Genomic DNA, 57,671 nt, shown 5'->3' on the forward strand with positions numbered 1-57,671 from the left:
GTTAGGTTTTGATGATACAGGAGTAGCTTTAATGCTAACAGTTTTTGCTCTTCAAGATAGTTTTGGTACTGCCTGTAATGTAACAGGAGATGGAGCTTTAACAATGATATTAAATGGGTTATATGCACATACAATTAAAGAGTAAATAAAAAATTATGAAATAAAAATTCCTTCAGGTTAAAAGCTGAAGGAATTTTATTATATTAGTTTCATTAGGTAAAATTATTATGTAATCTATTTTTGGTTGTTTTGAAATATATAAAATGGTATACTAATATAGAAAAATAAAACAGGAGGAAAAAAATGAAAAAACTAATATATCTTTTAATAATTATGTCACTAACTTTAGTAGGATGTTCTAATAATAAGGCACCTCGAAAATCTAATTTAACTTATGGAATGGTGAAAAGTAATGTGATAAAAGGAAAGACTTCTCAAAGTGAAATTATGCAACTATTTGGAGCTCCTAATTTAGTAACAAAAAATAAAGAAAATAATGAAGTATGGAGCTATAATAAAATGTCAGTAGATCAAAAAAGTGGAAGTAAAGATGCTTGGTTAATATTATTCGGTGCTAATTCTTCAAAGTCATCAGTAACTACAAGTAGCTTTGATTTTATTGTAATTTTTGATAAATATGATATAGTTAAAGACTACAGTGTTATAGCAAGTAATTATTAATAAGGAGAAGGGCGAATGAAAAAAATATTTTTATCAGCTATTTTAGCATTAACATTTTTAATGACAGGTTGTACAGCTGTGGATAAAGTAACTCCTTTAGAAAGAGCTCAGATGAGGACAGCAACAATGGATTCAGAATATAGAATGACATTTAAAGCTTTAATGACTACTTTAGAAAATGAAGGTTACACAATTGAAAATACAGACATGGATTCAGGATTAATAAAAGCATCAATAATGAAAAATGCAGTAGGTAAATGGGATACAATATTACTAGGAACTACAGGTATAAATAAAAAATCTTTAAGTTCAACAGTTACAAAAATTAATTCAGAATCAACAAGAGTAAGGATAAATATAAGAGAAGAGACAGAAACTCATCAAGGTGCTTATGATTATTCAAATGTAAATGAAATAAATGATCCTTTTGTTTATAAAGATTTATTTAATAAATTAAGAGTTGAAATAGCAAGATACAAAGCTATGAGATAGAAATTAAATTTAAAGATTCCAAACTAGAAAGGAGGAAGTGACAAGATTATTTTGTTGCTTAAATTAATTATGATTAAAAGTTTAAGTAAAGCTATAGAAATTTTAGAAATTTTGAAAAAATCTCCAAAAGGATGTAGCCTTCTTCAAATCTATACAACATTAGGTATTCCTAAGAGTACAGCACATGGTATATTGAAAACATTGATGGGGAAAATGTATGTATTAAAAGATGAGAGTACTCATTTTTATAGATTAGGCCCAGCATTGATTTCTTTAGGTAAAGTAGCTTCTTTAGAATTAAATATCAAAAATATAGCTTATTTAGTATTGGAAAAACTATCTTTAGAATTAGGTGTAGATTCATTTTTAATGATTCCTATTGGTTATAAAGGAACTATAATAGAAAGAGTAGATGGATTACAAAGTGTTAAAATAGTTGAAAATTATGGGAATGAATTTTATCTTCATTGTGGAGCTATGAGAAAAGCTATTTTAGCTCATAAAGATATATCTTTTATAGAAGATTATATTAATAATGTTATTGAAAAAAATGAAAATATAAAAATTTCCTCATCAAAGTTAAAGGGAGATTTAAAAAAAATTAAGTCTGAAGGAGTGGCAATATCATATGGTGAATATGCAAAGGGAACTATAGGGATAGGTGCTCCAATATATAATAGTAATGGGGAAGTAATTGCTTCTTTAGGAATTAATTTATTAGAAACTAAAGATTTAACAGATGAAAAAATAAAAGAATTAAAAGAAATAGTAAGAGAGAAAGCGATAGAAGTTTCAAAGGGAATGGGTTATTTATAAAATTTAATAAAAAATAATATTAGTAATAAAAAAAGTTCTTTAATGTTTAAATATTAAAGAACTTTTTTATTTTTTAAAATAATTTTAATTTGTATAAATATGTTCTAAAACCGTAGTAAGTATTGGTATATAAGGAGGATAATTTTTATATAGTTCAAATTTAAAAAAAAATCAATAAAAAAGAATTGACAAAAAACAAAAAAAAAGGTATATATATATTGTAGATATTTTACGAACGCGTTCTACAATGTAGAACGAGAGAAAAAAGTAACTATTTTAGATAAATTCTTAAAAAAAGGAGGTATGAGATTTAAGGAATAAATTTCTTGATTTATTTTTAGGAGATTTTAAAAATTAGTGAAATTTTATTAGTTAAAAATAAGATTGAAAGAGAAGAATTATTTATAAGTAAAAAAATTTAATAAAAAAATCCCAAATCGCAAAAAATGCAAAATGGGATAAGCATGATATAAATCATACCCTAGACAAGTATATTATATCATATCTTATCCTTAAAATAAATAAAATTTAGGAGGAAAAATATGAGAGAAGATGTAATACATTTCGAAGCGTTAGGAGAAGAGGCAATACATATAAAGGAGGAAACAGAAGCAAAACAAAAATTAGGATTATTACCACAAGATTTTAAATATACAGTAACACCAGAAAATTTACAAACATATTTGGATAAACATAAAGATGTTGAATTACCTAATATCATAACAACTAAAACACATTCAAAATTACCAAATGAATATTTAAGAGGATCTAAAAAAAGTATTATTACAAGAAGTGCTGGATATGATCATTTTGAAAGTTTACAAGAGGTTATTAATTTAACTTCATTAAGAGAATATTGTGTTAATGCAGTAGCTCAAACAGCAATAAAATTTGTATATGCTATGGCAGGAAGATTAAATGAATATACTAAAAATACACAAACTTTCGAGAGAAATAAAACTGTTTCTTTTATGGAACTAGGGCCTAATAGAACAGCAACAGTATTTGGAGTTGGAAAAATAGGAAAAAGAGTATATGAATTATTAGAAGGAAATGGATTAAAAGTTCAAGCTGTAGATATAAGAGAAGAAGAATTAAATGAATTATATAAAGGATCAGTAAAATTTGTAACTAAAGAAGAAGCAATAAAAACAAGTGATATTATTGTAAATGTTATGAATTTAACTAAAAATCCTGAAAGTAAGTTTTATAATGTTAATTATTTTTCTGAAGAATATTTATCTCAAGCTAAAAAAGGAGTTATTTTTGCTAACGTAACTAGAGGAGATATAGCTCCAGAATCAGTTTTACTTAAATTATATAAAGAAAATATTGTCGGAGGAATAGGATTAGACGTATTTACAGATGAAGGAAAATTTTCAAAATTAATTAAAGGTGAAATATCGCCAGATAATGAAGATCATAAAGCGGCTAAAGAAATAGTTGAGAAATCTATAAATCATACAGAAAACTTCTATGTTCAACCTCATCAAGGGTTTAATTCTGATTTAGCAGCTATAGACAAAGCAAGAGAAGCTGTAAATCATATATGTGATTGGTATAAAAATGACAAAGAAAATTTTAACGAGCAATTGCCTTATTATAAAGGATAAAGTTTAAGTTTGTTTTAATTGCTAATTTTATTAATTTTATCAATAAAAATCACAAGGAGGAAACATGGAAGCGTTAACGGGTAAGGCAATATGGATGGTATTACAAGATGTAGCTTGGATGGGGATACTTTTATTAATAGGACAAATGCTTAGAGCTAAGGTTAAAATTTTTCAAAAATTATTAATTCCTTCAGCTTTAATAGGTGGATTTTTAGCACTAGCTTTAGGGCCTAGAGGATATGGATTAATTCCACTTTCTAATTCTTTTGGAACTTATGCAAGTGTTTTAATAGTTGTTATTTTTGCAGCAACACCAATAGGAGATAAACCTACTAAAGAACAAACTTCTGGTCCAGTAATAGGAGGAATGTTTTTTAATGTAACAGGAGTGGCAGTCTTACAATATGCTGCAGGTATGTTTTTAACAGTATATTTATTAAAACATATCTATCCAAATTTACCAGAACAATTTGGTCTAACTATGGCTACAGGATTTTATGGAGGTCACGGGACAGCAGTTGCAGTAGGAAATGCCTTAGAAGAAATGGGAATAGCTAATATGACAGACCTATCTTTAACATGTGCTACTTTAGGTATTGTAGGAGGAATTATATTAGGAATATGTTTAATAAACTGGGGAACAAGAAAAGGATATACTCATTATGTAAAAAATCCTCAAGATTTACCAGTAGAATTAAGAACAGGATTAATCCCACCAGAAAAGCAAAAATCAGCAGGGAAAATAACAATTTCTTCTATATGTGTTGATCCTTTAACTTTCCACTTAGGACTTGTTTTATTAGCATCTATAGCAGGGAAATATTTTAGTGGATGGTTTAAAGGCTTCAGTGGAAATCATTTAGGCTTTGCAATAGCTATACCAGCATTTTGTTCATCTTTATTAGCAGCATTTTTATTAAATAAAATATTAAATAAAACTAATGGTCATAAATATGTAGATAGACATACAATTGGTAGAATTCAAGGGACAGCAACAGATTTCTTAATGGTTTCAGGAATAGGGTCATTAAATTTAGGAGTAGCAATGCAATATGCAGGTCCTTTATTAATAATATGTGGAGTTGGATTCTTAATCACATTATTATGGTTTATAATAATTGGAGGAAAGACTTCAAGAAAAGATTGGTTTGAAAGAAACATGATGTCTTGGGGTCATGCAACAGGAGTTACAGCAACAGGAATATTATTATTACGTGTAGTTGATCCAGAATTAAAATCTAGAGGAATAGAAGATGCAGGAATAGCAGATATTTTTAATCGTCCTATTATAATAGCTTTACAGGTTGTACCACCAATAGTGATGAATTTGATGCCAAGAACAGGTGGGCATATAGTAACTTGGTCTATTTTTGGAGTAGTAGGAATTATGTGGTTAGTAGCTTGGAAATTAAAATGGTGGATTCCAAGTCAAAAATTAAAGAAATATAGAGATACTTCTGAATCAGCGCCTCAATATGGAAATGATTTTGTAGGTCAAGAAGCAGTTTAAAAATTGAGATTATTTTCTTTCTCAAAATAGACTTTGGTCAAGCAAGAACTTCTTTACAAGCATTTGCAGAAAACTTCTAAAAAATTAAAAGGAGGAGAAAACAAAATTATTTTGTTATATAATTAAATATGATTAAAAGTTTAAAAAAAGCTATTGAAATTTTAGAAATCTTAAAAAAATCCCCAAGAGGATGTAGCCTTTTTCAAATATATACAACACTAGGTATTCCTAAAAGCACAGCTCATGGAATTTTAAAAACATTACTTATAAAAATGTATGTATTAAAAGATGAGAACACTCATTTTTATAAATTGGGACCAGCATTAGTTTCCTTAGGGAAAGTTGCTTCTTTAGAATTAAATATTAAAAATATAGCTTATTCAGTATTGAAAAATTTATCTTTAGAACTAGGTTTTGATTCGTTTTTAATGATTCCAATTGGTTATAAAGGAACCATTATAGAAAGAGTAGATGGATTACAAAGTGTTAAAATAATTGAAAATTTTGGAAATGAATTTTATCTTCATTGCGGAGCTATGAGGAAAGCGATATTAGCCCATAAAGAAACCCCCTTTATAGAAGAATATATAGAAAATATTATTGAAGAAAATAATAATATTAAAGTTTTATCCTCAAAGTTAAGAGAAGATTTGAAAAAAATTAAAGATGAAGGAGCAGCAGTATCTTATGGTGAATATGCAAAAGGTACAGTAGGAATAGGAGCTCCAATATATAATAATCATGGAAAGGTAATTGCCTCCTTAGGAGTTAATTTATTAGAAAATAAGGAACTAACAAGTGAAAGAATAGAAAAATTAAAAGAAATTATAAAAGAAAAAGCAGAAGAAGTATCCAAAGGAATGGGAAAAAAATAAAAAAAATGGAACTATAATTAGTTCCATTTTTTTATTTAAATGTTTGAAAATATTTAAAATGAGAGTATAATTTAATGAAAGGAAGTGATTAATTTGAATAAAAAAACTAGAGCAAAAATATCCATAGGAGTTATAATAGCAGCCTTATTTTTAACTGCTTCAATTTTAAAAGTTAGTGATGGAAATGATATCGTTAAGTTAAAAAACTATAAATCAGCAAGTAAATATATAGAAAAGGGATGGATTCCAAATGATATTTCAAAAAATATAGAAGATATATTTTTAGTTTATAATTTAGATGAGAATATAGTTAATATAAATTTTAATCTTCCTAAGGAAGAAATAAAAAATATTTTAGAGAGAACAAAAACTATAAATTTAGAAAAATTGAAAAAAGAAACAAAAGCTTTGAATGTGAAATTTATTTCTCTTGAAACAAAATTAAAGAAAAATAAAGATAGAGCATTGATAAATGAGGATTCAAACTATGTTTATGTTATTTATCCCACAGGGGAAATATATATGCTTAGCAAAATAAATTAAAAAAAGCTTGCAAAATTAATAAAATAGAGTTATTATATTTGAAATTAAAACAAAGGGGGAATTTTTTATAATGTTAAGAACATACATGTTAAGCCTAATAAATCTCTTACTGCTTCTTATAATGATAATAAGAACAGAATTTTTATATGGCAAAAATATGTTAGAAAAACTTGTAAAAAATTTCAATGATAATTACTATAATAAAATTTCATCTCTAAAATTTTCACTCAAATAGAAATTTAGATTTTAAATAAAACAGTAAGATAAATAAGTTGAAGTTAACCAGTCTAGCATATAGGCTGGTTTTTTATATAATTGATATTTAAAAAAGGGGGCATAAAATGATAGAAAATATTTTTACATCAAATTACACTGTAGGTGAAATGGCATATAATGAAATACCAAAAATTTGTAATGTTTACGGAAAAAAAGTTGTAATGATTGGAGGAAAGACAGCTTTAGAAAAGGCAGGTCATATAATAAAAGATTCAATAAAAAATAGTGATATGGAAATTATAGATACTTTATGGTATGGGGGACAGGCCTCTTTTGAAAATGCTAAAATGTTATCAGAGAATGAAGCTGTAAAAAAAGCAGATATGATATTTTCAGTTGGGGGAGGAAAAGCTTTAGATACTTGTAAAATATTAACAGGGAAAATAAATAAACCTGTATTTACATTTCCAACTATTGCAGGAACATGCGCAGCTATGACATCTGTTTGTGCAGTTTATCATCCGGATGGAGTTTTTAGAGATGTATATTTTAGACATGCACCAGCAGAACATACTTTTATAAACACAAAAATTATTGCAGAAGCTCCAATTAAATATATTTGGGCTGGTATAGGTGATACTTTAGCTAAGGGCTATGAGCCTGAATTTTCATCTAGGGGAGAGAAACTAGATTTTTCAAATACTATGGGGGTTACTTTATCTAGTTTATGTAAAGAACCAATATTTAAAAATGGAACAAAGGCTATAAAAGATTGTGAAATAAAGGTATCTTCTAGTGAAGTAAAAGAAGTAGTTCTTTCTATAATAGCGGCAACAGGAACAGTTTCAAATGCTTTAGAAATGAAATATAATAGTTGCGCTGCTCATTCATTATGTTATGGATTTACAATTTTTCCTAAAGTAGAAGAGCATCATTTACATGGAGAATTAGTTTCTTATGGAGTTCTTGTTCAGACTATGATGGATAACAACTTAGAAGAACTAAAAAAATTAATAGAATTTTATAAAAGTATAAAATTACCAATTTCTTATAAAGAATTTGGAGTAACAGAAAATGAAATAGAAAAAGTTATAGAAAAAGCTTGTTCCACTGGTGATATAGAACAAGCATGTATGAAAATAGATAAAGAAGTTTATAGAAACGCTATTAATAAACTAGAAGATTTTATTCAAAATATTGTAAAATAAAAAAATATAGGATAAAATGTTATAAAAAGGTTACGGGAGAAATTATGAATTTTGAAAAAGTAAATATTGAAAATTGGGCAAGGAAAGAATATTATGAAACTTATATGAATGTTATTCCTTGTACTTATTCTATGAGCGTAAAATTAGATATAACAAATTTAAGAAATTATATAAAAGAAAATAAATTAAAGTTTTTTCCAGTAATTTTATTTGCTATTTCTAAAATATTGAATGATCATAAAGAATTTAAAATGGGATTTAATGATAAAAAAGAATTGGGATACTTTAGTTGTATTAATCCAAGTTATACTATATTTCATGAGGATACACAAACATTTTCAAGTATTTGGTCTGAATATAATGAGGATATAAATGAATTTTATAAGAATGTTATGGAAGATTTAGAAAAATATAAAGATATTCATAAAATGGTGGCTAAAGATCCTGTAAATAATTCTTTTAATTTTTCAAGTCTACCTTGGGTTAATTTTGAAAGTTTTAGTTTGAATTTACAAAAAGGTTATGAGTTTTTAGCTCCAATAATAACAGTGGGAAAATTCTATAAAGAAAATGATAAAATTAGTTTACCACTTTCTTTTCAGATTCATCATTCAGTAAGTGATGGTTTTCATGCAGCTAGATTTGTCAATGAATTACAAGAATTTATTAATAAACTTTAGTTAATTATTTATAGCTTTCAATTAGAGAAGTTAGAGATGTTTTGAAATTTAAATTATCTTTTTCTTCTCTTTTTTTAGGCCCCTTAGTACGTTTGCCATTATTTCTCATTTTTTGTGACATATGTCTTGAAAAAAGAAGAGAATCGATATTAAACTTATTATAAATAAGTCCATTTTGATTAATACAACGGGCTTTTTTTGCTAGGATCATGGAAGCTAATCCAAAATCTTGAGTAACGACAATATCATTTTCTTTAGTATCTCTAAGAAGGGCAAAATCAACAGCGTCATCTCCAGGATTAATATAAATAGTTTTAGCATTTTTCTTTTCTAAAACATGGTTTTTATCACAGTATAAAATTGTTTCTATTTTGTAATGTATGGCTAATTCTATTGTTAAATCAACAACAGGACAAGCATCAGCATCTATTAAAATTTTCATATTTATCTTCCTTTTTATAATATTTTGTAGACAATATTATATCATTTTTAGAAGAATAAAAAAATATTATTTTTCATATATAAATGTTATAATTAGTTTAATAATTTTAAAAGAGGTATGTAAATGAGAAAAGGAACATGTATAAATACTTATAGCGGAGTAGAATTTTATCCACTTAGTCCAAAGGAAGATGAAATAAAAATAGAAGATATAGCTCACGCTCTATCTTTAGTTTGTAGAGGGAATGGTCATGTTAAATATTTTTTTAGTGTTGCCCAGCATTCTATAAATTGTTATTTAGAAGCTAAAGCTAGAGGCTATTCTAGAGAAATTCAACTAGGATGTTTACTTCATGATGCTTCAGAAGCTTATTTATCAGACATAACAAGACCTGTAAAAAAAGAGTTATCAGAATATTTAGCTATTGAAAAAAATCTTCAAGGGGAAATTTATAAAAAATTTAATGTTAATATTGGTAAAGAAGAAGTTTTTAGTAAAATAAAACTTATAGATGATGAAATTTTAAAATATGAAATGTTAAATCTTTTAAATGTAGACTTAGGACAAGCTAATCTAAAGGGAAGTATAAGTTTAGAATACAAGGATATTTTAAAAGTAAAGGAAGACTTTTTAGATTATTTTAATCTTTTTAGTGATTTAAGTAAGAATGGAAAAAATGACTAAAATATGGTAAAATAGTAGTGTAAATATTTGAAAATAAAGATATTTCTAAGGAGAGTTTATGAAAAATGATGTTCTAGAAAAGAGATTACAAAATATTATAAAAAGTTTTGAAATTGAAGATTTTAAAATGTCACAGGAGCATATATCTATTTTAAAAGGTGTAGCTTATGGTAAACTTAACTCAAATTTATTGATAATCGAAAGGAAGAAAAGACTTTTGAAAGGATAGGTTAATATGGATATTAGTGATGTAAAGGATTATACAATAACTGATGATAAATACACATATCCTAGGTCAAACGTACTTAGAAACAAATTTAATATTAGAAATTATGAACTTCTTGCAGAACAAGAAGTTTTTTTCACATCTTTAAGGTTGATGGAATTAACTTTAAAACCTCTAAAGGGTAAGTTAGATTTTAATTATTTGAAAAAAATTCATAAATATATATTCCAAGATTGTTATGATTTTGCTGGAGAAATTAGAAAAGTAGATATTCAAAAGGGATCTAGTAAATTTTGTATAACTAGATATATTCAGATTCAAGGGGAAGAAATATTTGAAAAATTGAAAAATGAAAATTATTTAAAAGACTATAAATATGATGAGTTTTGTGAAAAGCTAGCATATTTTATGGGGGATCTAATATCTTTACATCCTTTTAGAGAAGGAAACGGTAGAGCAAATAGAGAATTTTTTAGAATCTTATCATTGAAAGCAGGATATGATTTAGATTATTCTAATTTTCAGAAAAAAGAAATATTAGAGGCAGATATAGCATGTTTTAATTTGAATATGAAACCAATGCTAAAATTAATGAAAAGTGGATTAGTAAAACAAATAAAATAGTACAAAGGAGAGTTTATTATGGATGGTATGTCATATTTTATATTAGGGGTAACAATTGCAGTTATATTTTTTATCATTAATATGTTGTTTACAAGATGGTTTTTAGGAATAAGTAAAATTATTAGTAGACTTGAAAAATCATTAGATGAAGAAAAAGAAATAAATAAAAATTTAAAGAAAATCATAGAAAAAATGGAAGAAAGCAAATAATATCTAGAAAGTAGGTGTTGATGTAAAATATCAGCACCTTAATTTATTTTATTAATACAGGAGATGATTAATATGTTAAATGTAGATTTAGAAATAATTTGTGGAGATATTACTGAAATAAAATGTGACGTTATAGTAAATGCTGCCAATAATTCACTTCTTGGAGGTGGGGGAGTTGATGGTGCTATTCATAGAGCTGCAGGTCCCAAGTTATTAGAAGAATGTAAAACTTTAAATGGTTGTGAAACAGGAGGGGCAAAAATAACTAAAGGATATGATTTACCTTCTAAATTTATAATTCATACTGTTGGACCAGTTTGGCATGGTGGAAATAATAAGGAAGCTGAAAAATTGGAAAGCTGTTATAAGGAAAGTCTTAGATTAGCAGAAAAAAATAATTGTAAAACAATTGCTTTTCCATCTATAAGTACAGGTGTTTATTCATATCCCCTAGAAGAAGCTTCAAAAATAGCAATAAAAACTATAATCAACTATATAAAAGAAGAAAATAAAAATATAAAAAAAATAATTATAGTGTGTTTTGATGAAATAACTTATAATTATTATGTGAATTCTAAAAATGAAATTGATATATAATTTTTAAAATTATATGAAAGGAAAAAATATGAGAAAATTTTTAATTTTTTTCTATATGCTTATAAATATTATTAGTGTATACGGGGAAAAAATATATACAGTAGGCTTTGATCCCTATGCTCCTCCCTTTCAATATATTGAAAATGGTGTGGTTAAAGGATTTAATGTTGAGCTTTTAAATAAAATTGGAAAATCTAATAATTTAAAGTTTAATTATGTTCCTATAAATAATGGAGAGGGTATAGAAAAATTAAAAACTAAAGAAGTGGATATTTTAATGGGGATAAGGTTTCATAAGGCTGAAGAAAGAATATTAAACTTTTCAGAAAGTTTAATTCAGACAAAGGCTTGTATGGTAGCTCCTAAAAACAAGGTAGATGTTATAAAAAATAATTTATCCTATATGCATTTTTTAGTTGCAGTGGAAAAGGACTCAATTGAATATAATTATTTGAATAGTATTAAAAGGATAAATTTCAATACTTCCTTTGATCAAGAAACTGTTTATGATACTTTGAAATCAGGAAGAGCAGATTTTCTAGTTGGAATTAAAGAAGTAATGGCTTATTTATTATCCCAAGATAAGATATCAGAGGACTACGTTTTTTTAGATAGTTATGATATTCCAGTTGGATATTATCTTGGAGCCTTACATGGAAATGAAGTTCTTATGGGAAATATTGATAGAGAATTAAAAGAATTAAAGTTTAATGGAACTTATAAAAAATTATATAATAAATGGTTTGCAAATACAGATTTAGTAAAACAGATGAAGTTAATGAGGAATTTCAAAATATTAACCCTTGCAGCTATGATACTTGCAGGAATATTATTCTTATCCTTTATTTGGAACTTACAACTTAAAAAAAATGTATCTATGAAAACAGTGGAATTAAAGGATTCTAATACTAGACTAGAAGATAAAATTGTAGAGATAAAAAATAATAACGAATTAAACTCTTTAATGTGTGAAAGTAGTCCTAGAAGTATTGCTATTTTTGATAGAGAGGGTAAAGTTAAGTTTATGAATAAGAATGCAACTTTACTTGGAGAAGTAAAGGGGGAGTTCTTAGGAAAAAATGCTTTTGAGTTACCAATTATAAAAGATATGATTGGAGGAGGACTTTTTGAACAAACAATTCATGAAAATAAAGCTCATATAACTCATGAAATAGAGGTTACAAAGGATGAAAAAACAAAATATTATAGATATACAATGTATCCATTACTTGATTATTTGAAAAAAAATTACGGAGCTTTTTTAACAATAGAAGATGTTACAGAGGAAAAATTTCTAAAGGAAAGAGCAATTGAACGGGAAAAAAATGCAGCAATAAGTAATATGGTTTCAGGAATAGCTCATGAAATTAGAAATCCATTAACATCTATTAAAACATATATTGAATTATTACCTTTGAAAAAAGATAATGAAAAATTTCAAAATAGGTTAGTAACAATAGTTCCAGCAGAAGTGGAAAGAGTTAGTAAATTAATAGAATCTTTAATTGATTATTCAAAACCTAAAAATAACCATAAATCAAAAACAGAAGTTCATGCATTGATAGAATCTTCCATAGGATTATTAGAACCTATTGCTAATAAAAAAGGAATAGAAATTTTAGAATTTGTGGATAAAACAATAGTCTTAAATATAGATACATCTCAAATAAAGCAAGTTTTAATAAATGTTTTATTGAATTCAATTCAAGCTATTGAAGAAAAGATAGAAAAATTAAAAGCAAAGGAAAAATTTTATGTAAAGGTGAGTTTATATGAAAATAATTCTAAGATAGTTTTAGAAATTGAAGATAATGGAATTGGAATGACAAAGGAAGAAATAGAAAATATATTTGAGATTTTTTATACAACTAAAATAAAAGGAACTGGCCTTGGATTACCTACTTCAAAACAGTTAGTTGAGGTAAATGGAGGGAAATTAGTTGTTGAAAGTGAAAAAAATAAATATACAAAAATAAAAATGATATTTGGTGGTGAAGTTCATGAATAAGAAAGTTATAATAATAGATGATGAAATATCTATTTGCGATTCTTTAGAGTTTGCTCTAGAAGATAAATACAATGTTATGTTTACAACAAATCCCTATGAAGGATTAGAAAAAATAAAGGAAAATAACATAAATGTTGTTTTGTTAGATTTAAAGATAGGAGATGTCAACGGGTTAGATATATTAGAAAAAATAAAGGAATATGATAAAAATATATCTGTAATAATGATGACAGCTTATGGATCCATAGTATCTTCAGTGGATGCTATAAAAAAGGGAGCTTTTACTTATTTAACAAAGCCTTTAAATTTAGAGGAACTATATATAAGTATTGAGCAAGCCTTAGAAATACAAAACTTAAATAGAAAAGTTGAATATTTAAGTAAAGAACTTGAAGATAAACATAGCTATCAAGGGATAATTGGGAAAAGTGAAACTATGAAAAATATTTTTTCCCTTGTTGAAAAATTAAAGGATGTAGATCTTGGGGTAATGATAACAGGAGAAAGTGGAACAGGTAAAGAATTAGTTGCAAGAGCTATTCATTATTCTGGAAAAAGAAAAAATGAAAACTTTGTAGAGATAAATTGTGCAGCTATACCAGAAAGCCTTTTGGAAGAAGAGTTTTTTGGACATAAAAAGGGAACATTTACAAATGCTATTTCAGATAAAGTTGGGAAATTTGAATTTGCAGATAATGGGACAATATTTTTAGATGAGATAGGGGATATGAGTCTTGGTTTACAGGGAAAGCTTCTAAGAGTTTTACAAGAACAAAAATTTAATCCTATAGGTTCAAATGAAGCAATAGAAATTAATGTTAGAGTTCTTGCAGCAACAAATAAAGATTTAAAAGAATTAATTGAAGAGGGAAAATTTAGAGAAGATTTATATTTTAGATTAAATGTTGTGGAAATAGATTTACCTCCTTTAAGAGAGAAAAAAACTGATTTACCATTATTATTTGATCATTTTATAAAAAAATGTAATAAACAAATGAATAGGGAAATAAAGGGAATATCTAAGGAAGCTGAAAAAGTATTGCTTAATTATGATTATCCTGGAAATGTGAGAGAGCTTTTAAATATAATGGAGCACAGTGTATTATTATCTCAAGGGGATATGATAGATATAAATTCTTTGCCTAAAAGATTGAAGGATGCAAAAGTAAATAATAATAAACCATGTGAAGAATTACAAGGTTTAAATAATTTAAGCTTAAAAGAAATAGAAAAAATAATAATAAAAAAACGTTTAGAAAAATATAATGGAAAGAAAAAAAATACAGCAGAAAGTTTAGGAATAAGTGATAAAGGATTAAGAAATAAGATTGCTGAGTACGATTTGTAAATAGTGGGAGAAAAAACGGTAATTTTTACAAAAAAATATTTGTAATTTTTACCGATTTTTATATATGGAGATTTTTTAAAAAATAACAGATGTCAAAAGGTGTTAAAAAATAACAGATTAAAATTTTTTATATTTTGGCACGGAAATTGCTTTATAATTATATCGACAACAGGGGGACATAATGAATAGAAAAAGTATAATTAGTTTAATTATAGTCACTATTAGTCTTATTTTTATTACAGGTTGTAAAGAAACTCAAAAAGACCTAGTTGATAAAAATAAAAAAAAAGAAGTTAATAATTTTTTAACTATAGCAACAGGACCAACAAGTGGATTATATTATCCAATTGGAACATCCTTTGCAAAGGCTTTAAAGAAAGTAGGATACAGAACATCTGTTCAATCAACAGGTGGTTCAGTTGAAAATATAAACTTAATACTTACTGAGGCTGCTGATTTAGCAATAGCCATGTCAGATTCAGTTGATCAATCAAAGGAAACAAATGAGCTAAGAGCATTAACAGGATTATATCCAAACTATGTTCAGTTAGTTACAATAAAGAAAAACAAAATAAGAAAATTTGAAGATTTAAAAGGAAAAAGAGTAGGGATAGGAGCTTTTAATTCTGGTGTTGAATTAAATGCAAGAATGATGTATGAGGCTCACGGGATGACTTACGAAGATAGTGTTGTTCAATATTTAAATTATGGTGACGCTGTTGAAAAAATGAAAAATGGATTAGTAGATGCAATATTTGTAACAAGTGGTATTCCTAATGAAACTATTATGGAGTTAAAAACAGATGCAGATATAGTTTTAGTGCCTATTACAGGTAAGGGTATGAGAAATTTAAGAAAAAAATATCCGTTTTTTGTTGAAGATGTTATTCCAAAAGAAATTTATGGAACAGATAGAGATATAAAAACAGTATCAGTTAGAAACATAATGCTAGTAAGAAAAGATTTACCAGAGGATGTTGTGTATGAAATAACAAAGGGAATATTTGATAATATTAAAAGCATAAAAGCTTCCCATGTAACATCTAAACAGAATATTTCTTTAGAAAATTCTCAAGTAGGTGTGAAGATTCCATTTCATCCAGGAGCAATAAAATATTATAAAGAACAAGGGGTGGTAAAATAATATAAACTTAACCCTTTGGAAATTTATTAGTAAATAATATGTACTTATATAAAGTATTATTTTAAATAAAATTGAGGAGGGGCAAATTATGGAATTTAATTTGACGGCGTTTATATTTAATCCTTTTGTACTAATATTTTTAGTTATGACATTAGGAAACTTATTTGGAAGAATAAAGTTTGGAAGATTCAACTTTGGAATCACAGGAACTTTATTTGTAGGACTTTTAGTAGGATATTTTTTAACTAAGTATGGTGTAACTTTTGCAGAAACAAGTAAATATTACATGAGAGCTCAAAGTGTAATTAGAGGAAAAGTTATTGGAAGACCAATATTATTCTTCTCACTACTAATATTTATCATAGCAACTGGACTTTTAGCAGCAAAGGATATGAAATATGCTATTAAGAAGTTTGGAAGACAATTTGTTATGTTAGCTATATTAGTACCATTTATTGGAGCAGCTTCTTCTTACGGATTATCTAAATTATTCGCAGGAGTTAGTCCATATCAAATTACAGGAACTTATACAGGAGCTTTAACAAGTTCAGCAGGACTTGCAGCAGCAATTGAATCTTCAGAATTAGAATCAAAAAGATTAACAGTTGAATTTCCTAATTTAAAAGAAGAATCAAGAACAAAAATATTAACAATTATAAATAAAGCAAATGAAAGAGATGCAAAGTTACAACATCAAGAAGCACCAGAAGTATTAACAGTAGAAAATACAAAAACAATTAGTGAAAAAGATGCAGAAACATTTATATTAGAAGCTAAAGCAGGAGTTGGAGTAGGACATTCAATTGGATATCCATTTGGAGTATTATTCTTAATCTTAGGTGTTAACTTTATACCAAAACTTTTCGGATTCAGTCCAGAAGAAGAAAAGAAAAAATATTTTGCTCAAAAGAAAAAAGATTTAGAAGAAGCAGGAATAGAAGATAAAGTAGTAGAAGAAGTTAAAATGGACTTTGTTGCATTCTCACTTGCAGGATTCTTAGGATATTTCTTAGGAAGTATTAAATTCCATATTGGACCTTTAGGAACTTTAGGACTTGGAAGTATAGGTGGATCAATCATAGTATCTCTAATCTTAGGATCTATTGGAAAAATTGGACCGATCAACTTCCGTATGAACTCTGATATTTTAGGAAAAATGAGAACTTATTTCCTAGCAATATTCTTAGCAGGAACTGGAATCAACTATGGTTACCGTGTTGTTCAAGCAATATCTGGTGACGGAGTTTCAATAGTTGTAGTTTCAATATTAGTAGCAATCATTTCAATATTAATTGCTTTCTTAGTAGGGCATTATATATTCCATATAAACTGGATGTTATTATCAGGAGCAATCACTGGTGGAATGACATCAGCTCCAGGACTTGGAGCAGCTATCGATGCAGTTGGTTGTGATGAACCAGCAATAGCATACGGAGCAACTCAGCCGTTGGCAACACTGTTTATGGTAATATTCTCGATCATAATCCATAAACTTCCTATATAAACTGTATTATAAAAAAGACACAGCTATTTAATAGCTGTGTCTTTTTTATTTATTAATTTTCTTCGTTGATTACTTCAATAGTAACTCTTCTATTTGCCTGTCTTCCTATTCTTGTAGAATTAGATGCAATTGGGAAATCAGAACCCATACCAACAGCAGTTAGTCTTTCAGCGGAAACTCCTTGCTTAATTAAATAGTTTCTAACAGAATAAGATCTTTGTTCAGATAAAGTTAAGTTATGTTTATAAGAACCTATATTATCAGTATATCCTGTAATTTTAACTTTTGCATGAGGATAATTATTAAGAACAGTTGCAATTGAATTTAATTGTCTTGAAGCTTCTGCTTTAACTCTTGCCTCATTTGTTTTAAAAGTTAATCCTCCAGGAAGTGTTAATAGTATAGATCTACCAGTATCAACTACTTGAACTCCTGTACTATTAAGAACATTTCTAAATTCACGTTCTTGTTTTTGTTTTATAGAACCTTGAACTCCTCCAATAACAGCTCCAGCAACAGCTCCTACAACTGTACTTTCAGAATCTTCTCCTAAAAGTTGTCCAGCAATAGCTCCAGTAAGAGCCCCTTTTACAACTCCATTAGATGTATATGATTTTGAACCTTCAGGTCTTACAAAATTTTCAGTAGTGGCACATCCAGTTAATAATGAACTTCCTATTATTGTTATAATTATTAATTTTTTAGCTTTCATATAAAAAACCTCCTATAATTTTATAGGAGGATTATATCATAATAATATTAATAAAAAGTTTAGTAATTCTTAATATTTTCTTAATTTATTTTATATGTTTTACTATTAAATCTTTTAAAAGTAAAGGATCAATAGGTTTAGGCATATAATCATTCATACCAGCTTCAAAGCATTTTCTTCTGTCTTCAGTAAAAGTATTTGCACTTAAAGCTAAAATAGGTAGAGTATTGTTTTCATGTAAACTATTTCTAATTTTTTTAGTGCATTCTATGCCATTCATAAGAGGCATTCTAATATCCATAATAACAAGGGAATAATAATTTTTAGAACTATTTATAAATTTTTCATATCCTTCTTTTCCATTAACAGCTTCTTCAACAATAATATTATATTTTTCAAGATTTTTTCTAGCTACTAATCTATTTATTTCATTATCTTCCACAAGAAGTATTTTTTTATTTTTTAATTTTAAATTGTTATCTTCTTTTGTTGAATCATTTAGACTGTTATTATTTTTAATATCAATATTTGTTTTAAATGAAATTTCAATAATAAAGGTAGTTCCTTTTCCAAGTTCACTTTGAACTTTTATATCACTGCCTCTTAAATTTAAAATTCCTTTAACAATTGGAAGACCTAGTCCAGTACCCTTTGTATTTCCTATATTTTCTCCTCTATGAAAAGGTTTAAATATATTAAGTTGATCTTCTTTAGAAATACCAATTCCATTATCTTTTACTTTAATTTCAAAGGAAGCGAGCCCTTCTTTCTTTTTTGTATAAATTTCATTAATATATACATCTATTCTTCCATTATTAGGTGTATATTTAATTGCATTTTCAATTAGAGCATTTGAAACTTTTATAATACTAGAAGTATCTCCAATTAATAATTTGCTTTTTATATTAAAATGACTATAAATTTTTTGATTTTTTGTATCAGCTATAGGTATAAAGTCTTTTAAAATAGAAGTGGCTAAAGAATCAAGATTAAATTCTTTTAACTGAAATTTAATTTTTCCACTATTAACTTTATTCATATCTAAAACTTCATTAATTATTTTTAATAAATTTTTTGACGAGGTTTTAATAATATTTAGATTTTCTTTTACTTGCTCATTATTAACTCCAATAGCATTGTAAGTTAGATCAGTCATTCCAATAATAGCATTCATAGGAGTCTTTATGTCATGACTCATGCTAGCAAGAAAAGTTGTTTTTGTTTTATTTGCATTTTCAGCTAAGGCTAGAGCTTCTTTAAGAGCTTTATTTTTTCTATCATTTTCATTATAAACATCAGTTATGTCTCTTCTTATAATATAGAATATACCATGCTTAAGATTAACATTTGAAATTTTTATTTCTTTAGTTCTAAGCTCATTTTTATTATTATATATTTTATAATATCTTTTAAATGATCCAAGTATTTTAATTTCTTTAAAGATACTTTTTAATGTTATTTTTTCTTTTTTCCTTAAATTTTCAGCAGCTTTTATATCAATAGAAATTAATTTTTCAAATTGCTTAAGAGTAAGGGTAAATTTTTTTTGAAAATTATTATTTTTTGTGGAACTATTAAAATAAACAAGATATTCATTTCTTTTATAATCTGCTCGTACTAAATAATCAAATTCATTTTGCACTACAAAATTTATAATATTATCAGTTTTCTTTTTATTATGAATATCCTTCATTGTTCCAATAATTTCTTTTACATTTGTTAATGGGTTTATAAATACATGATAACTCATTTTAATCCATTTATAGTCATGAATATTATCAAAATAAATTCTAATATCACAAGAAGTTTCTGTTTTGCCTAAAAAGAGATTATTATATAAATTTTCATAGGTTTGAATGTCGTCAGGATGAATAATTTTTTCATCAATAATACATCTAGGAACATTTTCTATTTCTTTTTTATAATTTAACATATTTTCTCTATAACCCATGAAATTTCTGTAGTCATAAACCTTTTTTTTATCAATATCATATCTCCAAATAGCAATGCCTAATTTTTTTAAAAGATCTTTATTATAAAGTTCTAAATTTGAAAAATGAGAAGCGAAAAAAGAGTTATCTTTATATGTTACATATATTTTTAAAGAGTTATCTTCTAAAAAAGTTATATTAGCTTCAGCTTGGAAATTATAATATTGCTTAGTGTTGTAATTATAGTATCTAGCTGAAAATTTTTCATTTTTATTTTTTGTTATATTTTTAAGTAAGTCTTCAATTATTATTTTATCTTCAGGATGTAAAAAAGGAGTATAAGTATTATTGTATTCATTAATTTTATTTCTATCTATTTCAAATAAATTTTCAAATTCTTTATTTCCCCAAATAAGATTTAATTTATTATTCTTATAACTAAAAATAGATATTCCTATAGCAACATTGTCTATAACTTGTCGCTCAATTTCCTTTAACATAGATGTTTCTCCTTTTAACTAAATTTTAGACTGACACACCATTATATTCCTTTTGTAAAAATATTGCAAGATAAAAGATAACACTTGAAAATAAAACACTTGTAATCTATCAAAGCTCAAAAAACTTAATAAAAATATCTTAAATGTGATAGAATAAAAATGAAAAAATTAAGTGAAATTTAACAAATGTGATAGTAGATTATTACAAAAATAAGGGATCTTGTAATTAGCTAAATAAGAAACTAATTACAAGGTCCCTTTGTGTTTATATAGGTGAAAAAAGAGGTTCTAGAAGGTGTCTAACAAGCTCACTAAACCTATTTGTAAGTTGTTTATTTTTAAAGAATTAAAATCAAAAAAACAGAAAAATGTCAAAAAAACATGATTTTTTACTAGAATATGCACAAAAGTATTTATATATTAGTACAAAATAAGGTTTTAGGTGCTAAAAAGAGGGTGTTTGGAAGGGGATAATTGAAAACAATAAAGGAGTATTTAATAATGAAAGAGTTAATGCTGTAGAAAGTGTTAACTCTTTTTAAATATTAAAGAATATTTAAAATAAATAGAATTCGTATCTTAAAATGTGGTAAAATTAAAATGACTTTTTAAAAACAAACTATGGGGGAAATTTATGGAAGTTTTAGATAATAAAAGTGAAAGAGTTTATGATAAATTAAAAGAAAATTTACAAACAGGTAGCAAACTATCAATTATTTCGGCATATTTTACAATATATGCATATGAAAATTTAAAAAAAGAATTAAATAAAATAGATAAATTAAGACTTTTATTTTCTGAGCCAACATTTATAAAAGAAAAAAAAGATATAAATAGAGAGTTTAAACTTAGTGGTAGTTATGAAAGAGGAATAGCTGGAGACAGGTATGAGATGAAACTGAAAGGTGAACTTAAGCAGTCAGAAATAGCAAAAGAATGTGCTGAATGGATAAGAAAAAAAGTTGAAATTAGAGCAAGGGATGAAGAGTATCAATTGCCTCAAAAAATGTTTTTAGTAGAGAATAAAAAGGAAGAGGATATTACTATTTTTGGAAGCTCTGATTTTACAGCAAGTGGATTAGGGATAGTTCCATCTAAAAAAGAGGAATTTAATACATATATCAAAGAAAATAATTTAACTAAACAATTCATTAATAAATTTGAAGCTTATTGGGAAGATAAAGAAAAAGTAAAAGATGTAAAAAAAACAGTTTTAGAAAATTTAGAGCAAGTATATAAAGAAAATACTCCAGAATTTATATATTATATAACTTTATATAATATATTTAAGGACTATTTACAAGGATTAACAGAAGAAGAAATAGTTCAAACTAAAACAGGTTTTATGGATAGTATTGTATGGAATAAATTATATAATTTTCAAAGAGATGGAGTTCTTGGGATTATAGATAAACTAGAAAAATATAATGGATGTATTTTAGCTGATAGTGTTGGATTAGGGAAAACTTTTGAAGCTCTAGCTGTAATTAAATATTACGAATTAAAAAATAAAAGAGTTTTAGTTTTATGTCCTAAAAAATTAAGAGATAACTGGCTAACTTATAAAGGAAATAGAATAGATAATATATTAGAAAAAGATAGATTAAACTACGATGTTTTAAATCATACAGATTTGTCTAGATATCATGGTAAAAGTGGTGAAATTGATTTAGCTAAAATTTACTGGGAAAATTATGATTTGATTGTAATTGATGAATCTCATAATTTTAGAAATAATAATAATCCAAGTAAAGAAGGAAAAGAGACAAGATACTCTAGACTTTTAGAAAAGATAATTAAAGCAGGAATAAAAACAAAAGTCCTTATGCTTTCAGCTACTCCTGTGAATAATAAAATGAATGATTTAAAAAATCAAATAGCTTTTGCAACAGAAGGAAATGACGGAGCACTATCTAATTATGGAATAAAAAGTATAGAACAAACTCTAAGAAAGGCTCAAATGGCTTTTAATAGTTGGAATGAACAAATAGAAGAAGAAAAAACTTTAGAATCTTTACTTGAAAAATTAAATATGGATTATTTTAAGTTACTAGATATGGTCACTATAGCTAGATCTAGAAGACATATTCAAAAATATTATGATACTTCTAGTATAGGTGAATTTCCAGAAAGATTAAAGCCTAAAAATATAAAAGCTAAAATAGATACAGAAGATAATTTTATGGAATTAAAAGATTTGAATAAAAAAATAAGAATGCTAAATATGGCTATGTATTCTCCGATAAAATATGTTTTGCCTCATAAAATAAATTATTATAATAAACTTTATGATACTAAAATGAAAAATTCTACTTTTAGACAAATAGATAGAGAAGAAAGTTTGGTTAATTTAATGAGAGTAAATATATTAAAAAGATTGGAAAGTTCAATTCATTCTTTTGGGCTTACTGTTGGGAAATTATTAACTCATATTGATATTATTTTACAGAAATTAGATATGGCTGATAATATAGAAGAATTTGATTTTGAAGGCTTAGATTTAGAAGATCCAAGACTTCAAGATTATACAGTGGGAAGTAAAAAAGTAAAAGTTTTAATTAATGATATTGATAAATTGAAGTGGAAAAGTGATTTAGAATATGACAAAAAAATATTAGAGAAAATTATAAAAGAAACATATAAAATAAATGTTTCTCGTGATGAAAAATTAAGAAAATTAAAAGAAATTATAAGAGAAAAAATTAATAATCCAATTAATGGAGAAAATAAAAAAGTTTTAGTTTTTACAGCTTACGCAGATACAGCTAAATATTTGTATGAAAATATTTATAAAGCTTTGGAGAAAGAAGGGATATATTCAGCTATTGTAACTGGTAGTGATAAACCTAGAACAAACTTAAAATTAAAATTTAAAGAATTTAATAATATATTAACTAATTTTTCTCCTAGATCAAAGGGAAGACGAGAAGAGGGGAAAGAAATAGATTTGTTAATAGCAACAGATTGTATATCTGAAGGTCAGAATTTACAAGATTGTGACTATTTAATTAATTATGATATTCATTGGAATCCTGTAAGAATTATTCAGAGATTTGGAAGAATAGATAGAATAGGTTCTCAAAATAAAATAATTCAGTTATGTAATTTTTGGCCAAATATGGAGCTAGATGAATATATTAATCTAGAATCAAGAGTTACAGGTAGGATGGTAATGCTTGATATGTCTGCAACAGGTGAAGATAATGTTATAGATGAAAATGAAAATTCTATGAATGATTTAGAATACAGAAAAAGACAATTAAAACAATTACAAGATCAAGTAATAGATTTAGAGGATATAAATGGAAATATATCTATTACAGATCTAAATTTTAATGATTTTAAAATGGATTTAGTTAATTTTCAGAAGAATAATAATCAAGATATGGTGAATATACCTACAGGAATGTATGCTATAGCTAAGCAAAATATATCTGAAGCTGAAAAAGGAGTTATATTTTGTCTAAAACAAATAAATAAAGATATAAAACCTAGTGAAAATAATCCATTGAATCCATTCTTTTTAGTATACATTAAAGATAATGGAGATATATTATATAACTTTATTCAAAGCAAAAAAATATTAGATTTATATAAGAAATTATGTAGTGGTAAAAATGAACTTTATAAAGAATTAATAAGTAATTTTAACTTAGAAACAGATAACGCTGATGATATGACAAAATTTACAAAATTCTTAGAAGCTACAGTTGAAAATATAATAGGAAAAGAAGAAGAAAAAGGGTTAGAAAGTTTGTTTTCTTTTGGATTAAGTAACATTCAAGGAGAAAATAAAAATTTAGATGATTTTGAGTTAATATCATTTTTAGTTATTAAGTAGGGGGAATACTTATGGATTATTTTGGATTTTCAAAAGAATTTAAAATGGATAAATTTTTGCCAAAAGAACTGATATATAAGCAGATAGATGCAAAGGAAGTAACTAAAAAATTATTTGTTGATAATATTGAGAAGATAAAAATAAGAAGTTCTATAAAAGAAGAGGGAAGTAATATTAAAACTTATAGAGATTTGGAATCAAAAGAAGTTTATGAAGAAATACTTTTCTTAAAAATTGAGCTTAAAAAGAAGGGGAAAGAAGAAAAAATAGTAGATATTTTTCATAAGATATTTCCAAGACAAACAGTATTAGAACTTAAATATGATAATTTAACTTATCTTTCCTGTGCAAATAAAAAAATAGGAAAAAATTTGCAAACAATAGAAAAAATTTATAATACAGGTTGGTTTAAGGAAGAAAAGGAAAAGGAATTTATAGAAAGCTTAAATTATAGAAATTATGATTTAACTAATTTAAAAACTTTTTATGAAAGTATTTTAGAGAGAATAAAATTATATATTGAAATAAAAGCGAGTAAAGAAAAAATAAATATTAAAAATGCTATAGGAGATAAATTATTTTTAGAAAAATTAGAAAAAATTAATGAAAAAATAGACATATTAAAAAATCAAAGAAAAAAAGAAACTCAAATAAAACAAGTGGCAGAAATACAAGAAAAATTATTAGAGTTAATTTTAGAAAGAAGAAATTTAGTTAAATAATAATCTATAAGGGGATGAGAGTAATGGAAACATTGGATGTTCGTTTGAAAGATTGCTATGGTATTAATTTGTTAGAATATGATTTTAAATTTAAAGATAAAAATATGTATATGATTTATGCTCCTAATGGAACGATGAAGACATCTTTTGCAAAAACCTTTAAAGATATAATGAATGGGCAAATGCCAAAGGAACAAATTAAGGGTAGTGATGGAGAATATAGCTTAATAACTGATGAAGGGGAATTAGATGCTGAAAAAATATTTGTTATTAATTCATATGAAGAAACTTATCAATGTAAAAATTTATCAAAATTGTTATTAAAAAATGAAATAAAGGAAGAATATGATCGCTTAGTAAAAGAGATAGAAACAGCTAAGGATGTATTTTTAAAAAAAGTTTTAGAAACATTTGGAGGTAAAAAAAATAGTTTAGAGTCTGAATTTAATAAATTTTATGAAAAGAAATTATCTGTAAAAAATATTATAGATATAGAACGAGAAGATATAAAAATCATACAAAATTTAAATTATAAATATTTAGAAATATTTAATGATAAGGCGATAGCTTTAATGAAAAAGAGAACTTTTCAAGAGAATATAGAAAAATATATAGACTTATATGATGAATTGCTTGAAAATTCTAAGTTATTTAAAAAAGGTGGTATAAATCATAATAATTTTGATGAAATTATTAAATCAATAGAAAAGAATAGATTTTTTTCTATTGATAATAAATTAATTTTGGCTAATGGGAAAGAAGTTTCAAATGATACAGAATTTAAAGAAGCATTAGAAGAAGAGAAAAATAATATTTTAGCAGATAAAAATCTTTTGAAAATATTTCAAAGTATAGATAGATTACTAAAAAATCAAGAAACAAAGAAATTAAGAGAAATTTTAGAAGAAAAACCAGAATTAATTTTAGAGTTAGAAAATTTAGAATTATTTCAAAGAAAAATTTGGAAAAGTTATTTTTTGCTAGGAGAAGAAGAATATAAGAAATTAAAAGAAAAATATGAAGAAAATTATGGAAAAATAACAAATATTTTAGAGAAAGCAAAGGCAGAGAAAACTTTATGGGAAGAAACAATAGAAAAGTTTAATCAAAGATTTCAGTTGCCATTTGAAGTACAAATTGAAAACAAAGAAAATGTTTTAGTTGGAATAGAAGAACCAAGAATAAATTTTATATATTCAGGAAAGAAACTTTCGGGTCAGGAATTAAAGAATGATATATTGAGTACAGGAGAAAAAAGAGCATTTTATTTGCTAGAGATAACATATGAAATAGAAAATCTAAAAAAAGAAAATAAAGAAAAACTGTTAATATTAGATGATATTGCAGATTCTTTTGATTATAAAAATAAATATGCCATTATAGAGTATTTAAATGATTTATTAAAAGAAGAGAATTTTAAAATAATTATATTAACTCATAATTTTGATTTTTATAGAACTATAGCATCTAGATTAGAGTTGCAAAAGAATTCTTTGATAGCTTTAAAATCTAATGGGGAAATTAAACTTGAAAAAGGGCAATATTTTAAAAGTGTATTTACTTATTGGAAACCCAAAATTTTATCTAATGAAAAACTTCTAGTTGCAACAATTCCATTTGTTAGAAACTTAATAGAATATTCTATTGGAGCAAAAGATGAAACAGGAGATTGGGATAAAAATTATATATTTTTAACTAATTTATTACATTATAAATTTGAAGATACAGAAAGTATAAAAGTGGAAGATTTGAAAAATTGTTATATAACTTCATGGTTTCATAATGGTGAAAAAATTAAGAATGATGGTAGAAAAGTTATTGATGTGCTTTTTAATGAATCAGAAAAATTAATTAAAAATACCCAGGAGAGCATTAACTTAGAAGATAAAATACTTTTATCTATGGCGTGTAGATTAAGGTGCGAAAAAAATATGTTTAAAGATATTTTAGAAAAAGATAGTAGTTATAAATCAAAAGATAAAAATCAAACTAGAGATTTAACAGATAAATATAAAGAATTAAAATTAAATAAAGATAATTTAAATTTAATAGAAGAAGTTAATTTAATGACTGCAGAAAATATACATTTAAATTCATTTATGTATGAACCATTAATTGATATATCTAGCAATCATTTGAAAAATTTATATGAAAATTTAAAAAATAATTGGAGGTAAAAAATGGTAAGTAATTATATGAAAACTGTTTATAGAATTTTGAAAATAATAGATCTTTCAAGGGATAAAGAAGATTTTAATTTTGATAAAGAATTTGATTTAGAAAAATTAGAGATTGATGAAAAAAGATTTGAAGATATATTAGAAACACTAAATGAAAATGGTTATATTAAAGGAATAAAAATTTCAAGAAGTATTAATGGAGCTTCAACTATAAGTATTTCAAGTCCAAGATTAACATTAGATGGAATGGAATATTTGGAAGAGAATACAGTAATGAAAAATGTATATAAAGCATTAAAAGAAGCAAAAGAATGGATTCCAGGACTATAAATTTTAAAGGAGTAAATAATGAAGGTTGAGAAAATGAATGGAGAAACGCTAGATATAACAAAAAATAATATAGAAAAATTAAAGGAAATTTTTCCAGATATATTTACTGAAGGAAAAATAGATTTTGAAGCGTTGAAAGAAAATCTGGGAGAAGAGATTGAAACAGAAAATGAAAAATATTATTTTAGTTGGAATGGAAAAGAGCAAGCTAAAAAAATAGCAAGAGATCCAAGTAAAGGAACTTTAAGACCAGCTAAAGAAGATTCTAAAGACTGGGATAATACAGAAAATTTATATATAGAAGGGGATAATTTAGAAGTTTTAAAATTATTGCAAAAATCATATTATGAACAAGTAAAAATGATATATATAGATCCTCCTTATAATACAGGGAAAGATTTTGTTTATAAAGATAATTTTAAAGATAATCTAGAAAATTACTTAAAAGTAACAGGGCAAGTAGATGAAGATGGTGATAAACAATCTACTAATAAAGAAACAGAGGGAAGATATCATTCAAATTGGCTTAATATGATGTATCCAAGATTAAAGTTAGCAAGAAATCTTTTAAGGGAAGATGGAGTAATATTTATTTCAATAGATGATAATGAAGTGCATAATTTAAGAAAAATATGTGATGAAATATTTGACGAAATAAATTTTATTGCAAAATTTATTCACAAGAATAATTCTAATAAAAACCAAGCTAATCTGGTGAGTATTTCCTGTGAATACTTTCTATGCTATGCAAAAAATAAAGATGAATTAAAAAATGTATGTTGGAGAATGGAAAAAAAGGGAGCCAAGGATATAGTTAGAATTTATGAGAAATTGAAAAAAGAAGGACTTAGTTTAGATGATATTCTTGATGAAATCAAAGAGTTATATAAAAGACCAAAATATGCTCATTTGAGTAGATGGAATAAAATAGATGAACAAGGTGTATTTATGGATGATAATCTTTCAAGGGAAGGTGGGGCAAAAGATTACACTATTATTAATTCTGAAACAAAAAAACCTTGTCCTATTCCACCAAGAGGTTGGGCTAAATCTAAAGATGAATTGGATAAACTTGTAGAAAAAAAATTAATATATTTTGGAGACCCTAAAACGCCACCAAGGATAAAATCTTATTTAACTGGTGAAGATATATCTGTTCCGGATAGTTTTTGGTATATAGATAATTCAACTGATACAAGATGGCAAAAACAAAAATTTGGTTTTTTAATTTTTGAAAATCCAAAGGCTGTTGAATTGATAAGGTTAATTGGTGAAATGCTTTCTGACAAGAGGTCAATTATTTTAGATTTCTTCTCTGGTTCAGCAACAACAGCACATGCAGTAATGAAACTTAATGCTGAAGATGGAGGAAAGAGAAAATATATAATGGTGCAATTACAAGAAGAAACAGGTGAAAAGTCAGAAGCTTTTAAAAATGGATATAAAAATATATGTGAAATAGGAAAAGAAAGAATAAGAAGAGCAGGAGAACAAGTAAAAGAAGAGGTAGAAACAGAAAATCAACAATTAAAGTTAGGAGAAGAGCCTAAAAAAGTTCCAGATATAGGATTTAAAGTATTTAAATTAGAAACATCAAATATTAAAGAATGGGATAGTGAAACAGAAGATTTAGAAACATCATTACTTGATTTTATGGATAATTTAAAATCAGATAGAACTTCTTTAGATATAGTTTATGAAGTGCTTTTAAAATATGGATTACCACTAGATTCTAAAATAAAAGACAAGGGTAAATTTTACTCAGTAGCAGGAGGAACACTTCGTATAAATTTAGATAAAGTTATAGATGATGATACTATAAAAGCTATCTGTGATGACTATAGAAAAACTTTAGAAATAGATGAAGATCATAAAACTACAGTTGTTTTAAGAGAAACTTCTTTTAGAGATTCAGTTGAAAAAACAAATAAAAAACATGAATTAGAACAAGCGGGAATAAAAGAAATAATTATAATATAAAAGGAGGTGATAATTTTGAAAATAAAATTTGAAAATAATTTAAAATATCAAGAGGAAGCAATAAAGTCTATAACTGATATTTTTAAAGGACAAGAAACTTGTAATACAATGTTTAGTATTATGAAAAAACAAGGAGTGCAGTACACTAATGGAATTGAAGCTTTTAGTAATGGTATTGGAAATAAAATATCTTTGCTTCCAGAAGAAATTTTAGAAAATTTAAATAATATCCAAGAAAGAAATGGACTTTCAAAAACTAAAAAAATATCACCTTCTGACTATAATTTTACAGTTGAAATGGAAACAGGAACAGGGAAAACTTATGTTTATTTAAGAACTATCCTAGAATTAAATAAGTTATATGGATTTTTAAAATTTATAATTGTAGTTCCTTCAATAGCTATAAAAGAAGGAGTATTTAAAACGTTAGAAATAACAAGAGAACATTTTTCAGAACTTTACAATAATGTTACTTATGACTATTTCACTTATGATTCTAAAAGGGTTTCAAATATTATTAATTTTGCTCAAAGTAATAATATTCAAATAATGATAATAAATAGAGATTCATTCAATAAAGAAAGTAATATATTAAATAAGTCAAGTGATAGTTCAGAAGCTATTGGTTATGAAAGACCTATGGAATTTATTAAAGAAACTAATCCAATAGTAATAGTGGATGAGCCTCAAAATATGGAAAGTGAAAAATCTAAAATGGCTCTTAGTAATCTAAATCCAATATGCACTTTAAGATATTCAGCAACACATAAAAAGAAATATAATTATGTATATAAATTGAATTCTATTGATGCTTATGAGAAGCAATTAGTAAAACAAATAGAGGTTGCTACTGTAGGAATAACAGAAACTAATAATACAGATTATATAAAGTTATTAAGTGTAAATTTAAATAAAAAAACTGGAATGATCAGTGCTAAGCTAGAAATGGATGTTAAATCTGGTAAAAAAGTTTCAAGAAAAGAAGTGAAAGTAATAAAAGGAGAAGATCTATCACAAAAAGCTAAAAGAAGCATATATGATGGTTATGAAGTTATAGATATTTCTGTTAAATCTGGTGATGAATGGATAGATTTAGGAAAAGTAAAATTAAAGTTAGATCAAGTTAATGGTGGTTTAGAACCAGATATAATAAAAAGACTTCAAATAAGAAGAACAGTCCAAGAACATTTAGACAAACAATTAAGACTAAAATCTCAAGGGATAAAAGTTTTATCTTTATTTTTTGTAGATAAAGTTGCAAATTATAGAATTTATGATGAAGAAGGAAATCCTCATAAGGGTAAGTATGCTAAAATATTTGAAGAAGAATATAGAAAATTATTAGAAACAGGAAAATACAATGATATTTTAGATGGGGCTTTTTCAATAAAAGAAAGAGCTGAAATAGTTCACGATGGTTATTTCTCAAAAGATAAAAAAAGAAATAAAAAAACAGGAAAAGATTATTATGAGGAAAAAGATACCAAAGGAAACACTGCTTCAGATAATGAAACATTTAATAAAATAATGAAAGAAAAAGAAAAATTATTAAGTTTTAAAGAACCACTTTCTTTTATATTTTCACATTCAGCTTTAAAAGAGGGTTGGGATAATCCAAATGTATTTCAAATTTGTACTTTAGTTGAAACAAAATCAGAAATGAGTAAAAGACAAAAGATAGGGAGAGGTCTTAGAATAGCTGTAAATCAAAATGGTGAAAGAGTAAAAGGATTTGAAGTTAATACATTAACAGTTATGGCTAATGAATCTTATGAAGAATTTGCAGATGGGTTACAAAATGAAATAGGAAAAGAAGAGAATGTTAGTTTTGGAATAATAGAGGAATTTATATTTTCTAATATTGTTATAGAAATAAAGAATGGAAAAGAAGTTTATTTGGGACATGAAAAATCTAAAGAGCTATATAATCATTTAATAGCTAATGATTATATAAATGAAAAGGGAGTTCCTGAAGATAAGTTAAAAACAGCTTTAAAAACAGATACATTTGAAGTTCCAAAAGAATTTGAAAGTTTTAAAGAAACAATAGCAAAGAAAATAAAATCTTCAGTAGGTAAATTAACAATAAAAGATGCTGATAAAAAAGTGAAAGTTAAAATAAATAAGGAAGTTTTCTTAAGTGAAGAGTTCAAAGAATTATGGGATAAGGTTAAATATAGAACTACTTATTTTGTTGATTTTGATGAAGAAAAATTGATAAAAAAATGTGTTGAGGGCTTAGATGAAGAAATTTATATATCAAAAGTTAAAGAAACTTATTCTAAAGTAAAACTAAAACTTGAAAAATCAGGAGTAAATTTAGGACAAATTTCAGGGGTAGAAGAAGAGTTGAAACATATAGACTATAATTATAGATTACCAGATATTCTTTCATATTTGCAAAATGAGACTAATTTAACAAGAAAAGCAATCGTTAAGATTTTAACAACAAGTAAAACTTTAAATGCCTTTAAAAAGAATCCTCAACTTTATTTAGAACAAGCAACAGATATTATAAAAAGAATAATGAAAAGTTTTGTTGTAGATGGAATAAAATATGAAAAACTAGGAGAAAGTGAATATTATTGCCAAGAATTATTTGAAGATAAAGAATTAATTGGATATTTGAAAACGCAAGCTAATGAAAACGGAAATTTAATAGAAAGTAAAAAATCTCCTTATAATTATGTGGTTTATGATTCTAGTACAATAGAAAATCCTTTTGTAGTGGATATGGAAAAATCAGAGAATGTTAAGTTTTATGCAAAGCTTCCCTCTTGGTTTAAGATAGATACTCCTTTAGGTTCTTATAATCCAGATTGGGTAGTACTTTTAAATGAAGATTTATCAGAAAAATTATATTTTGTAATAGAGACAAAGGGAACTAATTATATATCAGAATTAAGAATAGATGAACAGAATAAAATTAAATGTGCGAGAAAACATTTTGAAGCTTTAGGTACAGGAGTAGAATATAAGGCTCCAATAAAAAGTTTAGGAAGTTTTTTTGATAAAATTTAAATAATAGATTCCGTTAATTGTTTAAATGATTAACGGAATTATATAATTTAAAATTAAAGAAGGGCATATAATCATGCGAACATGAATATATCCCCTCCGGTTTCGGTAATTAATTTTATCAAAATAGATATGTTTTGTAAATATAAATTTTAATTAATATGATAAAAGGGAGTGAAATATGGCTTATGGGAAAACTATAAAGATATTTTTAATGGATGGGGAATCTAGTGGAAAAGCTTCTTGTGAATTATCAAATTGGATGGGAAGAGTCTTTAGGATACCTAGAAATTTAGTGAATAAATCAAATATAAAAGAAATAGCTTTAACAGGAGTCTACTTTTTAATAGGTTATGATGAAGAAACTAATAAGAAAAGTGTATATATAGGAGAAGCTGAAAATATAGAAGAAAGATTGAAACAGCATCTTAAAGAAAAAGATTTTTGGACAGAATGTTTATTTGTTATAAGCGATAGAAATAATTTGAATAAAGCTCATATAAAATATTTAGAAAATTCTTTTTATAATTTAGCAATAAAGTCAAATCAATATAAAGTTATAAATAAAAATGAACCGTCAAAATCATCAATATCTGATGCTGAAGAAGCTGAAATGGTTGAATTTATAGATAATACAAAAATTTTAATTAATACTTTAGGTTATAAAGCTTTTGAACCTTTAGTTTCTGAAGAAAAATTAGAAAAAGAAACTGAAGAAATTTTGTATTTAAATTATAAAAATATAAAAGCTAAGGCATTAATGACTAGTGAAGGATTTGTTTTATTAAAAGGAAGCCAAATTATAGAAGAAGTGAAAGACTATATTCCAAATGGATATAAAGCTCTTAGAATAAAATATAAAGATAAAATTAAAAATTTAGAAACTATAGAAGATCTACTTTTTAATAGTCCTAGTGCAGCAGCAGTTTTTGTAACTGGTAAAAATCAAAATGGACCTAAAATGTGGAAAAATAAAGATGGGAAAACATTGAAAGAATTGGAAGAAAATTAAGAAGAGATAGTTGCTTAAGGGTTGTAATTACATATCGTTACAAAATAAGAAGGGCCTTGTGATTGGCTAAATAAGAAGCTGATTACAAGGTCCCTTTGTGTTTATATAGGCGAAAAAAGATGCTCTAGAAGGCACTTAATAAGCCTACCAACCCTATTTGTAAGTTCTTTATTTTTAAAAGTTTAAAATCAAAAAAATCTAAAAATAGTGAAAAAAGCATAAATGTTTACCGTAATATGTACAAAAATACTTATAAACTAGTATAAATCAAGTTTTTTAGAGGTTAAAATTAAGAAAATATGCTATAATAACTTAAAAAATATAAAAGGCAATATAGAAGCTGAAAAATAACTTATATACAGGAGATTTTATGAAAAGAGAATTAAGAAAAAAGGAAATTATGGCAGCAGCTAGAAAGATAATAATTGAAAGAGGTTATAAAAAGACTAGCGTTCAAGAAATAACAAATGAAGTAGGGATAGCTAAAGGAAGTTTTTATACTTATTTTAAATCAAAAAGTGAATTAGTTGTAGCTTTAATATTAGATAGAATATCAAATATTAAAGAAAAAAATCAGTTGATTTTAAAAGATGAAATTTCTTTAACCAATGCCTTTGAAAAGTATGCTTATAATGTTACTAGAGTACCCATAGAAGATCCTGAATTTTTTATTATAATGATGAAATTGTTTGAGTGTAGAGAAGACTTAGAAAAAGGAGTTAGAGAAGAATTATTTTCTATGCGTTTGAGAAGAGGAAATTTTATAAGATTAATTTTAAATAAATATAAAGAACAAATAGATATAACAAAAGAAGAAGAAATTGAAAGATATGTGGGAATGATAAGCGGTTTAGTAGATACTTATTATGAAAATGTTGTTGTCCCATTAGTTAGTAAAAGTGAGATTATAAGTGTGGAAGAAACAAAAAAATTAGTAAAAAAAATAGATATAGATTATGAAGTTAGCTTTATGAAAAAATGTATATTAAAATTAATACTAAAATAAATAGCAGTAATTAATAGAAAAGCCTTGTTAAATCAAGGCTTTTTTTTGATATATATTGAAAATATTTATAAATAATTGATAAATTAATATAAAAATATGGTAGAATAAAATGGATTTTTTTAAATATATTAAATTAAATACATAGGGGTGAAAAATGAGGAAAAAAAGGAATATAAGTTTTTGGATGAGTATAGTCGTTTTAGGTGCTTTGTTTATAGCTGGATGTTTTATTTCATATAAAGGCTATGAAACTTTAAGAACTCCAGAAAAAGTTTCAATATTAAATTTAACAAAGAATAATAGTCAATCTTTTTCTGGAGAACTATTATTAGATAATCAGAAAAAATATGTTCAGGAATTACTAAAAGACGAATTATTAAAAAAAGAAATAAAAGATAATAATGTTATTTATATTAAAAATAAAAATTTTTCAGATAATGAATATTTTTTAATGTTAATGTCATTATTATTTATTTTAACTCTTTTGATAAGAGTTGTAAGAGACAAGAAAAAATTATCAGATTTAAAGAAAATAAAAGAGATATTTCAAGATGGAGATAATAATTTTGAAAATATAAATGAAAATATAAAAAATATAAGTATAGAATCTAATCTAGTAAGCCGTTGGAAAGAATATATAGAAACTTTATATTTAAAAGAGAATAAAAGATATCAGACAATAGATGCAGAAGAAATATTTAATTTTGATATCTTATATAAAGAACAAATAAGATCAAGATTCTTTCTATATATTCCACAAGCATTAGTTGGAATAGGAATGTTAGGAACATTTTATGGATTAACTAAGGGGTTGTCTCATTTAAATTTAAGTAATATTCAAGGAATTCAAGGAAGTGTTGGAGAGCTTTTAAGTGGTGTTAAAACAGCTTTTTATACAAGTTTATTTGGTTTATCTTTTTCTTTAGTATTAACTTTTTTTTATCATATTTATTTTGGAGAAATAGAAAAATCTATATTTAATTTAAAAAATATAATTAATGAAAAATTTCCTAAAAGAGTAAAAGATAAAGTTTACGATGAAATTATGGAAAAATTAAGCTCTATAAGTGAAACAAATAAAGAAACAAGTGGATTACTAGGAAACCAAATTGAAAAAATAGGAGTTTCAATGACAGAAACTTTAGGTAAATTTTCAAATAATATAGGAAGTGATTTTAAAGAAACATTAACATCAGCTTTTGATAATGTATTTAGTGAAAATTTTATAAATGGAATGCAGGAGTCTTTAAATCAAACTTTAGAAATATTTAAAACTAATTCTGATAAAATGTTAGAATTTAAAGATCAAATGAATATAGCTGTTATGGAATTAAAAGAGTTAAAAGATTCTTATGTTGAAGCTATAAAAGATAGCAAAGAAACTAAAGTAGAGTTTAAAAGTATGTTAGATCAATCAAATGAAACAACTAAAGAATTATTGGAAAATATAAATATAAATTATAAAGAAAATAATGAAAAAATAGTATCTCAATATGAAGCTATACATTTAAATTTAGTATCTGCATGTGAAAAAATACAAAATATTTCAGCTGATTATGGGGTTTTTGAAGAAAAAACTAAAAATATAGCAAAAGAAATGACTGATATTCAGGATAATAATTTAGAAATTTTAAATAAAAATGAAATATTTGTTGATGAAATAAAAGAAGTTTTAGAAGAAGTTAGAAGTAATAAAGAAGCTGACATAGAACTTAAAAATTTATGGACATCTTACTGTGAATCTTTTAAAGAAGTAAATAGTAATTTAGATAAAAATTCAAAATTATATAAAGAAAATTTAGAACAAACATCTTTAGAATTTAGAGAGATAATAAAAAATATATCAGAACAATATCAAACAGTTATAAAGGATCAAACAGTTGATTATACAAATGAAATAAGAAGAGGTTTATCAGAACTATTTAAAGATTATGATTCTAACTTAGCTTTAGTTGTAGATAAATTTAATGGAGTATTGCAAGTATTCCAAGATAAAATGCAGTATTTTTCTGAGAATTTAGCAGAGACTAAAAATACAATTGGTAAAACATCAGAAACTTTTGAAAGTTATGACTCAAATTTATCAACTATAGTAGATAAATTTAATATTACTTTAAATAATTTTGAAAATAAAATGCAAAAATTTACAAATAGTTTATTAGATACAAAAGAAGTATTAGTTAAAGAATTCCAAGAAGAAAAGAGATTATTAAATGAAAAAGTAGAAGAAATAAAAAAATCCAATTAAATTTAGAGGTGTTATAGATGCGTAGAAGAATTAGAAAATCCTCAGGAGAAAATTCAAATTATTGGATGTCTATAGGGGATTTAATGGCAGGAGCTTTAATAATATTTATTTTATTATTTGTTTTGCAAATATTAGATATAAATAAAAAAATAGAAGATGGAGAAAGAGCAAAAAAACAAATAAAAAATTTGCAAAATAAAATAAAAGTTTTTGAAAGAACTACAGGTGTAAAAGAAGAGATAATAGCTAAATTAATGAAAAAATTTAAAGAAGAAAACTTACATGTGGATATTGATAGCAAAACAGGTAATATTAAATTAGATGATAGTATTTTATTTAATTTTAATAGTGCAGAGTTAAAACCAGAAGGAAAAGAATTTTTAAAAGAATTTATTCCAAAATATGTTTCAGTATTATTATCAGATGAATTTAAAAAGAGTGTAACTCAAATTATTATAGAAGGACATACTGATAATAAAGGAATGTATCTTTATAATTTAGATTTGTCACAAAGAAGAGCTTTTGCAGTAGTTCAATTTATATATAGTGGTAAGATTCCTTATTTTAAAGGAAAAGAAGAGTTAAAAAAAGTTATAACTGCTAATGGAAGAGGAAAGATGAAATTAATTTATAAACCTAATAGTAGAATCGTAGATAGAAAAAAAAGTAGAAGAGTAGAATTTCAGTTTAGATTAAATAATGAAGAATCTATAAAAATGATAAAAGATTTATTGAAAAGTGAAGTGAGCTAATGAGAAGGGTAGAGATTAGGTGGAATAAATATAAATGTAAAGAATTAAAAAAAATAGCTAGAAAAATCGATGTACAGTGGAAAAGCTTAGCTTATAAAGCAACTTCTGTTGATTTACTGATGATAATAAAAACTATTTATAAAAAAGAAAGAATAAATAAAACTTCTTTGTTTTCTATTTTATATAATTTACCAAATACAAAGGAAATATTTGAAGAGGAATATAAACAGGAATTTAAATTATTTTTAGATAAGGTTGCAGGACTTTTAAGATTAGATGAAAATATTGTTTTGGATTCTCAAATTATAGAATCATTATATAATAATATAATCAACTTTTTTACTAATGAAGAAATTATAGAAAGAATATTTAAAATTTCAGATTTATCATATATTCATGAGGAACAATCTAATTTACCAAAAGTTAATATATTTATGCAAGTTAAAAATTCTAATAAAAGTATTGTAGATTTTTTTGAAGAAAAATTTTATAAAATTATTAAATCAGAAAATTTAGATATAAATGATTTTGAAATAGATTATTATATTTCACGAACTACTAGTGCTTTTAATTTTATATTTAGAAAATTTTTATTAAAAAGATTATGTAACATGTCTTTTGAAAATGATTTTTTAAACAATAAAAAAATATTTGATTTATTTAAAGAAACTTTGACTAATTTAGTTGAAAAAAAAGAAATATATAAAATGATATTATATTTCTATAAAAATATATCTATTGATAAGTATCCAAATATTTGGTTTATGGATATGTATGAAAAATTAGGAGAAATAGATAAGGATGATAGAGATTATACAGGGCATTGGGAAGATTTTAGCGATGAAGAAAAAGAGACATTTAAAAAATGGATGTTAGGAGAAAAATTAGAAAAATTCTTTACAAGAGAAGTAAATGAACCTGAAAGAACAGAGTTTTGGAGAAGATATATTGATTATTTAGATAAAATAGATTTTTTTGGAGAATTAGGTCAAGCTATTGTAATGGAATTTAAAAATCATACAATTATTGAATTTGGGAAAAAAGGAAATGCGAGCTATGTTTATTCTAAAAATGATTTAAGTTTAAAAGAAATAAGGAATAAACAAAGATTTAGAACTCTTAGTATGTGGACACTTAAGAATTCAGATAATCCAATAAAACTAAAAGCAACTAATATAAAATATGGATGGAATCATTCAGGAGATTGGCAAGAAAACTTCAAATATAAATTAAGTCAGTTAGGTTATAAATAGGAGGAAGTATGGGAGTATTAAATTTATTGAAAAATGTTTTTAATATATCAAAGGAAGAAAAATTAACTTTTAAAAAACATTTTGAAAAGGAAATTATAGAATTAGAAATATTTCAAGATAATAAAAAAAGAGATGTTAAAGTTTTTAAGAGTAAAGCTTATGAATATTTATTAAAAACAGAAATATTTATAAATTTAGAAGATGATAGTGAACTTAAACTTCCTTATGAAAATATATATCTTTTAGAAAAAGAAGCTATAGAGTATTTAGAGTTGCCTAAATTTTTTAATGGAATATTGAAAATAGAAAATGAAGTTAATTTTTTTAATTCTAATGGTGTAAAATTTAATTATAAGTTTTATGATGGAGAAAATGAATATAGGTATTATAGAAAAAATATAATTTTAAGAAATGTTGATGATAAAAAATTTTTTTTAATGGAAAATGATTATAAATTAATTGATGAAATTAATAGTTATAATAATGATAATATTAGAAATAAAGATCAAGGAGAACAGTTCGAGATTGTTAATAAAATAAATAAATTAAAAAAAGAAAGAGATATTTTATTAAATAAAGATATTTTAAATAAAAAAAACATAGAATCGATAAATAAAATTGAAATTGATTTTAAAGAACTTGAAAATCAAGATAATCTAGAAATTGTACCGGTTTTAAAAGGGATAGAAGGAAATGAAGTTAGTGAAAAAATAGATAAAGAATTTAAAGAACAATTTAGAAATATTAAGATGCCTAAGAAAGTTTATACTGTAGAAGTTGAAGGAAAAAAATATGAAATTGTTTTAAATAAAAAAATAAAAGCAGCTTTAGATGTTATAAAGTCAGAATCTAATAAAATTAGTAAAAGTGATTTTTTAAAAAAAACTAGTCCGATTTTTCAGAATGAAAATATGGATATAGAAGAATTAGAATATAACTATGGACCAAGAGTAAAAGGTTTAGGTTTTTTAAATTATAGGGCTACAGCTCCTCTAAATAATTCTGATATTGAGTGGTTTAATGAAGAACTTCCTTATATAGATACTACAGATGGAGAACAGATAAGGCTTTCCCCAAAAGATCTAGATTATTTAGATGAAAAACTAAAAGAAAGTGAAAAAAATCAAGATGATGTAGTTTTAGAATTTGATACTGAAGATGGACAAAGATCAATTATTATGTCTAGTGACAATATAAAAAATGAAATAAAAAAGATAAATGATTCTATAAAGGAAGTTATTGATTATAGTAAATTAAATGATATAAAAAATTTACAAAAATTAATGAAAGATAATAAAGAAGATTATGTTGAATATAAAGGAAATTATGTAAAACAATTTGATGATGATGAATGGTTTAATGAAATAATTGAAAAATTATCAAAGAAAGAAGATGAAAAAAAAGAGAAAGAAAAAGAAAAAGTTTTATTATTAAAGGATAATCTTGAAAGTATTGAATATATTGAAAAAACTGAAGAAAAAATATTGGAAAATGAATATGAGGCACCTAAAAATTTAAAAGAAAATATAGAGCTATTACCATATCAAAAAGAGGGAGTAGCAGTATTACAAGAATTATATAAAAAAAATAAAATAAATGGAATTTTACTTTCAGATGATATGGGCCTTGGGAAAACTTTACAAATTTTAACTTTTATGGGATGGTTAAAAGAGAAAAATCAATTGGGAAATTCTTTAATTGTAGTTCCTAAATCTTTAATTTTAAATTGGTCTAATAAAACATCTATTGAAGCTAGGCAAGGAGAAATAGAAAAATTTTTCTTAGAGGATACATTTTCAGTTAATATAATTTCTGGAAAATTATATTATAATGATATTGAAAAAATAAAAAATTCAGATATAAATATAATTTCTTATGAAACTTTAAGAATAAATCAAGTAGAATTAGGTAAAATTAAATGGGAAGTTATGGTATGTGATGAGGCTCAGAAGATAAAAAATCCAAGAACTCTTACGACAACAGCTATAAAATCTCAAAATGCTAATTTTAAAATTGCGTGTAGTGCTACTCCAATAGAAAATACCGTTTTAGATTTATGGTGTTTAGTTGATTTTTCAAAACCAGGGTTACTAGGTTCTTTAAAAGATTTTAAGAAGAAATATTTAATAGATAGTAAAAAAAATACAGATGAAGAAGAATTAAAAAAAATAAACGATGATTTAAAGTTAAAACTGGGATCTAATTTTTTAAGAAGAATGAAAAGCATATTAAATACTCAAAAAAAATCTTTTCCAAAGAAAATAATTAAATATATTAATGTAGATTATTCAAAAAGGCAATCGGAATTAATGATTAAATTTAATGATTTAAGATTAAATTCTCCTTATGTACTTCCTTTAATTCAAGGGATGATTATGTTATGTAGTCATCCAAGATTATGTGATAAAGATGAAAAATTGGATTCTCCAAATGAAATATTAATGGAAGAAAGTTCAAAATTAGAAATTGTTAAAGATATTTTAGAAAAGATTAAATTAAAAAATGAAAAAGTTATAATTTTTACAAAATATAAAAAGATGCAAAAAATATTATCTTTACTTATTAACGATTGGTTTGGTAAATATCCAAGCATTATAAATGGAGAAAGCGAGACTAATAGAAGAAAAGAATTATTAGATGATTTTACTAATAGCCAAGGTTTTAATATTATGATATTATCTCCAGAAGCAGCAGGAGTTGGTCTAAACATAGTTGCTGCAAATCACGTTATTCATTATACAAGACACTGGAATCCTGCTAAAGAGGAGCAAGCAACAGATAGAACTTATAGATTAGGACAAAAGAAAGATGTGTATGTATACTATCCTATGATAGCTGAAGAAATAAAAAAAAGGGAATTAGAATTTTTAAATGAAGATGAATGGATAGAGTCTGATAATTTTAATTTTAATAAAAATAGTTCACCTGAAGAAAAATTAAATAAAATTATTTTAAAGAAAAAAAGACTATTAAGAGATTTTTTCTTAGCTGCCAGAATAGATATGGAAGAAAATGATTTTGCAGACTTTAAAGAAGAAAAAGTAAAAGATAGACTATCTTTAGATGCAATCGATATGATGAGCTGGGAATTATTTGAAAGTTTTGCATTAATTATTTTAGAAAAATATTATAAAGAAGCAAAAAGTGGATATTTAACAAGAATATCAAAAGATTTTGGAGTGGATGGTCTTATTTTAGGGGAAAAGAAAATAGCCATTCAAGCAAAACAAACTAGTAATAAAATAGGTGATTTTGCATTAGAGGAAGTTATAAAAGGAAAGAGAGTATATGAAAAAGAACTAAATATTTCTTTAGATAAAGTAGTTGTAATTACTAATGGAGAAGCAACTTCAACTTTAAAAAATGAAAAAAGTCAAAATATTGAAATTTTTGATAGAAGAAAGCTGGCTAAATTACTTAATGAATATCCTATAACAAATGAAGAAATTATAAAAAAAAGTGTAGAAAGATATACAATTTCAGATCTTAAAAATTTAATTTAAATTATACCAAGGAGGAGAAAGTATGAAAGCATTGTTTATATATTATTCATATGAAGGAACTACTGATAAAATAGCAAAAGCTATGGGGGAAGAAGTTGATGGTGATTTAATAAGATTAGAAGTTAAAGATGAGAAAATTTATAAAAATAAGCTTTTAAAATATGCTTGGGGAAGTATAGAAATTCTTAATAAAAAAAATATAAAAATACAAGATATAGATATTAATTTCAAAAGCTATGATATTATATTTATAGGTACACCAGTTTGGGCAGGAACTTATGCTCCAGCTATAAGAACATTGTTTGAAAAATATGATTTTTCAAATTTAAATGTTGCATATTTCTATACAGATTTAGGGGGAGAAGGACATATTGATAAAAGTTTTAAAAAAGCTTTAAAAAATTCTAAGATAAAAGGAAGTTTACATTTAGGAAAAGCTAGTAAAGATATGGAAACTTCTTTGACAAAAGCTGTATCTTGGATAAAGGAAATTAAATATTAATTAAAAAATAGAAAAAGTGGTATAATTTATATTAAGGATATATTTATACAATTAGATATCTTAAGTTTTAAAAGGAGGAAGTTATGTCAAAAGTAATATTATTAAGTGGAAGTCCAAATCCAAAAGGAAATACTATGCAAGTTTTAGATGAATGTGCAAAAGTTATAGAAAATAATGGAGTAGAAGCTGAAGTTATATCTATTGCAGGAATGAGAATTAAAGATTCTATGGATGTAGATGGTGGATATAACGATGGATTTGAAGAAATTATAGAAAAAATAAAGAAAGCAGAAGGATTAATATTAGCTTCACCTGTATATTGGGGGACTGCTAGAGCAGAAATGATGACAGCTATTCAAAGAATAGCAATGGCATCTTTAAAGGATAATAAATTTTTATCAAGAAAAGTTGGAGGACCAATAGCTATAGCTCGTCGTGGAGGACATACTTCAACTTTACAAGAAATGTTGATGTTCTATCTATATAATGATATGATAGTTCCTGGATCAACATATTGGAATATTGTTTTTGGAAGAACTCCTGGAGAAGCATTGAAAGATGAAGAGGGAATGGGTACAGTAAAACGTTTTTCTGAAAATGTAGCATTTTTAGTAAAAAAATTATATGATTAATAAAAAATAGGGGGAAAAGTGAGCGGGAAAATAAGAGCAAATATAAAGCCAGGATTAAGAGTAAAGGTTGTTAAAAAAGAAGATCAAAGAACAGGAAAATTAACAGAGGGTATAGTAAAAGATTTGCTAACTAAATCTCCAAAGCATCCCCACGGAATAAAAGTTAGACTTGAAGATGGAGTAGTAGGAAGAGTTCAAGAGATAATTGGGTAGATTTATGCTATTTATTTGGCTAAGAGTAAACCATTTTTGTAATTATCAAAAACTTAAATTGATTTATTTTTGATAAGGGTCTATAATTCATACAAAATAAAGATTTATTTTAATTTTTTACAGATTTTAAGGAGGCATAATATGGGAATTAAATTTGATTTTGTAGAAAAATTAGGGAATATTGGACAAGGCTCTAAAGGTTGGAAAAAGGAAGTAAATCTTATTTCTTGGAATTCAAGAAAAGCTAAATTAGATATAAGAGATTGGGATGAAACTCATGAAAAAATGGGGAAAGGTCTTACATTAAGCAAAGAAGAAGCTAAAAATTTAAGAGATTTTCTTAATGCAATTGATTTAGATAGTTTAGACTTTTAAAAAAATGTTTATAAACACCAGTTTTAGGTATAGAAAAAGCCCCTGCTTTTATTAGAAAAGCAGGGGCTTTTAATAAGGGTATATATATTTTATCTATGACGCCTAGCCATAAATCTTTCAGACATAATTTTGGGTTAATTTTTGAGCCCATCTTTATTAAGTATACCACATAAAATTAAAAAATTCTTAAAAAAAATAGAATTTTTCTAAGAATTTTAAAATATATATTTCTTCTTTTGTATTAAGAATGGTTTTTTCTAAAACTATATAAAAAAAACAAATACATCAAATTAAAAATTATTTATCTTTTTTAAAAGTAAGGTACCAATCAAGAGAATTATACTCATCAGATTTAGCTTTTTCAGCTATAGCATCTGCTTCTTTTTTACTTTCAGGTAAATGAATAATAACGTCATCTCCAGGAGTCCAATTACAAGGAGTGGCTATATTTTGTTCATCTACTTTTTGTAAAGACATTAAAGTTCTTTTTATTTCCTCAAAATTTCTTCCTGTTGAAGCAGGATAGAAAAGAATAGTTCTAACTATAGCATTTGGATCAATTATAAATACTGCTCTTACTGTTTGAGTATTTGCTGCACTAGGATGTAACATTCCATACAACTTAGAAACTTTCATGCTAATATCTGCAATTACAGGGAAATTAACCTTTTGTCCCTTGTAATCTCCATATTCCATGTTTTCAATACTTCTAAGCCAAGCTATATGACTTGAAAGTGAATCTATTGAAAGCCCAATAAGCTCAGTATTTATTTCTTTAAATTCTTTTTCCATAATAGCAAATCTCATAAATTCTGTTGTACAAACAGGTGTAAAGTCTGCTGGATGTGAAAAAAGGATTACCCATTTGCCTGAAAAATCATCAGGGAAATTGATTTTACCATTTGTTGTCATAGCTCTAAATGATGGAGCTTTTTCTCCTATTAAAGGAATTCTTATATCGTCCATATGTTCCTCCTAAATTTTGCTTAAATTAAGTTGTAACTATAAATATTAGACGATAAAAAAATTAATTTGTTTAAAAAATTTCAATATAAATGAAAGCAGTTGACAAAAAGCTTTAAAGATACTATACATAAAGTAGATAATAATTGTAAAATATGAAAGGAGAATAAAGGAGGGTGGAAATGATAAAACATAAGGCAAAAGAATATAAAGATTATGTAATTTCTTTGAGAAGAGAAATACATATGAATCCAGAACTAGCATGGGAAGAAAAGGAAACATCCAAACTTATAGAAAGAGAACTAAAGAAGATGAATATTCCTTATGAAAAAATGGCAAAATATGGAATAGTGGGAGAAATTATTGGAAAAAGTGAAGGGAAATGTATTCTTTTAAGAGCTGATATGGATGGAATTCCAGTTGAAGAAAGAACGGGAGTGGATTATAAATCTAAAAATAGAGGGGTTATGCATGCTTGCGGTCACGATGGGCATACAGCTCAATTATTAGGAGCTTTAAAAATTTTAAATGAAATGAAAGACAAAATAAAAGGAAAAATTAGATTTGCGTTTCAACCAGCAGAAGAAGTAGGACAAGGGTCTATAAAAATGATTCAAGAGGGAGTATTAAAAGGTGTAGATTCAGCTTTTACAATTCATTTATGGGGAGATCTTCCAGTTGGAAAAGTTTCAATAGAACCTGGTCCAAGAATGGCTTCAGCAGATAATTTTGAAATAAGAATTATAGGAAAGGGAGGACATGGTTCCATGCCTCATCAATGTATAGATCCTATAATTGTAGGCTCTACAATTGTAACAACTATTCAATCTATAACTAGTAGAGAAGTCAATCCAAATGAATCTGTAGTAATAACTGTGGGAAGTTTTAATGCAGGAAATACTCATAATGTAATTTCAAATGAAGCAAATTTAAAAGGTACTTCAAGATGTTTTAATAATGAATTAAGAAAAGAAGTTCCTGAAAAAATAGAAAGAATAGTTAGAAATGTTTGTGATGCATATAGAGCAAGATATATTATGAATTATGATTTTTATCCAGCTCCAGTAATAAATGATGAAAAATGTTCAAAAATAGCTAGAAATTCAGTTATAAAATTATTAGGAAAAGAAGGAATTGAAAGATTAGAAAAAGTAACAACTGCAGAGGATTTTTCAGGATATTTAAGAAAAGTTCCTGGAATGCTTGCTTTTGTAGGAGTTAAGAATCCAGAAAAATCTTGTATCTATCCTCACCATCATCCTAAATTTAATTTAGACGAAGATGCTCTTGAGATAGGAACTGCTTTATATGCTCAATATGCAATAGATTATTTAAATAATTAAAAATCAGTAAATTAAAGTACCTATAATTATTTTATAGGTACTTTTTTATTGACAAATTATAAGGAAAAAGGTTATGATATCTTCTAACACTTAAGGAAGAGGAGAGTTTATGAAAACTAAGAAGATAGCAGGAAATATAGCAGGATTTACAACAGTATTTTTTTGGGGAATAACTTATATTTCAACAAAAGTTTTATTAGAAGTTTTTAATCCAGTGGAAATATTGTTTACAAGATTTTTAATGGGGCTGATATTTTTAGTTCTTTTATATCCAAAACCTTTAAAAATAAAAGATAAAAAACAAGAAATATATTTTGCTTTAGCAGGAATTACAGGAGTAACCTTATTTTATTTATTAGAAAATATAGCTTTAACTTATACCATGGCTTCAAATGTTGGAGTAATAAGTGCGCTAGCTCCATTTTTTACAGGAATAATAGGTTATATTTTTATGAAAAACAAAGAAAAATTAACTAAGAATTTTTTCATAGGTTTTGTATTAGCTTTGATAGGGGTGGGACTTATAAGTTTTAATGGAGCCACAACTTTTAAGGTTAATCCTGTTGGAGATTTATTAGCAGTATCTTCTGTTATTATTTGGGGAATATATGGAAATTTAACAAGAAAATTAGGAAGCTATGGATATAATACAATTCAAGTAACAAGAAGAACTTTTATTTATGGAATTATATTTATGCTACCAGCTTTGAAGTTTTTTGATTTTAATGTGCAAATTAGTGATTTATTACAATATAAATATTTATTTAATATGGTGTTTTTAGGATTAGGAGCTTCAGCAATTTGTTTTGTAACTTGGAATTATACAGTTAAAGTGTTAGGGGCAGTTAAAGCTAGTTTATTTATATACTTAATCCCAATTATTACAGTAATTACTTCTTTTATATTTTTAAATGAAAGATTAACATGGATGTCATTTTTTGGAATTATATTTGCTATATTAGGACTAATGATTTCTAACAAAAAAGAAAAGCTTTAAAAATAAAGGAATAAAGGTTATAATTAAGGTGTATCACTTTTATAAAGGAGAAAAGTTATGGGACTAAATATTAGAAATAGAAAATTATTTTATAGTTTTGTTACTATCCTTTTTTTGATGTTTTTTAAAATAAATCATGCTCAGGAAATAAATATAGGCTATTTAGATTTTAATAATTTTGTAGTTTATGATGAAGATGGTTTTAGGTCAGGTTATGTAGGAGAACTTTTTAATAATTTAGAAAAATCATCAAAAACACATTACAATTTAACCTATGGAACATGGAGAGAATTAGAAAAAAAACTAGATAATAAAGAATTAGATATTATTTTAGCAGGAAGGAAAGACAAGAAAAGATTAGAAAAATATGAATACTCTAATTTAGATATAGGAGTATCCAAGGGTATAATATATAGCTTACCAGATTCAGATTATTTCTATGATGATTTTTCAAAATATGAAAATAAGACTATAGGATACTATTGTCCTTCTTTAGTTGCTGATTTTAGAGAATATTTAAAAGAAAAGAAAATTAACTGTAAAGAAAAACAGTATTTTAGTAAAAATGAATTAAGAAAAGCTTTAGATAATAAAGAAGTAGACTTAATAATTATAGAATATATGAGATATGATAATGAATTAAAAAAAGTGGGAGAGTTTTCAACAAGACCTTTATTTGCAATTTCTTTAAAGGATTCAAGTGCTATGGAAAATTTCAATAAAGATTATGAGAAATTATTTATGAAAAAATATAATATCAGATCATATCTTTATGAAAAATATTATAAATCAAATGTTAAAAATAAATTTGTATTAACAAGAAAAGAATATGAATATTTAAATAAACTAGATAAGATAACAGTTGCAGTAAGAGATATGAAGCCTTTAAATTGGAAAGATAAAATAACAGGGAAGCCTACAGGGGTTTATATAAATGCTTTAAGAGAAATAGGAAATATGCTTAAAATTGATATTGAATTCATATTGATAAATAAAGATATGGATAAAAATGAAATACTTGAAAAATATGATTATTTTTTAGATTCTATTAAAGAATTATCTAAAGATAAGGAAGATTTTTTTACTGAAGATAGTATTTTTAAAATTAATTATGTTTATATAAAGGATAGAAATAATAATATTGATTTTGTAAAAAATCTTAATGTAGGAATGTTAAATAGTAATAAAGAAATTAGTAAAGCGATAAAGAAAAAAAATAAAAATTATAAAATTTTTTATTTTGAAGATGCTAAAAATATGGCAGATGCAGTTGTAAGTGGTTCTATAGATAAAGCTTTAATTAATGAAATGAAAATTCCTTATTTATTTAAAGATTTAAAATATAAAGATCTAACGACTATTTATTTAGAAGATATTTATGGGAATTTAAAATTAGTTAGTAAAAATAATAATCATTTACTACAAAGTTCTATAAATAAAGTTATAAATTATTTAGGACAAGATAAAATATATAGGGTTGCTTTATCTAATTTAGATGTAAATGATAATAGTTCAGTTATAAGTAACTTCTTTGAAATTTATGGATTAAAAGTAGGAATAATTATTTTAATAATAGTTTTATGGTTATTAATTTTATATATTTTACAAAGAAATAGAATCTATAAAAAATTAAGTGAAGCTAAACAAGAGGCAGAATATGCAAATAAAGCTAAATCTAATTTTCTAGCTAGTATGTCCCATGATATGAAGACTCCAATAAGTTCAATAATGGGAATGTCAGATTTTGGATTAGAAGAATGTAAGGGAAAGGAATGTAAATCTTATTTTAAACAAATAAAAGAAAGTTCTCGTTATTTATTAACATTATTAAATGATATTTTAGATTTACAAAATATTGAAAATGATAAAATTAATTTAGAATTAAAAAATGTTAATTTGAAAAAAATAATAGAAGATGTTGGAAAAGTTGCAGAATATAAGATTAAAGAGAAGGAAATAGAATTTCAAATTAAAAACTATAATGAAAATCATTTTATAAAAGTAGATGAAAAAAGATTAAAACAGATTATAATAAATGTTTTGAGTAATGCCATAAAGTATACACATTTTCAAGGAACAATTAGATGGAGAAATTCATTAGAAATTAAAAAGAACGGGAATTATATTTATACTTGTATTATTGAAGATAATGGAATTGGAATAAGTGAAGAATTCCAAAAAAATATGATGTATAAATCATTTACTCAAGAATATAATAAATTACTTAATAATAAAGGCGGAACAGGATTAGGTTTATCCATAACTAAAAAAATATTAGATAATATAAATGGGACTATTGAATGTATTTCAGAAATAAATAAAGGAACAAAATTTATAATAACTATTCCTTTTGAAAGGGCAAACAAAAGTGAAGCTTTAAAGTTAAAGGAAGAAAGTGAAAAGATAGAAACTAGTTTAAAAAATAAAAAGATATTAATTTGTGAAGATATTGAAATTAATAGATTAATACTTACAAAAATTTTAAATAGTTTAGGAATAATAGTAGAAGAAGCTGAAGACGGGAAAATAGCAGTTGAAAAGGCAAAAAAAAATAAATATGATGGGATACTTATGGATATTAGAATGCCTGTTATGGATGGATTAGAAGCAGCTAGAAAAATAAGAGAATTTAATACAGAAATTCCGATTATAGCTATTTCAGCCAATGTTTCTGAAGAGGATATAATTAAGTCTTTAGATTCAGGAATGGATGGTCATCTAGGTAAACCTATTGAAAAAAATAAATTAAAAAATATTTTAAAAAAATATTTAAAATAAAAAAATATAATAAAATTCTCTTTTAATTTACACTGTTCTGTATTATAATATGGGGTAGAAAATAGAGGTATAGGAGGAAAATAAATGGAAAGTTTATTAACAGTGCTATTATTTATTTTTGCACTAGCATTGATAATTTTAGTTATTATTCAGCCTGATAGAAGTCATGGAATGTCAGGAAGTATGGGAATGGGAGGATCTAATACAGTTTTTGGAGTATCTAAAGATGGTGGTCCTTTAGCAAAAGCTACAAAAGTTGTAGCAGTATTATTTATAATTACAGCACTTTTATTGTATCTATACTCATCAAGATAAAAACAATTGAAGACGTGTTATGTAGCACGTCTTTTTAATTGATATTTATTTTAAGGTGGTGATGAAAATTAAAATGCAAAACTTATTTCAGAATAATTATGAAAATGTAAAACCACTTTCAATGAAATTAAGACCTAAAGTTTTGGAAGAATTTATAGGACAAAAAAATTTAATTGGAGAAAATAAAATCCTTACTAATATTATAAAAAGTGGGAATATTAGTAATATGATATTATTTGGACCACCAGGTTGTGGTAAGAGTTCTTTAGGTGAAATAATTTCAAATGAAATAAATTGTAATATAGAAAATATTAATGCAACTACAGCTAGTCTAAATGATATTAGAGAAATAGTAGTTAAGGCCAAAAAAGAAATAGAACTATATAATAAAAGGACAGTTTTATTTTTAGACGAGATACATAGATTTAATAAAATGCAGCAAGATGCATTGCTTTCATATACTGAAACAGGTGTGCTGATTTTAATTGGAGCAACTACAGAAAATCCATACCATAATATTAATAACGCTCTTCTTTCAAGATGTTTAGTTTTTGAATTTAAAGCTCTTAACAGAAATGAAATAAAAGAAGTTTTAGTAAGAGGAGAAAAATATTTAAATAAAGAACTTCCTAGTAAAATAGAAGAAATCATATTAGATATTTCAAATGGAGATAGTAGAATAGCTTTAAATTATTTAGAACTTTACGTAAATAATTCTAATAATGAAAATAGTGAAAATATAGAGGAAATATTTGCTAAAAGAAAGGCTTCTTTTCATAAGGAAGAAGATAAATATAATATAATTTCTGCAATGATAAAAAGTATAAGAGGAAGTGATCCAGATGCAGCTCTTTACTGGATGGGTAGACTTTTATATGGTGGAGAAGATCCAAGGTACATAGCTAGAAGGTTAGTTATTTCAGCTAGTGAAGATATAGGGATGGCTAATCCAGAAGCTTTATTAATGGCAAATGCAGCCTATGCAAGTTCTGAAAAAATAGGAATGCCTGAGGTAAGAATAATTCTTGCTCACGTAGTTGTATATTTAGCAATTTCAAGTAAAAGCAATTCATGCTATAATGGAATAAATTCTGTTTTAGAAAATATTAAGGCAGGGGATATGCAAGAAGTTCCTATAAATATAAAGGATAAAAATATTGGATATAAATATCCTCATGATTATGAAGGAAATTTTGTACATCAAAAATATATGAATAAACACAAGGAATATTATAAACCAGGAAACAATAAGTATGAGAATCAAATTAGAGAAAAACTAGATAGATTATGGAAAAAAAGATAATTTAGGAGGAAAATATGAAATTAATAAAAGCAGTTAGAGGAACAAAGGATATTTTTGGAGAAACAGGTGCGAAATATGCTTATATTCATAGAATAGTTGAAGAATTATTTAATTCTTATGGTTATTCATTAATAAAAACTCCTATATTTGAAGAAACAGATCTTTTCAAAAGAGGTATAGGAGAGGCAACTGACGTTGTTGAAAAAGAAATGTACACATTCAAAGATAGAGGAGACAGAAGCCTTACTTTAAGACCAGAAGGAACAGCTTCAGTTGTAAGAGCATATTTAGAAAATAAAATTTATGCTAAAGAAGATTTATCTAAATTTTATTACATGGGGTCAATGTTCAGATATGAAAGACCTCAAGCAGGAAGACAAAGAGAATTTAATCAAGTTGGAGTTGAAGTTTTAGGAGAAGCTTCTCCTATTTTAGATGCAGAAGTAATTTCAATGGGTTATCATTTACTTGAAAAATTAGGGATTACAGATTTAGAAGTAAATATAAATTCAATTGGAGGAAATGAATCTCGTACTAAATATAGACAAGCTTTAATTGATTATTTATTACCAGCTAAGGAAGAATTATGTGAGGATTGTAAAAGAAGACTTGAAACAAATCCTTTAAGAGTTTTAGATTGTAAAAATGAAACTTGTAAAAAATATACAGAAAATGCACCTAGCATAATAGATTCTTTATCAATAGAAGAAAAAGAACATTATGAAACAGTAAAAAAATATTTAACTATGTATAATGTTCCATTTGTTGAAAATCCGAAATTAGTAAGAGGATTAGATTACTATTCTAGTACAGTATTTGAAATAGTAACTAATAAATTAGGATCTCAAGGAACAGTTCTAGGTGGTGGAAGATATGATAATCTTTTAACACAATTAGGTAATAAAGATATACCAGCATTTGGTTTTGCAGCTGGAGTAGAAAGAATGATGATGCTTCTTGGTGATATGAAACAAAAAGAAACTGATGCTTATGTTATTTGGTTAGGAGAGGAATCTCAAGAATATGCTATGAAAACAGCTGATGCTTTAAGAAAATCAGGAGTTAAATTAGCCATTGACTTTAATAAAAAAGGTATGAAAAGTCATATGAAAAAAGCTGAGAAATTAGATGTAAATTATGTTATCATAATAGGTGAAGATGAAATTAAAAATCAAACTCTTGTAGTTAAGAATTTTAATGATAGAACACAAGAAGAATTAACATTAGAACAAACAATAGAGAAGTTAAAAAAATAAAAATAAAGATAAATCTAAAGGAGAGGAGAATAGGATATGATATACAGAAGTCATAATCTAGGAGAACTTAGACAGGAAGATATAGGTAAGAAAGTTATATTATCTGGATGGGTTTCTACAAAAAGGGACTTAGGAGGATTAACTTTTATAGACTTAAGAGATAGAGAGGGGATTACTCAAGTAGTATTTGATATAGATGTTGCTTCAAAGGAAGTTGTTGAAACAGCTCAAAAATTAAAAACAGAATCAGTAATTAAAGTAGAAGGTGAAGTTAGAGAAAGATATAGTAAAAATATGAATATTCCTACAGGGGAAATTGAAGTTTTTGCTACAGAAATTACAGTTTTAAACAACTGCGAAACTCTACCTTTCCAAATGACAGATGAAGGATTAAATGAAAATATCAGATTAAAATATAGATATTTAGATTTAAGAAGACCTGAAATGATAAATAATTTAAAAATGAGACATAAAATGATTATGGCCATTAGAAATTATATGGATTCAAAGGGATTCATGGATGTTGATACACCAGTATTAACTAAATCAACTCCAGAAGGAGCTAGAGATTTTTTAGTTCCTTGTAGAATTAATCCAGGAGATTTTTATGCATTACCTCAATCTCCACAAATATTTAAACAATTATTAATGATAGCTGGAGTAGAAAAATATTTCCAAATAGCTAAATGTTTTAGAGATGAAGATTTAAGAGCAGATAGACAACCTGAATTTACTCAACTTGATATAGAAATGTCTTTTGTTGAGTTAAAAGATGTTATTGAAGAAATAGAAGGACTTGCTAAAACAGTATTTTCTGCTGTAACAGGGGAAAAAGCAGATTATGATTTCCCTAGATTAGAGTGGATAGATGCAATGGAAAGATTTGGATCTGACAAACCTGATACAAGATTTGGTGTTGAATTAAAAGATATCTCTGAAATTTCAAGAAATTGTGGATTTAAAGCATTTAAATCAACTGTTGAAAATGGAGGAATGGTTAAAGCAGTAGTAGCTCCAGGAGTTGCAGAAAAATTCTCTAGAAAAATTTTAGGGGAATATGAAGATTATGCAAAAACTTATTTTAATGCTAAAGGAATGGCTTGGATAAAACTTACTGAAGAGGGAGTTAAATCTCCAATTGCTAAATTCTTTAGTGAAGAAGAAATGAATGCAATAATAGAAAAAACAGAAGCTAAAGTTGGAGATGTAATAATGATAATTGCTGATAAAGCAAAAGTAGTTTACGCAGCTTTAGGTGCATTAAGATTAAAAATAGGAAAAGAATTAAATTTATATAATAAAGATGACTTTAACTTCTTATGGGTTGTTAACTTCCCAATGTTTGAATATGATGAAGATGAAGGAAGATATAAAGCTGAACACCATCCCTTTACTTCAATAATGGAAGAAGATATGGAAAAATTCCTAGCAGGAGATATGAACATAAGAACAAATACTTATGACTTAGTATTAAATGGTAGTGAAATTGGTGGAGGAAGTATAAGAATACATAATCCTGAAGTTCAAGCTAAAGTATTTGAAAAATTAGGATTAACTCCAGAAAAAGCTAAAGAAAAATTTGGCTTCTTCATAGATGCCTTTAAATTTGGAGCACCACCTCATGGAGGACTTGCTTTTGGAATTGATAGATGGTTAATGGTAATGCTTAAAGAAGAATCTATAAGAGATGTAATACCATTCCCTAAAACAAACAAAGGACAGTGTTTAATGACAGAAGCACCAAATAAAGTTGATGAAAGTCAATTAGAGGAATTATATGTATCATCTACATACGTTGAAGATGAAACAAGTTCTAAATAAGTATATTGAATTAAGATAAAATATATGCTATAATCCTGTTAAGAAATAAAGATTCTGGTCTATTCGTTATTCTTTAAGGTTTTGGGCCTATGGTCGCTCGGGGGTTGGCTCTGTTGCAGATAACTCAGATTAGTCACGACTGCTTAGGTTTTACGGACCCTGTATGTTTGCATTAACTGACTACCACTTAATGTTTTGGCGACCAAAACCGAGGGGAAGACGGTAGACCGGAATTATTTCTTTATAAGGACTTAGGTCCTTTTTTTGTTGTCAAAATAAATTAAAATGGAGAAAAATATGTTAAGAATAGAAAAATACATTGAAGAAATATTTATGCAAACTATAAAGACGCTTTATGGTGAAAAAGAGTTAAGACCTATTGAAATTTCAATAGCAACTAATGAAAAATTTGGAGATTTTCAAACAAACTTTGCTATGATGAATTCAAAAATTATAGGAGGAAATCCTAGAAAGATTGCTGAAAGCATAGTTGAAGCAATGGAAGAAAATGAAATAATAGAAAGATTAGAAATTGCAGGGCCTGGTTTTATAAATATATTTTTGAAGGATTCTTATCTAGGAAAATATATATCTAAAATGACAACTGAAAATTTTGATTTTCAAGAGCTTGATAAAACAGGTGAAGTTTTAATAGAGTATTCATCACCTAATATAGCAAAAAGAATGCACATAGGTCATTTAAGATCAACAATAATTGGAGATTCAATTAAAAGAATATTTAAGTTTTTAGGTTATACTACAGTTTCAGATAATCATATTGGTGATTGGGGAACTCAGTTTGGAAAATTGATTATAGGTTATCATAAATGGTTAGATAGAGCTGCCTATGAAAAAAATCCAATTGAGGAATTAGAAAGAGTTTATGTTAAATTTTCTCAAGAAAGTGAATCTCAACCTGAATTAGAAGATCAAGCTAGAGCAGAACTTAAAAAACTTCAAGATGGAGATGAAGAAAACTATAAATTATGGCAAGAATTTATTAAAGTTTCTTTAGATGAATATAATAAACTATATAATAGAATGGATATTTCTTTTGATACTTATTATGGAGAATCTTTCTACCATCCAATAATGCCAAAAGTTGTAAAAGAATTAGAAGATAAAGGAATAGCTGTTGAAGATCAAGGAGCAAAGGTTGTATTCTTTGATGAAAAAGAAAACTTATTCCCATGTATTGTTCAGAAAAAAGATGGAGCTTATTTATATTCAACTTCTGATATAGCAACAGTAAAATATAGAAAAGATAATTATAATTTAAATAGAATGATATACTTAACAGATGAAAGACAACAAGATCATTTCAGACAATTCTTTAAAATAACAGAAATGCTTGGATGGGAAGTTGAAAAAGTACATCTTTGGTTTGGAATAATGAGATTTGCTGATGGGATTTTCTCTACAAGAAAAGGAAACGTAATAAGATTAGAACAATTATTAGATGAAGCTAAGAAAAAAGCTCTTGAAATAATTAAAGAAAAAAATCCAGATTTACCTGAAGATGAAAAAGAAAATATAGCTGAAGTTGTTGGTGTAGGATCAATTAAATATGCTGACCTTTCTCAAAATAAACAAAGTCCAATAATATTTGAATGGGATAAGATTTTAAGCTTTGAAGGAAATACAGCACCTTACTTACAATATTCTTATGCAAGAATTCAGTCTATTTTAAGAAAAGCTAAAAAATTAGGTAAAGAAGTAAATGAAAATCAAGAAATTTTAATAAAAGATAAAGCAGAAAGAGCTTTATCAACTTTCTTAACTTTATTCCCAACTATGGTATTAAAGTCTGGAGAAAATTATAAACCAAACTTAGTTACAGATTATTTATTTGAATTAGCTAAGAAATTTAACACATTCTATAATGCTTGTCCAATATTAAATCAAGATGATGATCTTTTAGAATCAAGACTTTTATTAATAGATAGAGTTGCAAAAACTTTAAAAGATGGATTAGATTTATTAGGAATAAAAACTGTAGATAGAATGTAATAGAATATATAGGGGATGCTTATGTATAAAGTAGATTATCATATACATACTGAATTTTCAGGAGATTCAAAAGAAAATATAGAAAGTATGATAAAAAGAGCTATTGAATTAGGATTGTCTGAAATTGCTATAACTGATCATTTAGAATATGATTTGTTGTATATTGACTGGGATAAATGGACTATCAACTTAGATGCTTATAAAGAAACAGTATTAAGTTTACAAAAAAAATATAAAAATAAGATAATTATAAAATTTGGTATTGAACTAGGAGTACAACCTCAGACAAAGGATTATTTAGAAGCTATTGTTGATAAATATGATTTTGATTTTGTAATAGCTTCTAATCATTCTATAGATAAGATTGATTTGGCTTGTGGAATTTTACAAAAAGATAAGACGAGATATGAAGTTCAAAATTTATATTTTGAAACAGTATTAAAAAATATAGAAACTTATGATAAATTTAATGTCTTTGGTCATTTAGATTATGTTACTAGATATGGTGGCAGTGAATTTGATGGAATGGATTTAGAAGAACATAGGGATATAATCACAAAAATACTAAAGACTTTAATCTCTAAGGGGAAAGGTCTTGAAATTAATACTTCAGGATATAGATATGGTGAAGATAGAGTTTACCCAAGAATTGAAATATTAAAAAAATATTTTGAATTAGGGGGGGAAATTATAACTATAGGATCAGATGCTCATATAAGAGATCATGTTTTTAAAGATATGGATAAGGCCTATG

48 protein-coding genes (1 of these 48 running past the window's edge) are annotated in these 57,671 nt (G+C 25.5%); 44 read left to right on the forward strand and 4 right to left on the reverse strand.

From position 1 onward, the window contains the following. The 10 genes from Q7K47_06305 to catA all read left to right on the forward strand — a co-directional run. A partial coding sequence (locus Q7K47_06305; protein MDP0506833.1) for a cation:dicarboxylase symporter family transporter occupies positions 1 to 145 on the forward strand: 145 nt, incomplete at its 5' end. A 158-nt stretch (positions 146 to 303) separates the two neighbouring features. Continuing rightward, on the forward strand, positions 304 to 681 hold the full coding sequence (locus Q7K47_06310) for a hypothetical protein (protein MDP0506834.1): 378 nt from the start codon (positions 304 to 306) through the stop codon (positions 679 to 681). A 15-nt stretch (positions 682 to 696) separates the two neighbouring features. Beyond that, the gene (locus Q7K47_06315) at positions 697 to 1,173 is read left to right on the forward strand and encodes a hypothetical protein (protein ID MDP0506835.1); all 477 of its coding nucleotides are present in this window, start codon (positions 697 to 699) and stop codon (positions 1,171 to 1,173) included. A 51-nt stretch (positions 1,174 to 1,224) separates the two neighbouring features. Beyond that, a complete protein-coding gene (locus Q7K47_06320; protein ID MDP0506836.1) occupies positions 1,225 to 1,989 on the forward strand; it encodes an IclR family transcriptional regulator in 765 nt (254 codons plus the stop codon). A 542-nt stretch (positions 1,990 to 2,531) separates the two neighbouring features. Beyond that, a complete protein-coding gene (locus tag Q7K47_06325) occupies positions 2,532 to 3,602 on the forward strand; it encodes an NAD(P)-dependent oxidoreductase (protein ID MDP0506837.1) in 1,071 nt (356 codons plus the stop codon). Between the two features lie 64 nt (positions 3,603 to 3,666). After that, complete coding sequence (locus Q7K47_06330; protein ID MDP0506838.1) at positions 3,667 to 5,112, forward strand: sodium/glutamate symporter; 1,446 nt, start codon at positions 3,667 to 3,669, stop codon at positions 5,110 to 5,112. Positions 5,113 to 5,240: 128 nt separating this feature from the next. Continuing rightward, entirely contained in the window at positions 5,241 to 5,987 is a 747-nt protein-coding gene (locus Q7K47_06335) for an IclR family transcriptional regulator (GenBank protein ID MDP0506839.1), read from the forward strand. A 93-nt stretch (positions 5,988 to 6,080) separates the two neighbouring features. Then, complete coding sequence (locus Q7K47_06340; protein ID MDP0506840.1) at positions 6,081 to 6,530, forward strand: hypothetical protein; 450 nt, start codon at positions 6,081 to 6,083, stop codon at positions 6,528 to 6,530. A gap of 341 nt (positions 6,531 to 6,871) precedes the next feature. Continuing rightward, the gene (locus Q7K47_06345; GenBank protein ID MDP0506841.1) at positions 6,872 to 7,954 is read left to right on the forward strand and encodes an iron-containing alcohol dehydrogenase family protein; all 1,083 of its coding nucleotides are present in this window, start codon (positions 6,872 to 6,874) and stop codon (positions 7,952 to 7,954) included. A 44-nt stretch (positions 7,955 to 7,998) separates the two neighbouring features. After that, positions 7,999 to 8,634, forward strand: a complete 636-nt coding sequence (catA, locus tag Q7K47_06350) for a type A chloramphenicol O-acetyltransferase (GenBank protein ID MDP0506842.1) — start codon at positions 7,999 to 8,001, stop codon at positions 8,632 to 8,634. A gap of 4 nt (positions 8,635 to 8,638) precedes the next feature. On the opposite strand, the gene Q7K47_06355 is transcribed toward catA, so the two are convergent. Beyond that, on the reverse strand, positions 8,639 to 9,076 hold the full coding sequence (locus Q7K47_06355) for a YaiI/YqxD family protein (protein ID MDP0506843.1): 438 nt from the start codon (positions 9,074 to 9,076) through the stop codon (positions 8,639 to 8,641). 123 nt (positions 9,077 to 9,199) lie between these two features. On the opposite strand from Q7K47_06355, the gene Q7K47_06360 reads away from it, so the two are divergent. From Q7K47_06360 to Q7K47_06400, 9 genes are all read left to right on the forward strand, one after another. Then, on the forward strand, positions 9,200 to 9,760 hold the full coding sequence (locus Q7K47_06360; protein MDP0506844.1) for a hypothetical protein: 561 nt from the start codon (positions 9,200 to 9,202) through the stop codon (positions 9,758 to 9,760). Positions 9,761 to 9,818: 58 nt separating this feature from the next. Then, a complete protein-coding gene (locus Q7K47_06365; protein ID MDP0506845.1) occupies positions 9,819 to 9,989 on the forward strand; it encodes a hypothetical protein in 171 nt (56 codons plus the stop codon). 6 nt (positions 9,990 to 9,995) lie between these two features. After that, positions 9,996 to 10,610: a Fic family protein gene (locus Q7K47_06370; protein ID MDP0506846.1), complete on the forward strand. Its 615-nt coding sequence runs from the start codon at positions 9,996 to 9,998 to the stop codon at positions 10,608 to 10,610. A gap of 18 nt (positions 10,611 to 10,628) precedes the next feature. Then, positions 10,629 to 10,820: a hypothetical protein gene (locus tag Q7K47_06375; GenBank protein MDP0506847.1), complete on the forward strand. Its 192-nt coding sequence runs from the start codon at positions 10,629 to 10,631 to the stop codon at positions 10,818 to 10,820. Between the two features lie 72 nt (positions 10,821 to 10,892). Beyond that, positions 10,893 to 11,417: an O-acetyl-ADP-ribose deacetylase gene (locus tag Q7K47_06380; protein ID MDP0506848.1), complete on the forward strand. Its 525-nt coding sequence runs from the start codon at positions 10,893 to 10,895 to the stop codon at positions 11,415 to 11,417. A 28-nt stretch (positions 11,418 to 11,445) separates the two neighbouring features. After that, entirely contained in the window at positions 11,446 to 13,425 is a 1,980-nt protein-coding gene (locus tag Q7K47_06385) for a transporter substrate-binding domain-containing protein (protein MDP0506849.1), read from the forward strand. Next, a complete protein-coding gene (locus Q7K47_06390; GenBank protein ID MDP0506850.1) occupies positions 13,418 to 14,773 on the forward strand; it encodes a sigma-54 dependent transcriptional regulator in 1,356 nt (451 codons plus the stop codon). The genes Q7K47_06385 and Q7K47_06390 overlap by 8 nt, the downstream gene beginning before the upstream one ends. A 181-nt stretch (positions 14,774 to 14,954) precedes the next feature. Next, positions 14,955 to 15,917 (forward strand): TAXI family TRAP transporter solute-binding subunit, encoded by a 963-nt coding sequence (locus tag Q7K47_06395; GenBank protein ID MDP0506851.1) that lies wholly within the window; start codon positions 14,955 to 14,957, stop codon positions 15,915 to 15,917. Between the two features lie 88 nt (positions 15,918 to 16,005). After that, entirely contained in the window at positions 16,006 to 17,421 is a 1,416-nt protein-coding gene (locus Q7K47_06400; protein MDP0506852.1) for a hypothetical protein, read from the forward strand. A 52-nt stretch (positions 17,422 to 17,473) separates the two neighbouring features. Here the strand turns inward: Q7K47_06400 and Q7K47_06405 are convergent, their stop codons facing one another. Beyond that, on the reverse strand, positions 17,474 to 18,133 hold the full coding sequence (locus Q7K47_06405) for an OmpA family protein (GenBank protein ID MDP0506853.1): 660 nt from the start codon (positions 18,131 to 18,133) through the stop codon (positions 17,474 to 17,476). Between the two features lie 85 nt (positions 18,134 to 18,218). After that, on the reverse strand, positions 18,219 to 20,564 hold the full coding sequence (locus Q7K47_06410; protein ID MDP0506854.1) for a response regulator: 2,346 nt from the start codon (positions 20,562 to 20,564) through the stop codon (positions 18,219 to 18,221). A gap of 634 nt (positions 20,565 to 21,198) precedes the next feature. Here Q7K47_06410 and Q7K47_06415 point away from each other — a divergent pair. From Q7K47_06415 to Q7K47_06490, 16 genes are all read left to right on the forward strand, one after another. Further along, complete coding sequence (locus Q7K47_06415; protein ID MDP0506855.1) at positions 21,199 to 24,405, forward strand: helicase-related protein; 3,207 nt, start codon at positions 21,199 to 21,201, stop codon at positions 24,403 to 24,405. 11 nt (positions 24,406 to 24,416) lie between these two features. Beyond that, a complete protein-coding gene (locus Q7K47_06420; GenBank protein MDP0506856.1) occupies positions 24,417 to 25,127 on the forward strand; it encodes a DUF4391 domain-containing protein in 711 nt (236 codons plus the stop codon). Positions 25,128 to 25,150: 23 nt separating this feature from the next. After that, positions 25,151 to 27,304, forward strand: coding sequence for a hypothetical protein (locus tag Q7K47_06425; protein MDP0506857.1), 2,154 nt, complete (start codon positions 25,151 to 25,153; stop codon positions 27,302 to 27,304). 3 nt (positions 27,305 to 27,307) lie between these two features. Beyond that, on the forward strand, positions 27,308 to 27,637 hold the full coding sequence (locus Q7K47_06430; GenBank protein MDP0506858.1) for a YjcQ family protein: 330 nt from the start codon (positions 27,308 to 27,310) through the stop codon (positions 27,635 to 27,637). A gap of 18 nt (positions 27,638 to 27,655) precedes the next feature. After that, positions 27,656 to 29,617: a site-specific DNA-methyltransferase gene (locus Q7K47_06435; protein MDP0506859.1), complete on the forward strand. Its 1,962-nt coding sequence runs from the start codon at positions 27,656 to 27,658 to the stop codon at positions 29,615 to 29,617. A 15-nt stretch (positions 29,618 to 29,632) separates the two neighbouring features. Further along, positions 29,633 to 32,638, forward strand: coding sequence for a DEAD/DEAH box helicase family protein (locus tag Q7K47_06440; protein ID MDP0506860.1), 3,006 nt, complete (start codon positions 29,633 to 29,635; stop codon positions 32,636 to 32,638). 178 nt (positions 32,639 to 32,816) lie between these two features. After that, positions 32,817 to 33,647 (forward strand): GIY-YIG nuclease family protein, encoded by an 831-nt coding sequence (locus Q7K47_06445; GenBank protein ID MDP0506861.1) that lies wholly within the window; start codon positions 32,817 to 32,819, stop codon positions 33,645 to 33,647. A gap of 370 nt (positions 33,648 to 34,017) precedes the next feature. Further along, a complete protein-coding gene (locus Q7K47_06450; GenBank protein ID MDP0506862.1) occupies positions 34,018 to 34,653 on the forward strand; it encodes a TetR/AcrR family transcriptional regulator in 636 nt (211 codons plus the stop codon). A gap of 154 nt (positions 34,654 to 34,807) precedes the next feature. Next, the gene (zorA, locus tag Q7K47_06455) at positions 34,808 to 36,901 is read left to right on the forward strand and encodes an anti-phage ZorAB system protein ZorA (GenBank protein ID MDP0506863.1); all 2,094 of its coding nucleotides are present in this window, start codon (positions 34,808 to 34,810) and stop codon (positions 36,899 to 36,901) included. A 17-nt stretch (positions 36,902 to 36,918) separates the two neighbouring features. Further along, on the forward strand, positions 36,919 to 37,653 hold the full coding sequence (locus tag Q7K47_06460) for an OmpA family protein (protein ID MDP0506864.1): 735 nt from the start codon (positions 36,919 to 36,921) through the stop codon (positions 37,651 to 37,653). After that, the gene (locus tag Q7K47_06465; GenBank protein MDP0506865.1) at positions 37,653 to 38,906 is read left to right on the forward strand and encodes a hypothetical protein; all 1,254 of its coding nucleotides are present in this window, start codon (positions 37,653 to 37,655) and stop codon (positions 38,904 to 38,906) included. Before Q7K47_06460 ends, Q7K47_06465 begins: the two co-directional genes overlap by 1 nt. An 8-nt stretch (positions 38,907 to 38,914) precedes the next feature. Further along, the gene (locus tag Q7K47_06470; GenBank protein ID MDP0506866.1) at positions 38,915 to 42,409 is read left to right on the forward strand and encodes an SNF2-related protein; all 3,495 of its coding nucleotides are present in this window, start codon (positions 38,915 to 38,917) and stop codon (positions 42,407 to 42,409) included. A gap of 22 nt (positions 42,410 to 42,431) precedes the next feature. Continuing rightward, positions 42,432 to 42,911: a flavodoxin gene (locus Q7K47_06475; protein ID MDP0506867.1), complete on the forward strand. Its 480-nt coding sequence runs from the start codon at positions 42,432 to 42,434 to the stop codon at positions 42,909 to 42,911. 83 nt (positions 42,912 to 42,994) lie between these two features. After that, complete coding sequence (locus Q7K47_06480) at positions 42,995 to 43,543, forward strand: flavodoxin family protein (protein MDP0506868.1); 549 nt, start codon at positions 42,995 to 42,997, stop codon at positions 43,541 to 43,543. Positions 43,544 to 43,561: 18 nt separating this feature from the next. Beyond that, entirely contained in the window at positions 43,562 to 43,756 is a 195-nt protein-coding gene (locus tag Q7K47_06485; GenBank protein ID MDP0506869.1) for a YwbE family protein, read from the forward strand. A gap of 141 nt (positions 43,757 to 43,897) precedes the next feature. Beyond that, a complete protein-coding gene (locus tag Q7K47_06490; GenBank protein MDP0506870.1) occupies positions 43,898 to 44,131 on the forward strand; it encodes a PC4/YdbC family ssDNA-binding protein in 234 nt (77 codons plus the stop codon). A 297-nt stretch (positions 44,132 to 44,428) separates the two neighbouring features. Here the strand turns inward: Q7K47_06490 and Q7K47_06495 are convergent, their stop codons facing one another. After that, the gene (locus Q7K47_06495) at positions 44,429 to 45,097 is read right to left on the reverse strand and encodes a peroxiredoxin (GenBank protein ID MDP0506871.1); all 669 of its coding nucleotides are present in this window, start codon (positions 45,095 to 45,097) and stop codon (positions 44,429 to 44,431) included. Positions 45,098 to 45,276: 179 nt separating this feature from the next. Here Q7K47_06495 and Q7K47_06500 point away from each other — a divergent pair, with 179 nt between their 5' ends. From Q7K47_06500 to Q7K47_06540, 9 genes are all read left to right on the forward strand, one after another. After that, on the forward strand, positions 45,277 to 46,437 hold the full coding sequence (locus Q7K47_06500; GenBank protein ID MDP0506872.1) for a M20 family metallopeptidase: 1,161 nt from the start codon (positions 45,277 to 45,279) through the stop codon (positions 46,435 to 46,437). 109 nt (positions 46,438 to 46,546) lie between these two features. After that, positions 46,547 to 47,434, forward strand: a complete 888-nt coding sequence (locus tag Q7K47_06505) for a DMT family transporter (protein ID MDP0506873.1) — start codon at positions 46,547 to 46,549, stop codon at positions 47,432 to 47,434. A gap of 57 nt (positions 47,435 to 47,491) precedes the next feature. Then, positions 47,492 to 50,212: a response regulator gene (locus tag Q7K47_06510; protein MDP0506874.1), complete on the forward strand. Its 2,721-nt coding sequence runs from the start codon at positions 47,492 to 47,494 to the stop codon at positions 50,210 to 50,212. An 84-nt stretch (positions 50,213 to 50,296) separates the two neighbouring features. Then, positions 50,297 to 50,527 carry a preprotein translocase subunit SecG gene (gene secG / locus Q7K47_06515; protein ID MDP0506875.1) on the forward strand — a complete coding sequence of 77 codons (231 nt, stop codon included), beginning with the start codon at positions 50,297 to 50,299 and terminating at the stop codon, positions 50,525 to 50,527. Positions 50,528 to 50,588: 61 nt separating this feature from the next. Beyond that, positions 50,589 to 51,830, forward strand: a complete 1,242-nt coding sequence (locus tag Q7K47_06520) for a replication-associated recombination protein A (protein MDP0506876.1) — start codon at positions 50,589 to 50,591, stop codon at positions 51,828 to 51,830. Between the two features lie 14 nt (positions 51,831 to 51,844). Continuing rightward, entirely contained in the window at positions 51,845 to 53,086 is a 1,242-nt protein-coding gene (gene hisS, locus Q7K47_06525; GenBank protein ID MDP0506877.1) for a histidine--tRNA ligase, read from the forward strand. Positions 53,087 to 53,122: 36 nt separating this feature from the next. Further along, entirely contained in the window at positions 53,123 to 54,907 is a 1,785-nt protein-coding gene (gene aspS / locus Q7K47_06530; GenBank protein ID MDP0506878.1) for an aspartate--tRNA ligase, read from the forward strand. Positions 54,908 to 55,204: 297 nt separating this feature from the next. Further along, on the forward strand, positions 55,205 to 56,917 hold the full coding sequence (gene argS / locus Q7K47_06535) for an arginine--tRNA ligase (GenBank protein ID MDP0506879.1): 1,713 nt from the start codon (positions 55,205 to 55,207) through the stop codon (positions 56,915 to 56,917). A gap of 21 nt (positions 56,918 to 56,938) precedes the next feature. Further along, positions 56,939 to 57,671, forward strand: the 5' portion of a protein-coding gene (locus Q7K47_06540) for a histidinol-phosphatase HisJ family protein (protein ID MDP0506880.1). The gene runs 77 nt beyond the window's last position; the window shows 733 of its 810 coding nt (coding positions 1-733); its start codon is at positions 56,939 to 56,941; its stop codon lies off the right edge, out of view.

Source organism: Fusobacterium sp. JB019 (genome assembly GCA_030673965.1).
Classification (GTDB): domain Bacteria; phylum Fusobacteriota; class Fusobacteriia; order Fusobacteriales; family Fusobacteriaceae; genus Fusobacterium_B.

Excerpts from the sequence above, each read along its gene's own strand:
- Q7K47_06430 (MDP0506858.1), top strand. The coding sequence starts at position 27,308 with ATGGTAAGTAATTATATGAAAACTGTTTATAGAATTTTGAAAATAATA.
- Q7K47_06395 (MDP0506851.1), top strand. The coding sequence starts at position 14,955 with ATGAATAGAAAAAGTATAATTAGTTTAATTATAGTCACTATTAGTCTT.
- aspS (MDP0506878.1), top strand. The coding sequence starts at position 53,123 with ATGATATACAGAAGTCATAATCTAGGAGAACTTAGACAGGAAGATATA.
- Q7K47_06445 (MDP0506861.1), top strand. The coding sequence starts at position 32,817 with ATGGCTTATGGGAAAACTATAAAGATATTTTTAATGGATGGGGAATCT.
- hisS (MDP0506877.1), top strand. The coding sequence starts at position 51,845 with ATGAAATTAATAAAAGCAGTTAGAGGAACAAAGGATATTTTTGGAGAA.
- Q7K47_06465 (MDP0506865.1), top strand. The coding sequence starts at position 37,653 with ATGAGAAGGGTAGAGATTAGGTGGAATAAATATAAATGTAAAGAATTA.
- Q7K47_06475 (MDP0506867.1), top strand. The coding sequence starts at position 42,432 with ATGAAAGCATTGTTTATATATTATTCATATGAAGGAACTACTGATAAA.
- Q7K47_06335 (MDP0506839.1), top strand. The coding sequence starts at position 5,241 with ATGATTAAAAGTTTAAAAAAAGCTATTGAAATTTTAGAAATCTTAAAA.
- Q7K47_06500 (MDP0506872.1), top strand. The coding sequence starts at position 45,277 with ATGATAAAACATAAGGCAAAAGAATATAAAGATTATGTAATTTCTTTG.
- Q7K47_06345 (MDP0506841.1), top strand. The coding sequence starts at position 6,872 with ATGATAGAAAATATTTTTACATCAAATTACACTGTAGGTGAAATGGCA.
- Q7K47_06405 (MDP0506853.1), bottom strand. The coding sequence starts at position 18,133 with ATGAAAGCTAAAAAATTAATAATTATAACAATAATAGGAAGTTCATTA.
- Q7K47_06420 (MDP0506856.1), top strand. The coding sequence starts at position 24,417 with ATGGATTATTTTGGATTTTCAAAAGAATTTAAAATGGATAAATTTTTG.
- Q7K47_06425 (MDP0506857.1), top strand. The coding sequence starts at position 25,151 with ATGGAAACATTGGATGTTCGTTTGAAAGATTGCTATGGTATTAATTTG.
- Q7K47_06400 (MDP0506852.1), top strand. The coding sequence starts at position 16,006 with ATGGAATTTAATTTGACGGCGTTTATATTTAATCCTTTTGTACTAATA.
- Q7K47_06360 (MDP0506844.1), top strand. The coding sequence starts at position 9,200 with ATGAGAAAAGGAACATGTATAAATACTTATAGCGGAGTAGAATTTTAT.
- Q7K47_06325 (MDP0506837.1), top strand. The coding sequence starts at position 2,532 with ATGAGAGAAGATGTAATACATTTCGAAGCGTTAGGAGAAGAGGCAATA.
- Q7K47_06375 (MDP0506847.1), top strand. The coding sequence starts at position 10,629 with ATGGATGGTATGTCATATTTTATATTAGGGGTAACAATTGCAGTTATA.
- Q7K47_06355 (MDP0506843.1), bottom strand. The coding sequence starts at position 9,076 with ATGAAAATTTTAATAGATGCTGATGCTTGTCCTGTTGTTGATTTAACA.
- Q7K47_06365 (MDP0506845.1), top strand. The coding sequence starts at position 9,819 with ATGAAAAATGATGTTCTAGAAAAGAGATTACAAAATATTATAAAAAGT.
- secG (MDP0506875.1), top strand. The coding sequence starts at position 50,297 with ATGGAAAGTTTATTAACAGTGCTATTATTTATTTTTGCACTAGCATTG.
- catA (MDP0506842.1), top strand. The coding sequence starts at position 7,999 with ATGAATTTTGAAAAAGTAAATATTGAAAATTGGGCAAGGAAAGAATAT.
- Q7K47_06460 (MDP0506864.1), top strand. The coding sequence starts at position 36,919 with ATGCGTAGAAGAATTAGAAAATCCTCAGGAGAAAATTCAAATTATTGG.
- argS (MDP0506879.1), top strand. The coding sequence starts at position 55,205 with ATGTTAAGAATAGAAAAATACATTGAAGAAATATTTATGCAAACTATA.
- Q7K47_06310 (MDP0506834.1), top strand. The coding sequence starts at position 304 with ATGAAAAAACTAATATATCTTTTAATAATTATGTCACTAACTTTAGTA.
- Q7K47_06495 (MDP0506871.1), bottom strand. The coding sequence starts at position 45,097 with ATGGACGATATAAGAATTCCTTTAATAGGAGAAAAAGCTCCATCATTT.
- Q7K47_06470 (MDP0506866.1), top strand. The coding sequence starts at position 38,915 with ATGGGAGTATTAAATTTATTGAAAAATGTTTTTAATATATCAAAGGAA.
- zorA (MDP0506863.1), top strand. The coding sequence starts at position 34,808 with ATGAGGAAAAAAAGGAATATAAGTTTTTGGATGAGTATAGTCGTTTTA.
- Q7K47_06380 (MDP0506848.1), top strand. The coding sequence starts at position 10,893 with ATGTTAAATGTAGATTTAGAAATAATTTGTGGAGATATTACTGAAATA.
- Q7K47_06510 (MDP0506874.1), top strand. The coding sequence starts at position 47,492 with ATGGGACTAAATATTAGAAATAGAAAATTATTTTATAGTTTTGTTACT.
- Q7K47_06435 (MDP0506859.1), top strand. The coding sequence starts at position 27,656 with ATGAAGGTTGAGAAAATGAATGGAGAAACGCTAGATATAACAAAAAAT.
- Q7K47_06490 (MDP0506870.1), top strand. The coding sequence starts at position 43,898 with ATGGGAATTAAATTTGATTTTGTAGAAAAATTAGGGAATATTGGACAA.
- Q7K47_06410 (MDP0506854.1), bottom strand. The coding sequence starts at position 20,564 with ATGTTAAAGGAAATTGAGCGACAAGTTATAGACAATGTTGCTATAGGA.
- Q7K47_06415 (MDP0506855.1), top strand. The coding sequence starts at position 21,199 with ATGGAAGTTTTAGATAATAAAAGTGAAAGAGTTTATGATAAATTAAAA.
- Q7K47_06385 (MDP0506849.1), top strand. The coding sequence starts at position 11,446 with ATGAGAAAATTTTTAATTTTTTTCTATATGCTTATAAATATTATTAGT.
- Q7K47_06505 (MDP0506873.1), top strand. The coding sequence starts at position 46,547 with ATGAAAACTAAGAAGATAGCAGGAAATATAGCAGGATTTACAACAGTA.
- Q7K47_06390 (MDP0506850.1), top strand. The coding sequence starts at position 13,418 with ATGAATAAGAAAGTTATAATAATAGATGATGAAATATCTATTTGCGAT.
- Q7K47_06330 (MDP0506838.1), top strand. The coding sequence starts at position 3,667 with ATGGAAGCGTTAACGGGTAAGGCAATATGGATGGTATTACAAGATGTA.
- Q7K47_06520 (MDP0506876.1), top strand. The coding sequence starts at position 50,589 with ATGAAAATTAAAATGCAAAACTTATTTCAGAATAATTATGAAAATGTA.
- Q7K47_06450 (MDP0506862.1), top strand. The coding sequence starts at position 34,018 with ATGAAAAGAGAATTAAGAAAAAAGGAAATTATGGCAGCAGCTAGAAAG.
- Q7K47_06370 (MDP0506846.1), top strand. The coding sequence starts at position 9,996 with ATGGATATTAGTGATGTAAAGGATTATACAATAACTGATGATAAATAC.
- Q7K47_06315 (MDP0506835.1), top strand. The coding sequence starts at position 697 with ATGAAAAAAATATTTTTATCAGCTATTTTAGCATTAACATTTTTAATG.
- Q7K47_06480 (MDP0506868.1), top strand. The coding sequence starts at position 42,995 with ATGTCAAAAGTAATATTATTAAGTGGAAGTCCAAATCCAAAAGGAAAT.